53 protein-coding genes and 2 pseudogenes (1 of these 55 only partly in view) are annotated in these 55,558 nt (G+C 69.1%); 27 read left to right on the plus strand and 28 right to left on the minus strand.

Annotated elements, in window-relative coordinates; genetic code table 11:
• Nucleotides 1-57, minus strand: the 5' portion of a protein-coding gene (locus tag F7R91_RS18905) for a pyruvate carboxylase (protein WP_150950232.1). The gene continues 3,318 nt to the left of window position 1, outside the view; only the first 57 of its 3,375 coding nucleotides appear in the window; it begins with the start codon at nt 55-57; its stop codon lies off the left edge, out of view.
• A 138-nt stretch (nt 58-195) separates the two neighbouring features.
• Here F7R91_RS18905 and F7R91_RS18910 point away from each other — a divergent pair, with 138 nt between their 5' ends.
• The 3 genes from F7R91_RS18910 to F7R91_RS18920 are packed head-to-tail and all read left to right on the plus strand — an operon-like array spanning nt 196 to nt 4,855.
• A complete protein-coding gene (locus F7R91_RS18910; protein WP_150950233.1) occupies nt 196-2,724 on the plus strand; it encodes a SpoIIE family protein phosphatase in 2,529 nt (842 codons plus the stop codon).
• A 44-nt stretch (nt 2,725-2,768) separates the two neighbouring features.
• Nucleotides 2,769-4,034: a glycosyltransferase family 4 protein gene (locus tag F7R91_RS18915; protein ID WP_150950234.1), complete on the plus strand. Its 1,266-nt coding sequence runs from the start codon at nt 2,769-2,771 to the stop codon at nt 4,032-4,034.
• Nucleotides 4,031-4,855, plus strand: a complete 825-nt coding sequence (locus F7R91_RS18920; RefSeq protein WP_150950235.1) for a transferase — start codon at nt 4,031-4,033, stop codon at nt 4,853-4,855. The genes F7R91_RS18915 and F7R91_RS18920 overlap by 4 nt, the downstream gene beginning before the upstream one ends.
• A gap of 51 nt (nt 4,856-4,906) precedes the next feature.
• Here the strand turns inward: F7R91_RS18920 and F7R91_RS18925 are convergent, their stop codons facing one another.
• The gene (locus F7R91_RS18925) at nt 4,907-5,329 is read right to left on the minus strand and encodes a YjbQ family protein (RefSeq protein ID WP_150950236.1); all 423 of its coding nucleotides are present in this window, start codon (nt 5,327-5,329) and stop codon (nt 4,907-4,909) included.
• Nucleotides 5,330-5,388: 59 nt separating this feature from the next.
• Between F7R91_RS18925 and F7R91_RS18930 the strand changes: the two genes are divergently transcribed.
• A complete protein-coding gene (locus F7R91_RS18930; RefSeq protein WP_150950237.1) occupies nt 5,389-6,474 on the plus strand; it encodes an NAD(P)-binding domain-containing protein in 1,086 nt (361 codons plus the stop codon).
• A 12-nt stretch (nt 6,475-6,486) separates the two neighbouring features.
• Here F7R91_RS18930 and mltG read toward each other — a convergent pair whose 3' ends face one another.
• Both mltG and F7R91_RS18940 read right to left on the minus strand, forming a co-directional pair.
• Complete coding sequence (mltG, locus tag F7R91_RS18935; protein ID WP_150950238.1) at nt 6,487-7,326, minus strand: endolytic transglycosylase MltG; 840 nt, start codon at nt 7,324-7,326, stop codon at nt 6,487-6,489.
• 43 nt (nt 7,327-7,369) lie between these two features.
• Nucleotides 7,370-9,172 (minus strand): ABC transporter ATP-binding protein, encoded by a 1,803-nt coding sequence (locus F7R91_RS18940; protein WP_150950239.1) that lies wholly within the window; start codon nt 9,170-9,172, stop codon nt 7,370-7,372.
• 93 nt (nt 9,173-9,265) lie between these two features.
• Between F7R91_RS18940 and F7R91_RS18945 the strand changes: the two genes are divergently transcribed.
• The gene (locus F7R91_RS18945; RefSeq protein WP_150950240.1) at nt 9,266-9,721 is read left to right on the plus strand and encodes a MarR family winged helix-turn-helix transcriptional regulator; all 456 of its coding nucleotides are present in this window, start codon (nt 9,266-9,268) and stop codon (nt 9,719-9,721) included.
• 21 nt (nt 9,722-9,742) lie between these two features.
• Here the strand turns inward: F7R91_RS18945 and F7R91_RS42770 are convergent.
• A pseudogene (locus tag F7R91_RS42770) lies at nt 9,743-10,013 on the minus strand (peptide-N4-asparagine amidase); the annotation flags it as partial.
• Between the two features lie 136 nt (nt 10,014-10,149).
• Between F7R91_RS42770 and F7R91_RS18955 the strand changes: the two are divergent.
• The 4 genes from F7R91_RS18955 (at nt 10,150) to F7R91_RS18970 (ending at nt 14,862) form a co-directional block, all read left to right on the plus strand.
• Nucleotides 10,150-11,994, plus strand: coding sequence for an ABC transporter ATP-binding protein (locus tag F7R91_RS18955; RefSeq protein ID WP_150950241.1), 1,845 nt, complete (start codon nt 10,150-10,152; stop codon nt 11,992-11,994).
• Nucleotides 11,991-13,808, plus strand: a complete 1,818-nt coding sequence (locus F7R91_RS18960; protein WP_150950242.1) for an ABC transporter ATP-binding protein — start codon at nt 11,991-11,993, stop codon at nt 13,806-13,808. The genes F7R91_RS18955 and F7R91_RS18960 overlap by 4 nt, the downstream gene beginning before the upstream one ends.
• A 268-nt stretch (nt 13,809-14,076) precedes the next feature.
• A complete protein-coding gene (locus F7R91_RS18965; protein ID WP_150950243.1) occupies nt 14,077-14,547 on the plus strand; it encodes a DUF5709 domain-containing protein in 471 nt (156 codons plus the stop codon).
• Nucleotides 14,548-14,601: 54 nt separating this feature from the next.
• Nucleotides 14,602-14,862 (plus strand): type B 50S ribosomal protein L31, encoded by a 261-nt coding sequence (locus F7R91_RS18970; protein ID WP_150950244.1) that lies wholly within the window; start codon nt 14,602-14,604, stop codon nt 14,860-14,862.
• A gap of 59 nt (nt 14,863-14,921) precedes the next feature.
• On the opposite strand, the gene F7R91_RS18975 is transcribed toward F7R91_RS18970, so the two are convergent.
• A complete protein-coding gene (locus F7R91_RS18975) occupies nt 14,922-15,716 on the minus strand; it encodes a metal-dependent hydrolase (RefSeq protein ID WP_150950245.1) in 795 nt (264 codons plus the stop codon).
• A 145-nt stretch (nt 15,717-15,861) separates the two neighbouring features.
• Here F7R91_RS18975 and F7R91_RS18980 point away from each other — a divergent pair, with 145 nt between their 5' ends.
• The 3 genes from F7R91_RS18980 (at nt 15,862) to F7R91_RS18990 (ending at nt 19,803) form a co-directional block, all read left to right on the plus strand.
• On the plus strand, nt 15,862-18,375 hold the full coding sequence (locus F7R91_RS18980) for a DEAD/DEAH box helicase (RefSeq protein ID WP_150950246.1): 2,514 nt from the start codon (nt 15,862-15,864) through the stop codon (nt 18,373-18,375).
• 19 nt (nt 18,376-18,394) lie between these two features.
• Entirely contained in the window at nt 18,395-19,261 is an 867-nt protein-coding gene (locus F7R91_RS18985) for an acyl-CoA thioesterase (protein ID WP_150950247.1), read from the plus strand.
• A 299-nt stretch (nt 19,262-19,560) separates the two neighbouring features.
• Entirely contained in the window at nt 19,561-19,803 is a 243-nt protein-coding gene (locus F7R91_RS18990) for a GNAT family N-acetyltransferase (protein WP_225320690.1), read from the plus strand.
• Nucleotides 19,804-19,886: 83 nt separating this feature from the next.
• On the opposite strand, the gene merB is transcribed toward F7R91_RS18990, so the two are convergent.
• Nucleotides 19,887-20,903 (minus strand): organomercurial lyase, encoded by a 1,017-nt coding sequence (gene merB, locus F7R91_RS18995; RefSeq protein WP_225320691.1) that lies wholly within the window; start codon nt 20,901-20,903, stop codon nt 19,887-19,889.
• Between the two features lie 47 nt (nt 20,904-20,950).
• On the opposite strand from merB, the gene F7R91_RS19000 reads away from it, so the two are divergent.
• Together F7R91_RS19000 and F7R91_RS19005 are read left to right on the plus strand one after the other, a co-directional pair.
• Nucleotides 20,951-21,382 (plus strand): heavy metal-responsive transcriptional regulator, encoded by a 432-nt coding sequence (locus F7R91_RS19000; protein WP_150950248.1) that lies wholly within the window; start codon nt 20,951-20,953, stop codon nt 21,380-21,382.
• Nucleotides 21,383-21,482: 100 nt separating this feature from the next.
• Nucleotides 21,483-21,749 (plus strand): Clp protease N-terminal domain-containing protein, encoded by a 267-nt coding sequence (locus tag F7R91_RS19005; RefSeq protein ID WP_191971547.1) that lies wholly within the window; start codon nt 21,483-21,485, stop codon nt 21,747-21,749.
• A 58-nt stretch (nt 21,750-21,807) separates the two neighbouring features.
• Here the strand turns inward: F7R91_RS19005 and F7R91_RS19010 are convergent, their stop codons facing one another.
• The 6 genes from F7R91_RS19010 to F7R91_RS19035 form a co-directional block, all read right to left on the minus strand.
• Nucleotides 21,808-22,803 (minus strand): glycosyltransferase, encoded by a 996-nt coding sequence (locus tag F7R91_RS19010; RefSeq protein ID WP_150950250.1) that lies wholly within the window; start codon nt 22,801-22,803, stop codon nt 21,808-21,810.
• On the minus strand, nt 22,800-24,062 hold the full coding sequence (locus tag F7R91_RS19015; RefSeq protein ID WP_150950251.1) for a phenylacetate--CoA ligase family protein: 1,263 nt from the start codon (nt 24,060-24,062) through the stop codon (nt 22,800-22,802). The genes F7R91_RS19010 and F7R91_RS19015 overlap by 4 nt, the downstream gene beginning before the upstream one ends.
• Complete coding sequence (locus F7R91_RS19020) at nt 24,062-25,105, minus strand: VOC family protein (protein ID WP_191971548.1); 1,044 nt, start codon at nt 25,103-25,105, stop codon at nt 24,062-24,064. The genes F7R91_RS19015 and F7R91_RS19020 overlap by 1 nt, the downstream gene beginning before the upstream one ends.
• 81 nt (nt 25,106-25,186) lie before the next feature.
• The gene (locus F7R91_RS19025; RefSeq protein ID WP_225320700.1) at nt 25,187-25,597 is read right to left on the minus strand and encodes a SaoD/DsrE family protein; all 411 of its coding nucleotides are present in this window, start codon (nt 25,595-25,597) and stop codon (nt 25,187-25,189) included.
• The gene (locus F7R91_RS19030; RefSeq protein WP_150950253.1) at nt 25,575-26,987 is read right to left on the minus strand and encodes a CUAEP/CCAEP-tail radical SAM (seleno)protein; all 1,413 of its coding nucleotides are present in this window, start codon (nt 26,985-26,987) and stop codon (nt 25,575-25,577) included. The genes F7R91_RS19025 and F7R91_RS19030 overlap by 23 nt, the downstream gene beginning before the upstream one ends.
• A gap of 120 nt (nt 26,988-27,107) precedes the next feature.
• The gene (locus F7R91_RS19035) at nt 27,108-28,478 is read right to left on the minus strand and encodes a circularly permuted type 2 ATP-grasp protein (protein WP_150950254.1); all 1,371 of its coding nucleotides are present in this window, start codon (nt 28,476-28,478) and stop codon (nt 27,108-27,110) included.
• A 439-nt stretch (nt 28,479-28,917) separates the two neighbouring features.
• Between F7R91_RS19035 and F7R91_RS19040 the strand changes: the two genes are divergently transcribed.
• The 3 genes from F7R91_RS19040 to F7R91_RS19050 all read left to right on the plus strand — a co-directional run bounded on the left by F7R91_RS19040 (nt 28,918) and on the right by F7R91_RS19050 (nt 32,107).
• Nucleotides 28,918-29,910, plus strand: coding sequence for a TauD/TfdA family dioxygenase (locus tag F7R91_RS19040; RefSeq protein WP_150950255.1), 993 nt, complete (start codon nt 28,918-28,920; stop codon nt 29,908-29,910).
• A 114-nt stretch (nt 29,911-30,024) separates the two neighbouring features.
• Nucleotides 30,025-30,756, plus strand: coding sequence for a class I SAM-dependent methyltransferase (locus F7R91_RS19045; RefSeq protein ID WP_150950256.1), 732 nt, complete (start codon nt 30,025-30,027; stop codon nt 30,754-30,756).
• Nucleotides 30,757-30,820: 64 nt separating this feature from the next.
• The gene (locus F7R91_RS19050) at nt 30,821-32,107 is read left to right on the plus strand and encodes a Mur ligase family protein (protein ID WP_150950257.1); all 1,287 of its coding nucleotides are present in this window, start codon (nt 30,821-30,823) and stop codon (nt 32,105-32,107) included.
• Between the two features lie 243 nt (nt 32,108-32,350).
• Here the strand turns inward: F7R91_RS19050 and F7R91_RS19055 are convergent, their stop codons facing one another.
• Both F7R91_RS19055 and F7R91_RS19060 read right to left on the minus strand, forming a co-directional pair.
• Nucleotides 32,351-33,055, minus strand: a complete 705-nt coding sequence (locus F7R91_RS19055) for a thioredoxin family protein (protein ID WP_150950258.1) — start codon at nt 33,053-33,055, stop codon at nt 32,351-32,353.
• A 233-nt stretch (nt 33,056-33,288) separates the two neighbouring features.
• Nucleotides 33,289-33,600 (minus strand): hypothetical protein, encoded by a 312-nt coding sequence (locus F7R91_RS19060; protein ID WP_150950259.1) that lies wholly within the window; start codon nt 33,598-33,600, stop codon nt 33,289-33,291.
• Between the two features lie 477 nt (nt 33,601-34,077).
• On the opposite strand from F7R91_RS19060, the gene F7R91_RS42080 reads away from it, so the two are divergent.
• From F7R91_RS42080 to F7R91_RS19075, 4 genes are all read left to right on the plus strand, one after another.
• On the plus strand, nt 34,078-34,773 hold the full coding sequence (locus tag F7R91_RS42080; RefSeq protein WP_191971549.1) for a glycine-rich domain-containing protein: 696 nt from the start codon (nt 34,078-34,080) through the stop codon (nt 34,771-34,773).
• Between the two features lie 77 nt (nt 34,774-34,850).
• A complete protein-coding gene (locus F7R91_RS19065) occupies nt 34,851-37,496 on the plus strand; it encodes a YcaO-like family protein (protein WP_191971550.1) in 2,646 nt (881 codons plus the stop codon).
• Entirely contained in the window at nt 37,493-38,491 is a 999-nt protein-coding gene (locus F7R91_RS19070) for a radical SAM protein (RefSeq protein ID WP_191971551.1), read from the plus strand. Before F7R91_RS19065 ends, F7R91_RS19070 begins: the two co-directional genes overlap by 4 nt.
• Nucleotides 38,488-39,468, plus strand: a complete 981-nt coding sequence (locus F7R91_RS19075; protein ID WP_150950262.1) for a SagB family peptide dehydrogenase — start codon at nt 38,488-38,490, stop codon at nt 39,466-39,468. The genes F7R91_RS19070 and F7R91_RS19075 overlap by 4 nt, the downstream gene beginning before the upstream one ends.
• On the opposite strand, the gene F7R91_RS19080 is transcribed toward F7R91_RS19075, so the two are convergent.
• The 4 genes from F7R91_RS19080 to F7R91_RS19095 form a co-directional block, all read right to left on the minus strand.
• Nucleotides 39,458-40,090: a hypothetical protein gene (locus F7R91_RS19080; RefSeq protein ID WP_150950263.1), complete on the minus strand. Its 633-nt coding sequence runs from the start codon at nt 40,088-40,090 to the stop codon at nt 39,458-39,460. The two genes, F7R91_RS19075 and F7R91_RS19080, sit on opposite strands and share 11 nt — an antisense overlap.
• A gap of 816 nt (nt 40,091-40,906) precedes the next feature.
• Nucleotides 40,907-41,533 carry a hypothetical protein gene (locus F7R91_RS19085; protein ID WP_150950264.1) on the minus strand — a complete coding sequence of 209 codons (627 nt, stop codon included), beginning with the start codon at nt 41,531-41,533 and terminating at the stop codon, nt 40,907-40,909.
• Nucleotides 41,534-41,641: 108 nt separating this feature from the next.
• Nucleotides 41,642-42,526 carry a DUF6397 family protein gene (locus F7R91_RS19090; protein WP_150950265.1) on the minus strand — a complete coding sequence of 295 codons (885 nt, stop codon included), beginning with the start codon at nt 42,524-42,526 and terminating at the stop codon, nt 41,642-41,644.
• Between the two features lie 128 nt (nt 42,527-42,654).
• Nucleotides 42,655-43,068, minus strand: a complete 414-nt coding sequence (locus F7R91_RS19095) for a roadblock/LC7 domain-containing protein (protein WP_150950266.1) — start codon at nt 43,066-43,068, stop codon at nt 42,655-42,657.
• 93 nt (nt 43,069-43,161) lie between these two features.
• Between F7R91_RS19095 and F7R91_RS19100 the strand changes: the two genes are divergently transcribed.
• Nucleotides 43,162-43,590, plus strand: a complete 429-nt coding sequence (locus F7R91_RS19100; protein WP_150950267.1) for a PPOX class F420-dependent oxidoreductase — start codon at nt 43,162-43,164, stop codon at nt 43,588-43,590.
• A gap of 13 nt (nt 43,591-43,603) precedes the next feature.
• On the opposite strand, the gene F7R91_RS19105 is transcribed toward F7R91_RS19100, so the two are convergent.
• The 5 genes from F7R91_RS19105 to F7R91_RS19125 all read right to left on the minus strand — a co-directional run bounded on the left by F7R91_RS19105 (nt 43,604) and on the right by F7R91_RS19125 (nt 48,580).
• On the minus strand, nt 43,604-44,209 hold the full coding sequence (locus F7R91_RS19105; protein ID WP_150950268.1) for a GTP-binding protein: 606 nt from the start codon (nt 44,207-44,209) through the stop codon (nt 43,604-43,606).
• Nucleotides 44,210-44,329: 120 nt separating this feature from the next.
• Entirely contained in the window at nt 44,330-44,737 is a 408-nt protein-coding gene (locus F7R91_RS19110; RefSeq protein WP_150950269.1) for a DUF742 domain-containing protein, read from the minus strand.
• A gap of 20 nt (nt 44,738-44,757) precedes the next feature.
• Nucleotides 44,758-45,195 carry a roadblock/LC7 domain-containing protein gene (locus F7R91_RS19115; protein WP_150950270.1) on the minus strand — a complete coding sequence of 146 codons (438 nt, stop codon included), beginning with the start codon at nt 45,193-45,195 and terminating at the stop codon, nt 44,758-44,760.
• A complete protein-coding gene (locus F7R91_RS19120; RefSeq protein ID WP_150950271.1) occupies nt 45,192-47,741 on the minus strand; it encodes a sensor histidine kinase in 2,550 nt (849 codons plus the stop codon). The genes F7R91_RS19115 and F7R91_RS19120 overlap by 4 nt, the downstream gene beginning before the upstream one ends.
• A 65-nt stretch (nt 47,742-47,806) precedes the next feature.
• Complete coding sequence (locus F7R91_RS19125; RefSeq protein ID WP_150950272.1) at nt 47,807-48,580, minus strand: MHYT domain-containing protein; 774 nt, start codon at nt 48,578-48,580, stop codon at nt 47,807-47,809.
• Nucleotides 48,581-48,732: 152 nt separating this feature from the next.
• Here F7R91_RS19125 and F7R91_RS19130 point away from each other — a divergent pair, with 152 nt between their 5' ends.
• On the plus strand, nt 48,733-49,332 hold the full coding sequence (locus F7R91_RS19130; protein WP_150950273.1) for a class I SAM-dependent methyltransferase: 600 nt from the start codon (nt 48,733-48,735) through the stop codon (nt 49,330-49,332).
• A gap of 15 nt (nt 49,333-49,347) precedes the next feature.
• Here the strand turns inward: F7R91_RS19130 and F7R91_RS19135 are convergent, their stop codons facing one another.
• Nucleotides 49,348-50,244, minus strand: coding sequence for an oxygenase MpaB family protein (locus F7R91_RS19135; RefSeq protein ID WP_191971553.1), 897 nt, complete (start codon nt 50,242-50,244; stop codon nt 49,348-49,350).
• A gap of 97 nt (nt 50,245-50,341) precedes the next feature.
• Between F7R91_RS19135 and F7R91_RS19140 the strand changes: the two genes are divergently transcribed.
• The 3 genes and pseudogenes from F7R91_RS19140 to F7R91_RS19150 form a co-directional block, all read left to right on the plus strand.
• Nucleotides 50,342-50,638, plus strand: a complete 297-nt coding sequence (locus tag F7R91_RS19140; protein ID WP_150950275.1) for a hypothetical protein — start codon at nt 50,342-50,344, stop codon at nt 50,636-50,638.
• 136 nt (nt 50,639-50,774) lie between these two features.
• Nucleotides 50,775-51,614, plus strand: a complete 840-nt coding sequence (locus tag F7R91_RS19145; protein WP_150950276.1) for a hypothetical protein — start codon at nt 50,775-50,777, stop codon at nt 51,612-51,614.
• Nucleotides 51,615-51,629: 15 nt separating this feature from the next.
• Nucleotides 51,630-52,050 (plus strand): annotated as a pseudogene (locus tag F7R91_RS19150) (hypothetical protein); the annotation flags it as partial.
• Nucleotides 52,051-52,055: 5 nt separating this feature from the next.
• Here F7R91_RS19150 and F7R91_RS19155 read toward each other — a convergent pair.
• Nucleotides 52,056-52,238 carry a hypothetical protein gene (locus F7R91_RS19155; protein WP_150950277.1) on the minus strand — a complete coding sequence of 61 codons (183 nt, stop codon included), beginning with the start codon at nt 52,236-52,238 and terminating at the stop codon, nt 52,056-52,058.
• A gap of 250 nt (nt 52,239-52,488) precedes the next feature.
• Between F7R91_RS19155 and F7R91_RS19160 the strand changes: the two genes are divergently transcribed.
• Complete coding sequence (locus tag F7R91_RS19160; protein WP_150950278.1) at nt 52,489-53,829, plus strand: esterase-like activity of phytase family protein; 1,341 nt, start codon at nt 52,489-52,491, stop codon at nt 53,827-53,829.
• 13 nt (nt 53,830-53,842) lie between these two features.
• Here F7R91_RS19160 and F7R91_RS42775 read toward each other — a convergent pair whose 3' ends face one another.
• Both F7R91_RS42775 and xylA read right to left on the minus strand, forming a co-directional pair.
• A complete protein-coding gene (locus F7R91_RS42775; RefSeq protein WP_225320692.1) occupies nt 53,843-54,247 on the minus strand; it encodes a hypothetical protein in 405 nt (134 codons plus the stop codon).
• 123 nt (nt 54,248-54,370) lie between these two features.
• A complete protein-coding gene (gene xylA, locus F7R91_RS19170) occupies nt 54,371-55,537 on the minus strand; it encodes a xylose isomerase (protein ID WP_150950279.1) in 1,167 nt (388 codons plus the stop codon).
• Between the last annotated feature and the right edge of the window lie 21 nt (nt 55,538-55,558).

Here is a 55,558-nt window from a genome sequence, read left to right on the forward strand (position 1 = left end):
ACGGAACGCACGAATCGCGATCTCACCACGGTTGGCGACCAGTACCTTGCGAAGCATTCCCGATCCCTTCGGCCTGCCGGTGAAGACCACCATGTTCGCGGCAATGCCCGCGCTGTGCCATGAGAGCCCGGTCACGTACCTGCCAAGAAGCCGAACCACGCCCCAACCACCCTAAAATGGAACAAACATCCACGGGTGATCGAGGGCAATGTGTCGGCCAACGATGTGGCATCGAACTCGTACCCGTTCGGGGCCGCGAGTGTCGGGGAGGCACCCGAGCGCGACGACGCGCTGGTCAGGGCCGTCACCAGTGCGGTGGAGGCGACCGCAGCGCATGCCGGGAGCGTGTTCCTGCTCTCCGGCGACCGCCGCTCGCTCGTCCTGGCCGCCGCGTGCGGGACCCCGCCCTCCCTGCTCGGCGGATGGCGGCGGATCCCGGTGAACAGCGGTATCCCCGTGTCGGAGGCCTACCGCTCCGGGCGCCTGGTCCACCTGGCCGGTGCCGAGGAGACGATGCGGCGCTTCCCCCAGCTCTCACTCTCCGTGCCCTACCCCTTCGGCTCCGCATCGGTCCCCGTGAAAGCGGGCCGGCGGACCTTCGGAGTGATGGCCGTGCTGTGGACGCCCAGACCCGACGGCACGGGACTGTCGAGGGCACAGCGCCGGCAGCTGCGCTCGGCGGCCGACCGGCTGGGCACGGCCCTGGCCGAGCTGAACGCCCGCCGGGCGCTCGGCGAATTCGACGAGCGCACCGCTCCGGTGGTGGTCCCCCTCCCCTCCGCTCCGGTGATCCGGGTGGGCCTGTACGACTGGAACCTCGACACCGGCGCCATCACGGCCGACGACGAACTGTGCGCGATCTTCGGGATCCCGCCGCGCTCCTTCGACGGCGAGGCCGCCACCCTGGCCGCCAGGATCGAGCCCGCGGATCTGCCCGGTTTCCGGGCCGCCGCCCGGGCCGCGGTCGGACAGGGCCATGTGCTCGCGCACTGCCTGCGCATCCGGGACGCCGCCGGTGGGCAGCGCACCGTGGAGCTGTGGGGCCGGGTGCCCGCAGCCCCGGACGGCGCGCGGGACTCGTCCCATCTGGTCGGCGCCGTACTCGACTCGGGAAGCGGCATGGCCGCCGTGGCGGCGATCGAGCGGCTCGCGGACGGCTTCTTCGCGCTCGCCCCGGACGGCCGGGTCTCCTACGCCAACCACAGCCTGGAGAGTCTGCTGCGGGTCCGCCAGGACGAACTGCTCGGCAAGCGACCGTGGGACGTCCTGCCCTGGCTGGCCGATCCCGTGTACGAGGACCGTTTCCGGGCCGCCGTGGTCTCCCAGCAGCCGGTGTCCTTCCTGGTCCGGCGCCCGCCCGACGAATGGCTCGTGTTCTCCCTCCACCCGGGCGGGCAGGGCATGACCGGATGGGCTGCACCGGTACGGCAGCCCGTGCCGTCCGGGGCCGGGCCAGGCACGTCCGTCGATCAGGAAGGGCCGCCCCTGTCGCTGTCACCCCCGCCCGCGGCCCCGCGTCTGGGCGCCCTGTACCGCGTGCTCCAGCTGGGCAGCGCCCTGACCGGCGCGGTCACCGCTCACGAGGTGTGCGAGGCCGTCTCCGATCAGCTGCTGCCCGCCGTCGGCGGACAGCGGCTGGCGATCTCCGTGGTGGAGGAGGGGCGTCTGCATCTGATCGCCCAGCGCGGTTACTCCCGGCGCTTCCTCGCCGGGTTCGAAGGCACACCGCTGCATGCCCGGCTGCCCGTGACGGACGCGCTGACCTCCGGCGCCCCGCTCTTCGTCGAGACCCGGGAGGAGCTCCTCGACAAGTACCCCGGCGTCCCGTACGGCCACTCCCACTCCTGGGCGTTCCTCCCGCTGATCGCCTCGAACCGGCCGGTCGGCGCGTGCATGCTCGGCTTCGACGACGTCCACCGGTTCCCCGAGGAGGAGCGCGGACTGCTCACCGCGACGGGCGGCCTGGTCGCCCATGCTCTCGAACGCGCCCGGCTCTACGACGCCGAGTTCGCCCTCGCCCGCGGTCTGCAGAACGCGCTGCTGCCGCACCGGCTGCCCCGCCTGCCGCACCTCGACGTCGCCGGACGCTATCTTCCTGGCACCCGGGGGATGGACATCGGCGGCGACTGGTACGACGTCATTCCCACCGCCGACGAGGTCGCGCTGATCGTCGGGGACGTCGAGGGACACAATGTGCCCGCCGCGGCCGCCATGGGCCAGCTGCGCAGCGCGGTGCGGGCCTTCGTCACCGCCGGACACCGCCCGGCCGACGTCGTGGCCAGCACCAACCGGCTCCATCTGGACCTCGACCCCTCCCTGCTCGCCACCTGCTGCTACGCACGCCTCAACCCCCGCTCGGGGCTGGTACGCATCGTCCGTGCCGGCCACTGCCCTCCTCTGCTGCGTCTGCCCGACGGACGCACCGAGATCCTGGACGTGCCCGGCGGCCCGCCGCTCGGCGTCGAGCCCACGGCCCCCTATCCGGAGTCGGAGCTGCGGCTGGAGCCCGGATCGATGCTGGCCCTGTACACGGACGGGCTGATCGAGAGACGCGACTCGGACATCGGCGCCGGCATCGAGCGGCTCCGGGCCTCGCTGGCACGCACCGGCGGGGGACGCCTGGAGGACACGGCCGACGCTCTGCTGCGGGACGCCAGCCAGCGCCCCGACCGGGCGGACGACATCGCGCTCCTGCTCACCGAGTACTCCGGCACTACGAAGTGATAACGGACCTCAACCGTAGGGTAGTTGCCGTTGTCTACGTTCTCATGAAGATCTCTTTCCTGCTCCACAACGCCTATGGGATCGGAGGCACGATCACCACCACGTTCAACCTGGCCCAAGCGCTCGCCGAGCGGCACGAGGTGGAGATCGTCTCCGTGCTGCGGCACCGGGGCCGCCCGAACTTGACCCTGGACCCGAGGGTGTCGCTACGGCCGCTGGTAGACCTGAGACGGGACAAGGAGCATCCGTCGCATCTGAGACCCGCGCGGGTGTTCCCCCGCGCCGAGTACCGGTACGAGCAGTACAGCGAGCTGACCGACGAACGGATCGGCGAGTGCCTCGCGACGACCGACGCCGACGTGGTGATCGGCACCCGGCCGGGCCTCAACGTGCACCTCGCGCTCCAGGCTCCGCGCCACGTCGTACGCGTCGGGCAGGAACACCTCACCCTGGACAACCATCCGCCGCGGCTGCGCACCGCGCTGCGCCGGGCCTACCGCCGGCTCGATGTGCTCACCACCGTGACCGAGGCGGACGCCGCCGCCTACCGGCGCAAGATGCGGCTGCCCGGGGTGCGCGTGGCGGCGCTGCCGAACAGCGTGCCGGATCCCGTGCTCCCGGCTTCGGACGGCACCGCGAAAGTGGTGGTCGCGGCGGGACGGCTGGTCCCGGTGAAGCGCTACGACCTGCTCATCGAGGCCTTCGCCGTGGTCGCCGCCGAGCATCCCGACTGGCAGCTGCGCATCTACGGCAAGGGCGAGGAACACGACCGGCTGCGCGCGCTCATCGCGGAGCTCCGGCTGTGGAACAACGTCTTCCTGATGGGTCCCGCCGCCCCCATGGAGGCGGAGTGGGTCAAGGGCTCGATCGGCGCGGCCGCCTCCAACTTCGAACCGTTCGGCATGACCATCGTCGAGGCGATGCGCTGCGGTCTGCCGGTGGTGAGCACCGACTGCCCCTACGGCCCCGGAGAGATCATCGAGGACGGGGTCGACGGCCGTCTCGTGCCGGTGGGTGACCGCGAGGCGCTGGGCGCGGCCCTGCTGGAGGTGGTCCGTGACGACGAGCTGCGCCGCCGTATGGGCCGTGCGGCTCTGGAGAACGCGCGGCGGTTCGCTCCGGAGCCGGTGGTCGGACAGGCCGAGCGGCTGTTCACCGAGGCGGTCTCGGCGAGGAGGGCGGGGCGCCCGGTCGCCCCGGAACGCGCGCGGGTGGGCCGGGTCCTGATCAGCCAGGGCTTCGCCGCCCGCGACGCCGCGTTCGGCGCGGCCGGCAGCGCACTGCGCATCGTACGGAGGCAGCAGGGGTGAGTACGGAACACGAGGAGCACGCGCGCGTGGGATGCACGGTCGACGCGGACGGCCGGATCGTCTTCGGTCTGGCGGCGGGGCCGGCCGAAGGGCGGCGGCTGCTGCTGCGGCTGCGCCCGAAGAAGGAACAGCCGGAGAAGGCCGAAGTCCTCCACTCCCTCGCCCTGGAGCCCGACGAGGAGGGCGGCCTCAGCGCCGTCCTCGGCCCTGAACCCGTTCTCGCGGAGGGGCGTTGGGATGTGTATCTGCTCCGGGAGCCGGGAGCCGAGCGGGAGCGTCTGCGCCCGGGCCTCCTCGATCTGCGGGCCCTGGTCGACGGACACCTCCGTGACCGGCGGTCCTCGCCGGCCGTCCGGATCCCCTACGTCACCAGGGACGGACATCTCGCGGTACGGGCCTGGCTGCGCACCGCCCACGCGGAGGCCGGCGGCATCGATGTCACGGAGCGATCGACGACGGTCGCCGCCCGTCTGCACGGCGCCACTCTCCTGGAGGGAGCAGTCGTACTCCTCCGTCTGCGGGGCGGCCAGGGCACCGCACTCACCCTGAAGCCCCGGCCCGAGGGCGACGGCCGCGGTTTCTCCTTCACGGTCGGCCACGAGGAGTTGGCCGCGGCGTCGGGCCCCGGCCGCAGCGTCTGGAACGTCTGCGTCCGGCCCGCGGCGAGGACACCCCTCGTCCGGGTGGCCCGGCTTCTCGACGACGTGGCGGACCGCAAGGAGGTGTTCGTCTACCCGCAGGTCACGGTCGGCGGTGCCGTCCTGCGCCCCTACTACACGGCCGACAACGGCCTGTCCGTGGAGGTGGCGAAGGCCGGCTGAGCCACCCGGCGGCGACATGCTCGCGACCGGCCCCCGAGGCGCATCCCCGCCTCACCCGAGGAACGACAACCGGACCGTCCGGTCGGGGTTGTCGCGGTTGGTGTCCACCAGGCACACCGACTGCCAGGTCCCCAGCTCCAGCGCCCCGCCCAGCACCGGCAGCGTCGCGTGCGGAGGGACGAACGCCGGGAGGACATGGTCGCGGCCGTGGCCGGGGCTGCCGTGGCGGTGCTGCCAGCGGTCGTCGGCGGGCAGGAGCGTGTGCAGGGCGGCGAGGAGGTCGTCGTCGCTGCCGGCGCCCGTCTCGAGGATCGCGATACCGGCGGTCGCGTGGGGGACGAAGACGTTCAGCAGCCCGTCGCGGCCTCCGGCCGCCTCCAGCAGGAACGCCTCGCATGCGCGGGTGAGGTCGACGACCCGCTCCGCGGAGCCGGTGGCCACATTCAGTACACGGGTGGTGAAGGCATCTGGCATACCCCCATCGTGGCTCACCCGGCGGGAAGATCCATGACATCGGCGCCGTTGGTAGAAACGTGAACAACACACGCGAGGTCGAGGTCGTCGTCACAGGCGCCGGACAGGCGGGACTGTCCAGCGCCTATCACCTGCGGCGCACCGGTTTCGAGCCGGAGCGCGACTTCGTCGTGCTCGACCACTCCCCCGGCCCGGGCGGCGCCTGGCAGTTCCGGTGGCCGTCACTGACGTACGGCAAGGTCCACGGGATGCACTCGCTGCCCGGCATGGAGCTCACGGACGCCGACCCCGCGCGCCCGTCCGCCGAGGTGATCGCCGGGTACTTCGACACCTACGAGCGCACCTTCGGCCTGCGGGTGCGCCGGCCGGTCGACGTTCGGGCGGTGCGCGAGGGCGCCGGGGGGAGGCTGCTCGTCGAGACCTCCGCCGGGACCTGGTCGGCTCGGGCGCTGATCAATGCGACCGGCACCTGGGACCGGCCCTTCTGGCCGCGTTACCGCGGCCAGGAGACCTTCCGCGGACGCCAGTTGCACACCGCGCAGTACCCCGGGCCCGAGGAGTTCGCCGGGCAGCGGGTGGTCGTCGTCGGCGCAGGAGCGTCCGGCACCCAGCATCTGCTGGAGATCGCGCCGTACGCGGCCGCCACCACCTGGGTCACCCGGCGGCCGCCCGTCTTCCGCGAGGGCCCCTTCGGCGAGGAGGCGGGCCGGGCCGCGGTCGCCCTGGTCGAGGAGCGGGTGCGGCAGGGTCTGCCGCCGAAGAGCGTGGTCTCGGTGACGGGACTGCCCCTCAACGACGCCGTCCGGCAGGGGCTGACGGACGGAGTCCTCGACCGGCTGCCGATGTTCGACCGGATCACGCCTGCCGGAGTGGAGTGGCAGGACGTGCGGCACGTGGACGCCGACGTCATCCTGTGGGCCACCGGATTCCGTGCGGCGATCGACCATCTGGCGCCGCTGCGGCTGCGCGAGCCGGGCGGGGGGATCCGCGTCGAGGGCACTCGCGCGGTCGCCGATCCGCGGGTCCACCTGATCGGCTACGGTCCGTCGGCGAGCACCATCGGCGCCAACCGGGCGGGACGTGCGGCCGTACGGGACATCAGGCGGCTGCCGGCCTCCACCGAGGAGGAGCCGGCCGCCGCGTGACGGCCCGCTCGGTCAACGGGCCGTCTGTGCGCTCTTCCGGGCGGCGTTGAACTCCGCGACGTTGCGCTGGTGCTGCTGATAGCTGGCCGTGAACCGGGTGTCGCCCGGCTTGACCGTGACGAAGTACAGCCACTCGCCCGGAGCCGGGTTGGCGGCGGCGCGCAGCGCGTCCTCGCCCGGGTTGCCGATCGGTGTGGGCGGCAGGCCCATGCGCTGGTAGGAGTTGTAGGGGCTGTCGATCCGTGTGTCGTTCGCGGTCGTCTTCAACGTGGCGCGGTTCAGCGCGTAGTTGATGGTGGAGTCCATCTGGAGCGGCATGCCGCGCTCCAGCCGGTTGAAGACGACCCGGGCCACCTTGGCCATGTCGGCCTTGGTGGCGGCCTCGGCCTGCACAATGCTGGCGATCGTGACCGCCTGGTAGACGTTCATCGCGTTGCGCTGTGCGCCGGCCGCGACCGGAGCACCGTTGAACTTCTTGTTCGCGGTGTCGACCATGTACGACAGCAGGGACTCGGGGGTCGCCTTGGCGGTCAGCGGATACGTCGCCGGGAAGAGGTAGCCCTCCGGGTTGCCCTCGGCGTCGTTCGGCAGCTTCAGGTGGGCCTTCGCGAGGGACTTCTTGGTGGTGCCGTCGGGCAGGGCGAGCGCCTTGTCGACGGCCTCGTAGACCTGACCCGCGCGCCAGCCCTCCGGGATCACCAGGGTCGTGGGCCTGGCGTCCTCGTCGCCGTCCAGGCTCAGCAGCGCCACCGCCACGGCGGTGGCGGCCACGACGGCTCCGGTCGCGATGAGGGCGATACGGCCCCGGCGCGTCAGTCGAATCGTGCTCCGTGGCGGAGTGTTCATCTGCATGCGGGCACGGTAACCCGCCAAAGCTCACAAACTTGGCATATCGTCAGCTTGTCGGCTCCAGTCGGGCGTCCCGGTGGACCAGCGCCGCATACCGCCCGTCGAGTTCCATCAGTTCCTCGTGGGCACCCCGTTCGACCGCGCGCCCGGAGTCCAGGACCACGATCTGGTCGGCACCGCGGACGGTGGACAGGCGGTGCGCGATGGTGAGCGTGGTGCGGTTGGCGGACAGAGCGTCGATGGCCTCCTGGACGGCGGCCTCGGTCCTGGTGTCCAGGGCGCTGGTCGCCTCGTCGAGGATGAGGACCGGCGGGTCGCGCAGGATGGTGCGCGCGATGGCCAGGCGCTGTTTCTCACCGCCGGAGAACCGGTGGCCGCGCTCGCCGACGACCGTGTCGTAGCCGTCCGGCAGGGACGCGATGTGGTCGTGGATCTGGGCGGCCTCCGCCGCCGCCCGCAGCTCTTCGTCGGTGGCGTCCGGCTTGGCGAAGCGCAGGTTCTCGGCGACCGAGGCGTGGAAGAGGTACGTCTCCTGCGAGACGACGCCCACCCCGCGGGCCAGCGTGTCGAAGTCGAGGTCGCGGACGTCGACGCCGTCGAGGGTGACGCGGCCGCCCGTCACGTCGTACAGCCGCGGCACCAGATAGCCGAGGGTCGACTTGCCGGCGCCGGTCGGGCCGACGACCGCGAGGCTGCCGCCGGCCGGGACGGTGAGGTCGATGCCGTCCAGGACCGGACCGCTCTTGCCGTCGTAGCGGAACTCGACGCCCTCGAAGCGGACCTCGCCCTTGATCCGGTCGAGGCGGACGGGCTGGGCGCGCTCGGTGATGTCGACGGGCAGGTCGAGGTATTCGAAGATGCGCTGGAAGAGCGCGAGCGAGGTCTGGATCTGGACACCGGTCGACATCAGGCTGACGGCCGGGCGGAACAGGCCCTGCTGGAGCGAGACGAAGGCGACGATGGTGCCGAGGGACACGTCCGGGCCGCCCATCTGGAGCGCGAGGCCCGCGGTCCAGTAGATGACGGCCGGCATGGCGGCCATGACGATCGTGATCACGGCCATGCGCCAGCGTCCGGCCATGTTCGACCGCACCTCGAGGTCGACCAGTTGCTCGGACTCCTCGGAGAAGGACCGAGTGAGCGAGTCGGAACGGCCCATCGTGCGGCCGAGCAGAATGCCGCTGACGGAGAGCGACTCGGTGACGGTGGCCGCCATCGCGGCCATCTGCTTCTGACGCTGGGTGGTGATCTTCTTGCGTTCGTTGCCGACGCGGCGGCTGATCCACACGAAGACCGGCAGCAGAAGCAGCGAGACGACGGTCAGACGCCAGTCGAGGGCGATCATCGCGACGATGGTGGCCACCACACTGGTGAGGTTGGAGACCAGGGAGGTTGCCGTGGAGGTGACCGTGGCCTGCATGCCGCCGATGTCGTTGGCGATGCGGGACTGCACCTCGCCCGTGCGGGTGCGGGTGAAGAAGGCGAGCGACATGCGCTGCAGCCGGCCGTAGACGGCGGTGCGCAGATCGTGCATCACGCGCTGGCCGACCGTCGTGGAGATCAGGGTCTGCAGGACGCCGAAGACGCTGGTGAGGACGGCGCTGAGGATCATGCCGAGCGCGAGCAGGCTGAGCAGCCCGGTGCGGCCCTCGGGAATCGCGACGTCGAGGGTCTCCTTCAGCATGAACGGGGTGGCGACCGAGACCAGCGACGCGGCGCCGACCAGCAGGCCGACGACCGCGAGGCGTCCGCGATAGGGGCGGAAGAGGGTGAGGATCCGCCGCACCTGCCGGGGCTGTTCACCGGAGTCGGCGGGCGGTGTCCAGGCGGGTTCGTGATCGGGATGCATGGGCTCCTTCGGAGGGTGAAGCGGCAACGCTTCAGGACCATAGCTCATTGTTACCTATACTCACAATGAACTTGGTCCTGATATTGTTCCCCCATGACCACCCCCGATCCCGACGGCCTGCTCGCCGAGCAACTGCTGCGCCTCACCCGCCGGGTCCACCGCATCCAGAAGCGCCACCTGGAGCAGTGCGGGCTGGGCGTCACACCGGCCCAGGCCCGGCTGCTGCGCACGCTGGCGCACTACGGCTCGCCGCCCCGCATGGCCGACCTCGCCGAGCGCCTGGAGGTGGTGCCACGAGCCGTGACGACGCTCGTCGACGGACTGGAGACGAACGGCAAGGTACGCCGGGTCCCGGATCCGGCCAATCGCCGGGTGATCCGTATCGAGCTCACCGACGACGGGCTGGGGGCCCTGCGGGAGCTGCGCGGCGCTCGGGTGTCGGCCGCGCGCGAGATCCTCGCCCCGCTGTCGGACGAGCAGCGCGACGTGCTCGGCGGGCTGCTGAACACACTGGTCGACGGGATGCCGGACCAGGGGCGCGGCTGCTGAGCGATCCCGCGCGCACCGCCCGTTGGACCAACCGCCGGTCCACACGTGCGGGAACGGGGCGGCGATTCCCGCGAGTTGTCCGTCGACCTTGATCTGCACCTCACGGTAGGGACCGCCCCGGGCCCGGCAGGAGCCGGTCGAACTGGCGGCCCTCGACCTTGCCGTCCAGACGCAGCACGACCTTGCTCCAGCGGTCCCCGCAGCCGACCGGCGGGGTGTACGTGCCCTTGTACGGGGTGAAGTCGCGGAACTGCACCTGGCCACTCCCCCGGGCGCCGGGCTTCCGGGATGGGACGGATCGCTTCCGAAACTGTGCGATGCCGCCGAAAAACCGCTTGCCCCCGACCACTCTGCGACGCGAACCTTTCACGGTTTGTTGCCGCACTGGGCGGTTCCCTCCACCTCCTGACACGAGCCACTGGGACGTCATGAAGATTCAAGACCTTCCGTATCCCGATCCGGGTGTGCCGGACGCCCGCTCGGGTCCCCGCTTTCTGTGGTGGCTCGGCCGCAACCAGCTCGGCGGACAGCTCAAGGCGATGGCCTGGGGGCTGCTGCACTTCGCCTCCGTCTCCTCGCTGCCGTTCTGCGTCGGCCTCGCCGTCCAGGCGGTCGTCGACCGCTCGGGGGCGCGACTCGCGCTGGCGGGCGCCGTGCTGGCCCTGTGCGGCGTGGGCACGGCACTCGGCGATACGTTCCTGCACCGCGCCGCGGTCACCAACTGGATCACCGCGGCCGCCCGCGTCCAGCAACTGCTGGCCCGCAAGGCCTCGCTGCTGGGCTCCACGCTGACCCGGCGGGTCGCGGCCGGCGAGGTCGTCTCGGTCTCCACCGGGGACGTCGAGAAGATCGGCTGGTTCGTGGAGGCCGTCTCCCGGTTCACCGCGGCCGCGGTCACCATCGTGCTCGTCTGCGTCGCCCTCGTCGTCTACCAGCCGGCGCTCGGCGCGGTGGTCGCCGTGGGCCTGCCCGTCCTGGCCCTCGCGGTGCTGCCGCTGCTGCCCCGGGCCACCCGGCGTGCCGACTTCCAGCGGGAGAAGGCGGGGCATGCCACCGAGCTGGCCTCGGACACCGTCGCGGGCCTGCGCGTCCTGCGCGGCATAGGCGGCGAGGAGCTCTTCCTCGACCGCTATCGCCGCGCCTCCCAGGAGGTCCGCCAGGCGGCCGTGCGCAGCGCCCGCATGTGGTCCCTGATCTCCGCGATCCAGGTGCTGCTGCCGGGCCTGCTGCTGATCACGGTCGTCTGGTACGGCGTCCACCTGGCCCGCCAGGGCCGCATCGGCGTCGGCGAACTCGTCACGGTCTACAGCTCGGTCATGCTCCTCACCTATCCGCTGCGTCACTTCGAAGAGATCGCGATGGCCTACTCCTTCTCCCGCCCGTCGGCCAGACGGGCCGCGGGCGTGCTGTCGCTGGAGCGGGTCACGGCGGCCGAGGGGTCGCGCTCGGACGACGTGCCCACCGGGGACCTGTACGACCCGGCCACCGGTCTGCTGGCGCCCGCCGGCCGGCTCACCGCCGTGGTCTGCGGGGACCCGGACGCGGCGGGCCGGCTCGCCGAACGGCTCGGCGGGCATCCGCCGGAGCAGGGCACCTCGGTGCTGCTGGGCGGGGTCCCGCTCGACGAACTGCCGCTCGGCAGCGCACGTACGGCCGTCCTCGTCCAGGACAAGGACCCGGTGCTGCTGTCCGGCACGCTGCGCGAACTGCTCGACGTGCCCGCGTCCGGTGACATCGGCGCCGGGGAGGCGCTCGCGGCCGCGCAGTGCGAGGACGTCCTGGCGGCGCTCGTCCAGGGGTCGCTCGACGCCGAGGACCCGATGGAGGCACGGATCACCGAGCGCGGCCGTTCCCTGTCCGGCGGCCAGCGCCAGCGGCTCGCCCTGGCCCGCTCGCTGATCACCGACCCGGAGGTGCTCGTCCTGGACGAACCGACCTCCGCCGTCGACTCGCACACGGAGGCCCGGATCGCCCGGGGTGTGCGCGATCTGCGGGCCGGACGCACGACCGTGGTGTTCACCTCCTCGCCCCTGCTGCTGGACCACGCGGACCGGGTCGTCCTCGTGCACGAGGGGGAGGTCGCCGCGGTCGGCGTGCACCGCGACCTGCTGCACCGGGAGCCCCGGTACCGGGCGGTGGTGACGCGCGAGACGGACGAAGAGGCCGACCGGCCCGGCGAGGCGACCGCGTTGCACTCGGCGATCAGCGAGCTGAACGAACTGGACGAACTGGAAGAGCTGAAAGAACTGCGAGAGATCGAGGAGTCGGCATGATCGGCGTGGCGCCACCGGCGTACGACCCGGCGGCACCGACGACGGCGAGCACCCTGCCCGTCGGCGCCCCCGCGACCGTACGCGCCTATGTCGCGGAACTGTTCCGCCGGCACCGGCGCGCCTTCCTGCTGCTGATCGCCGTCAACACGGTCGCCGTGGTCGCCTCGATGACCGGCCCGTATCTGCTGGGCGGACTCGTGGAGCGTGTGTCGGACGAAGCGCGGGAACTCCATCTGGGGCTCACCGCCTCCCTGTTCGTCCTCGCACTGGCCGTCCAGGCCGTGTTCGTACGGGAGGTGCGGCTGCGCGGGGCGATACTCGGCGAGCGGATGCTGGCCGACCTGCGCGAGGACTTCCTCGTACGGTCGGTCGGGCTGCCGCCCGGCGTCCTCGAACGGGCCGGCACGGGCGACCTCCTGTCCCGGATCACCACGGACATCGACCGGCTCGCCAACGCGATGCGCGAGGCCGTGCCCCAGCTCGCGATCGGCGTCGTGTGGGCGGCACTGCTCCTCGGCGGGCTGATCGTCACCGCACCGCCGCTGGCCGCCGCGGTGCTGCTCGCCCTGCCGCTGCTGGTGGCCGGCTGCCGCTGGTACTTCCGCCGGGCGCCCTCCGCCTACCGTTCGGAGGCCGCGGGGTACGCCGCCGTGGCCGCGGCGCTCGCCGAGACCGTGGACGCCGGGCGCACCGTGGAGGCGCACCGGCTCGGCGGCCGCCGCACCGCGCTGTCGGACCGGCGCGTCACGGAGTGGACGGCCTGGGAACGCTACACGCTGTGGCTGCGCTCGGTGCTCTTCCCGGTCATCAACGTCACGCATGTGACGGTCCTCGGCTCGGTCCTCATGGTCGGCGGTGTGTTCGTCCTGCACGACCGGCTCGGGGTCGGGCAGCTGACGACGGGCGCGCTGATCGCTCAGATGCTCGTCGATCCGGTCGGCCTGATCCTGCGCTGGTACGACGAGCTCCAGGTGGCCCAGGTGTCGCTGGCCCGGCTGGTCGGTGTCCGGGACATCGAGCCCGAAGCCGGGGAGGCGGCCCTGGCCCCCGAGGGGCGCGATGTGCAGGCGGACCGGGTGCACTTCGGTTACCGCGAGGGCGTCGACGTGCTGCGCAAGGTGTCCCTGGAGGTCGCGCCCGGCACCCGGCTGGCGCTGGTCGGCCCCTCGGGCGCGGGCAAGTCCACGCTCGGCAGACTGCTCGCCGGCATCTACGCGCCCCGCGACGGCCGGATCACCCTCGGCGGTGCCGAACTGTCCCGGATGCCGGCGGAACGGGTCCGCGCACATGTGGCCCTGGTCAACCAGGAGCACCATGTCTTCGTCGGCTCGCTGCGCGACAACCTCCTGCTCGCGCTCCCGCACTCCCGGCTCCCCCTGGACGGGGCGACGCGCGCCGACGCCGCCGACGCCGAGCTGTGGGCGGCGCTCGCCGCCGTGGACGCGGACGGCTGGGCCCGTGCCCTCGCCGACGGACTCGACACCGAGGTCGGCTCCGGCGGGCTGGCGCTCACTCCGGCCCAGGCCCAGCAGATCGCGCTGGCCCGGCTGGTGCTGGCCGACCCGCACACCCTGGTCCTGGACGAGGCGACCTCCCTGCTCGACCCTCGGGCGGCACGCCACCTGGAGCGGTCCCTGTCCCGGGTCCTCGACGGCCGTACGGTGGTCGCGATCGCTCACCGTCTGCACACGGCGCATGACGCGGACGTCATCGCCGTCGTCGAGAACGGCCGGATCAGCGAGCTCGGCAGCCATGACGACCTGGTGTCCGCGAACGGCGCCTACGCGGCGCTGTGGCGGTCGTGGCACGGCTGACCAGGCAATGTCCCGGTGATGGGGAGCCGGGGCGGGCCCGGGCGGCCGGTCGCGGTGCGCCCGGTACGGAGCCGGGCCGGCGGCACATCCTCCTCGGCCCGGCCCGTGCCGTTGCGCAGGGCCGAAGGGGGGTGGAAGGCTGGATAACGGCACCGGCTCGGGGAGTGCTCGCGGACCATGCGGTCCGACAGCGGGTGCAGCTCGTGCCCCCAAGGCCCGCGGCGCCCCGCGGGGCGAACGGGCCCGTCCCCACCACCTGGAGGTACCCGTGAACAGCGAGGAAGGATGGGGTGACGACGTCTACCAGCCCGACGGCTCCGAGATACAGGACGACGCGGGACTGCTCGACGCGGAGGACACCCTCGTCAACGACGGTGTCGCCGATCCCCTCGACCGTGGCTGGTCCCCTCCGGACAGGCCATGGGCGGTGGAGCGCGCCGACGTGACGGCGGCGGAGCGCCGGCACGGCGAGACGCTGGACCAGCGCCTCGCCGAGGAACTGCCGGACCTCGTCGCACCCGACGGTGACGGCATCGGCGACTGTGACGGCACCGACGGGGAACTTCTGGACAACGAGGTCGGCTCGGCCCGCTCCGGCCGTCTCGTGGCCCCCGACGAAGGGGCCCACGAGGACGACGAGAGCGCCCTGATCGCCACGGACGTGGGCATCGACGGAGCCGCGGCCTCGGCCGAGGAGGCCGCCATGCACATCGTCGACGAGGACGCCCTGTCCGGCTGACCCTGCCGTCCTCCGGGCGCCGGACGCCTTGGCGACGCCGGACAAGGAGCATCCATGCAGCAGGACAAGCACCCCGACTACCAGCCGGTCGTCTTCCGCGACCGCGCGGCCGGCTACGCCTTTCTCACCCGGTCCACCGCGAGCAGCGACCAGACCATCGAGTGGGACGACGGCGAGACGTACCCGGTGGTGGACGTGGAGATCTCCTCGGAGAGCCACCCCTTCTACACCGGCAAGGCGCGCACGGTGGACTCGGAGGGCCGCGTCGCCCGGTTCGAACGCCGCTACGGCGAGGCGGGCCGGGGCTCCGGCTGAGGCGGACGGGCCCGCGGGCGCGGCGGCCAGGGGCGGACCGACCCTGTGCGGCCGTCCCCTCAGATGACGTTCAGTGCCGCCGCGCAGCCCACTCCCCCGAGCAGCATGAACACCGGCATCAGCACCTTGAGCTCCACCCAGCTGCCCGCGCGGAACCGCATGGCCTTCGGCGGGCCGATCGGGTACCAGCGCTTGCGGCCCACCGGGATCGGCCACAGGATCGGGCAGCCGGAGACCGTCAGCGCGTCCCCGATGTCGTGCACTATCGCGCCCAGCACGATCGGCAGCCCCAGCCACAGGTACTCCTGACCGGGCGCCGTGAACAGCCAGTCCGATCCGTTGCCGGGCTTGTCGAGGACACCGGCGAGGATCCATGCACTGGTCGCGGCCAGCAGCCAGACCAGGACGTCGCCGCTGGATCCCCGGGCCGCCCGCCACAGCAGGCCTTCGATGGCCAGCACCATGTGCACGAAGAGGATCGCGAGCACCGCCCAGCGGCCGCCGGTGATCGCCACGGCCGAGGTGCCCGCACCGATCAGCACGGCCCACAGCCAGGTGTGGGTGAGTGTGCGGTGGCCGCCGGAGCGGCGTGGGTCGCCCTGCTTCTTCGTGGCCTTGTAGACGGCGTACGAGAGCTTGTCGACGACCTCGCACAGCCAGCGTGAGAGCGGGCCGAAGGACCGTGAGATGGTCGCCGCCTTGTGGTCGAGATCGGGGGCGAGCGCAGCGCCCGCGCAGATCAGGGCCCCGGCCAGGAGGACCGGCCAGGGCATCGTGTGCCCGGCCGCGGCGGCCGCCGCACCGACGCCGAGCCAGGCCGCGGCGCCCGACAGTGAGTGTGCTGGTCCCATCATCGCCGTTGCCCGCCCCATTCCTCGTGTGCCGCTGTCCAGTTGACCGGGTGCGTTGACGCTCCGCCGGCGACACAGCGTAGCGTTCGCGATCTTCGGTCCGGCATCCGATTCCCTTATCCGGTGGGAGGGCAGGCAAGATGGGTCCGTGACCCTCATCGATCAGCTGCCGCCTACCGCCGACCCCGACGCCCTCTACGAAGCCTTCGAGTCCTGGGCACAGGAACGCGGTCTCACCCTCTATCCGCACCAGGAGGAGGCGCTGATCGAGGTGGTCTCCGGTGCGAACGTGATCGTGTCGACGCCCACCGGCTCCGGGAAGAGCATGATCGCAGCCGGTGCCCACTTCGCCGCGCTGGCCCGTGACGAGGTCACCTTCTACACGGCTCCGATCAAGGCGCTCGTCTCGGAGAAGTTCTTCGAGCTGTGCAAGATCTTCGGCACCGAGAACGTCGGCATGCTGACCGGTGACGCGTCCGTCAACGCCGATGCGCCCGTGATCTGCTGCACGGCCGAGGTGCTCGCCTCGATCGCACTGCGCGACGGCAAGCACGCCGATGTCGGCCAGGTCGTGATGGACGAGTTCCACTTCTACGCGGAGGCGGACCGCGGCTGGGCCTGGCAGATCCCGATCCTCGAGCTTCCCCAGGCGCAGTTCATCCTGATGTCGGCGACCCTCGGCGACGTCTCGATGTTCGAGAAGGACCTCACCCGGCGCACCGGTCGCCCCACCTCGGTGGTCCGCTCGGCGACCCGCCCGGTCCCCCTCTCCTACGAGTACCGGCTCACGCCGCTCACGGAGACGCTGACCGAACTGCTGGCGACCAAGCAGGCGCCGGTGTACATCGTGCACTTCACGCAGGCGCAGGCCGTGGAGCGGGCGCAGGCGCTGATGAGCATCAACATGTGCACCCGCGAGGAGAAGGACCAGATCGCCGAGCTGATCGGCAACTTCCGCTTCACCACCAAGTTCGGCCGCAACCTCTCGCGTTATGTGCGCCACGGCATCGGTGTGCATCACGCGGGCATGCTGCCCAAGTACCGGCGTCTGGTGGAGAAGCTGGCGCAGGCCGGTCTGCTGAAGGTCATCTGCGGCACGGACACGCTCGGCGTCGGCGTCAACGTCCCCATCCGCACCGTGCTGTTCACCGCGCTGACCAAGTACGACGGCAACCGCGTCCGCACACTGCGGGCCCGTGAGTTCCACCAGATCGCGGGCCGTGCCGGACGGGCCGGATTCGACACGGCGGGCTTCGTCGTCGCCCAGGCGCCCGAGCACGTCATCGAGAACGAAAAGGCGCTCGCCAAGGCGGGCGAGGATCCGAAGAAGCGCCGCAAGGTAGTCCGCAAGAAGGCGCCGGAGGGCTTCGTCGGATGGACGGAGAACACCTTCGAGAAACTCATCGCCTCCGAGCCGGAGCCGCTGACGTCCCGCTTCCGGGTCACGCACACCATGCTGCTGTCGGTGATCGCCCGGCCCGGCAACGCCTTCGAGGCGATGCGTCACCTGCTGGAGGACAACCACGAGCCGCGCAAGCAGCAGGTGCGGCACATCCGGCGCGCGATCGCCATCCACCGCTCGCTGCTGGACGGCGGCATCGTCGAGAAGCTGGACGAGCCGGACGCCACGGGCCGCATCGTCCGCCTCACCGTGGACCTGCAACAGGACTTCGCCCTCAACCAGCCCCTCTCCACCTTCGCGCTCGCCGCATTCGAACTCCTCGACCCGGACTCGCCGTCCTACGCACTGGACATGGTGTCCGTCGTCGAGTCGACCCTCGACGACCCTCGGCAGATCCTGGCCGCCCAGCAGAACAAGGCGAAGGGCGAGGCCGTGGCCGCGATGAAGGCGGACGGCGTCGAGTACGAGGAGCGCATGGAGCGCCTCCAGGACATCACCTACCCGAAGCCCCTGGAGGAGCTCCTCTTCCACGCGTACAACACCTACCGCAAGAGCCACCCCTGGGTGGGCGACCACCCGCTGTCGCCGAAGTCCGTCATCCGTGACATGTACGAACGGGCCCTCTCCTTCACGGAGTTGGTGTCCTTCTACGAGCTGGCCCGCACCGAGGGCATCGTGCTGCGCTACCTCGCGAGCGCCTACAAGGCCCTGGACCACAACATCCCGGACGACCTCAAGTCCGAGGACCTGCAGGACCTGATCGAATGGCTCGGCGAGATGGTCCGCCAGGTCGACTCCAGCCTTCTGGACGAGTGGGAGCAACTTGCCAACCCGGAGGAGATGACGGCGGAGGAGGCCCAGGAGAAGGCCGACGAGGTCAAGCCGGTCACCAGCAACGCGCGCGCCTTCCGGGTCCTGGTCCGCAACGCCATGTTCCGCCGCGTCGAACTCGCCGCCCTCGACCAGGTCGAGGAGCTCGGCGAGATGGACGCCGAGGCCGGCTGGGACGCGGAGGCCTGGGGCGAGGCGATGGACAAGTACTGGGACGAGTACGACGACCTCGGCACCGGCCCCGACGCCCGCGGCCCCAAGCTGCTCCTGATCGAGGAGGAGCCGCAGAACGGCCTGTGGCGGGTCCGCCAGACCTTCGCCGACCCGAACGGCGATCACGACTGGGGCATCAGTGCGGAGATCGACCTCACGGCTTCCGACGCCGAGGGCCGTGCGATCGTCCGCGTGACCGACGTCGGCCAGCTGTGAGCACAGGAGAGTCCCGCCCATGACGAACCCTGCCGAGAAGCTGGTCGATCTGCTCGACCTGGAGCAGATAGAGGTGAACATCTTCCGTGGCCGGAGCCCGCAGGAGTCCCTCCAGCGTGTCTTCGGCGGCCAGGTGGCGGGCCAGGCTCTGGTCGCCGCGGGCCGCACCACGGAGGGCGACCGTCCCGTGCACTCGCTGCACGCATACTTCCTGCGCCCGGGCCGGCCCGGCGTGCCGATCGTGTACCAGGTCGAGCGGGTGAGGGACGGGAGGTCGTTCACCACCCGCCGGGTCACCGCCGTGCAGCAGGGCCGCACGATCTTCAATCTCACCGCCTCCTTCCACAAACCCGAGCAGGGAAGCTTCGAGCACCAGCTGCCACCGGCCCGCAAGGTCCCGCCACCCGAGTCCCTGCCGACGGTCACGGACGAGATCCGCGAGCATCTGGGCGCCCTACCCGAGCAGTTGGAGCGCATGGCCCGCCGCCAGCCCTTCGACATCCGCTACGTGGACCGGCTGCGCTGGACCACCGAGGAGGTCAAGGACTCCGAGCCGCGCAGCGCGGTGTGGATGCGCGCGGTCGGACCGCTGGGCGACGACCCGCTCGTGCACACCTGCGCACTGACCTACGCCAGCGACATGACCCTTCTGGACGCGGTCCGCATCCCGGTCGAACCCCTATGGGGCCCACGGGGCTTCGACATGGCGTCGCTGGACCACGCCATGTGGTTCCACCGCCCGTTCCGCGCGGACGAGTGGTTCCTGTACGACCAGGAGTCGCCCATCGCGACGGGCGGCCGGGGACTGGCCCGCGGCCGGATCTACGACGTGGAGGGGCGTCTGCTGGTGTCGGTCGTCCAGGAGGGACTGTTCCGGGCGCTTTGAAGTGCTCTCCTGCCTTCGCAGGCTCAGGAAGGAGATTCCTGCCTACACGGTTGGAATCGTCGTGTCGACCGGACAGCACCACCCCACCATCCGCCCTGCAACCGGCGAAGATATCGATGATCTCCAGGCACTCGCGCGTCGCAGGATCGACACCTGTTACCGAGGGTTCCTCGGCGACGAGGCAGTGGACTGGTTCATCGACAGTGGCGCTTCGGACGCGCACGTGAAAAGCCATCTGGAGCAGGGTGGCGTGCACTGCCTGAGCCAGGGCAACCGGATCGTCGGCTTCACCATCCTCGATGGTCCCACGATCCCTGATGATGGTCGACCTCGGCCATCACCGTCGAGGACTCGGCCGCCTCCTACTTCGGCACGCGGAAGAAACGCTCTTCGCCCAGTACTCGACCATCCGACTGGAGACCTTCGCGGACAACGCCAGGGCCAAGTCGTTCTACGAGACGTGCGGCTGGGTTCACGGGGATCCGCTGGAGGGCGAGGGGCCGACCAGATTCGAATACACCGAGAACCGGGCGGGCAGCTGAGGGGTGCCTGGGTCCGATCAGGCAATGTTTGCCCTGTCGACCACGACGTGTCCGAACCGTTCGCAACGGCATGCGCTCCATCATCATCTTCGCCCTTCCCTGGGCTCCGCTGCTGCGAGCAGGGAACCGAAGACGGACCGCCCCAGGGCCTCGGCGTTGGATTGATCGACGACCTTGCCGGTGTAGTCGGGATTCTGTCGGGCCCAGGCGCAGGCGGTGCGGCGGCTGGTGAAGAAGTTCAGGGCGCCGCAGGCGACATCGGCGGCAGGACCCGTGCAGGAGCGTTGGCCGACATAGACCACAGCGGTGGATGGCTGCCAACTCATGTGCCCGTCGGCAGAATCGACGGTGATGGTGTCGCCGATGACGGGGTCGGCGGAGGTGATCACGGCATCGGTGCCGAGCATGTCCGGGATGCCCAGTGCGTCGATCGCACACATCGCCCATACCTCAACACCGGTGGCGATCCGAACACGATGGGCGGTGGGCACATCGGAGAACGGGTACGCCGCTCGGATACCTTCGTGGTCATCGAGGACGAGGAAATCGCCGGCGGCCAGGTCGGCCACGATGTCGGCGGCGGTACGGCCGTGGGCGGCTGCTTCGGCTTCCAGTTCCTCTGTCACGGGGGCGTGTCCGGTCGACGCGAAGTGGCGGAGTACGACTTGCTGCACGGCGCGCAGTCCGCCGGCCACGGGGGCGAGGCGTCCCCGCCCGCCCCGGTCAGCCGCATCCGGCGGCGAGCAGTCGCAGTTCCCGGTGAAGTCCACAGCGTCCAGTGCGCGCCGCAGGTCGACGACGCTCGGCGCTCCTTCGGCCCGGCCGTCCGGCCCTCGGTACAAACGGCAGGACAGAGATCCGTGGGCGCCAGGCAGACCGAAGGGGTCCGCACCGTCGATCAGGACGGTTGGGGAACCTGTCATCCCGAGCCGGGCGGCCTGCTCGGGATCGCCGACATCGACCCGTTCCACGTCCGCCTCGCGGCCATCGAGCGCCTGGGCGAGCCGTTCCTCGACCACCGGCGCGTTGGGGCAGTCGGGCACAGTCAGCACGCTGATCCGCATCATCGCACCCTCCCAGCTCACAGCGTCTGCAGCCACCGTAGACCTTCCAGTACGCTGGAAGGTCAAGGCGTAGCCTTGGCGGTATGCGTACCGGAGAACTGGCCGCCACCAGCGGGCTGACGGCCAAGACCATCCGCTTCTACGAGCAGGCCGGGCTGCTGCCAGAACCGCCGCGCACACAGGGCGGCTATCGCGACTATCCGCCGGAGGCCGCGCACCGGCTCGCCTTCATCCGGGAGGCGCAGTCGGCCGGGCTCACGCTCGCCGAGATCCGCTCTGTCCTGGTCGTGCGTGATTCCGGCGAGACGCCCTGCGTCCACGTCGCGTACCTGATCGAGCAACATCTCGCGGACATCGAGCGCCGCATGGCCGAGCTGCGCACGACCCGCACTGTCCTGCGCACTCTGGCCCAACGCGCCGCCGCCACCGATCCGAGCACCTGCTCGGAGGCGGAGATCTGCCGCATCATCAATCCACCACCGCAAGTGACAGATGGATTGTCACGACCAGGTTGACAGCCGACCGTTGTCGACATGAGACCAGCTGTCCGGCCGCGCTGATGCCGCCGTCGCCCAGGTCGTGCGGTAGGCCCGCAATGCCGGGTACTTGTGGACCGTGATCGGCGAACGCCTCGGTGTCACTCGCCAGGCCGACCGCCAGCGTCATGCCGACCGCGTGATTGATCCAAGGCAGCGGTCTGGAAGCCGGTCTGGCTGCCGCGCTGGCCGCCCCGAGGCCGATGGGCTGGCCGAGGCAGGCACCGAGCAGCTCCTGCTGGGACTGCTCACTGACGGGGTAGCCGCGGCTCCCCTGGAACAGCTCGGCGTCAGCCGCGACAAGATCCTGGCCCAGTCGGCCGACGCGAGCAGTCCGCTGACGTGATTGGCCACGTGCACAGGCCGGATGCGGTGGTCGCCTCGGCCGGACGTCAGGCCGAGGGCTATCGCGGTAAGGCTGTCGTCCCTGTGATGATGTCCCGGTAGACAGCCGTGAAAAGCGGTAGCAGCCGAGACCAGTCAAAGATTTCGGCTCGCTTCATCAACACCTGCGATCGTGCAGCCCGGCGCTCGGGGTGTCCGACGTAGCGCAACGCGTGGGAGACAGCAACGTCGTATCTGCTCTGCTCATAGGCATCCGAGCCGTCGCCGAGATACTCGTCCGTCAGTGACGGCAGCCGCGGGCAGATGACGGGACAGCCGGCCGCCATCGACTCCAGTACCGCATTCGACGCAGTAGCATCCAAGACCGGTAGGACCAGGGCCGCAGCCCGGTCGTACATCAGGGCCAGCTCGGCCTCGGACACCCGTGGCGCCATCTCGATGAGGGGGTCGCTGGTCCTGAGCCGGTCAGCTGCGGCGGATCCCAGCACCACCGACCGAACGCCTGCGACGGCGAGCATCTCGACGATCTGCTTGGTTGCGTTCCAGTCACGCAGGTAGTTGCCGACGAAAAGGACGTTGTCCCTGGCGTCCTGCGTGAGTGGTAAAACTGGACGGAACGCCTTCGTCCAAACGCCGTGCGGGACTGCATGGATCGACGCTGTGAGCCCGAAGCGGGCGAGTGCGCGGGCCTGTGTCTCAGACACGGTGATGATTCCGTCCGCTGCGTTCAGCGATGCCCGCGCGGCTTCATCGCCGACCAGTCGGCTGGCGGGCTGGTGGACGGTGCACACGATAGTGGCTTGCGGAAACCGGGCACGCAGGACCGCGGGCAGGGCGCTGCCACTGCAGTCGCCGTAGAAGACGTGGAAGATCTGGTGCGAGGCCGCGGTGAGAGAGGTACTGCCGCCGGATGGTTGGCGGAACCAGGTGAGTTGTCCTGCAGCCAGGTCAGGCCCGCTCAGCCAGCCCGCTTCAGGAAACAGGGAACAGATCTGGTCGTAGCCGCTGCTGGGCGAGTGGTCACAACAACGGTGACCTACGAAGACGAGGTTCATCCGCACGCCGTGCGGCGAGTCGGTCCCGGCGGAGCAGCACCTGTTTCCTGCTCGATCACGATCCGTCGGGTCTTCTCCCTGCTTCTCGTCAGCGCTGCCTCGTCGACGGAGATCACAGTGACGTCCAGGCCCACGCGTTCGTGGAAGGCGAGTTGCACCGCCTCACACAACGACGGTGGGGCTTCCGCTTCCAGGAACAGCTCGTCGTCGGATCCGCAGCGCCGTACGATTCCTCGCCATTCGGCGCTCGCCGGCAGCATCCCCGTAACGATCTCCGCTACCGCGGACGGATACATGAGGACGCCGCCGATCTTGAGGGCATCGTCGGCGCGGCCGATGATCCGGGAGACTCGGGTCGGTGCGGCAGGCTCACCGGCGGTGACACGCACAAGATCGCGGGTGCGGTAACGGATCAGTGGACTGCGAGAGGGACTGCGGCTGGTGATCGTCAGCTCTCCGACCGCACCGGGCGCCACAGGCTCGTCGGCCTTCAGGTCCAGAACCTCGATGCAAAAGTCCTGGGTGTTCAATTCAAGTTCGGCCACCTCAGGATCGGGTGCGAAGGCGACCGACGGGCCGTAGGTCTCGGTGAGGCCGTAGAGTTCGATCCACTGGAAGCCGTCGGGGAGGCGGGCCAGAAGCGTACGTCGAAGTGCTGATTCGGCCGCCTCTGCGCCGATGAAACCTAGTCTCAGCCCTGTGCCCTTCAGGTCGAAGCCGGTCGCCTCTGCTGTCTCGACGAGGCGGCGCAGGTAGGACGGGGTGGCGCTGATCGCTGTGCCGACTCCGCCGGCCAGCATGTGGAGGACTCCAGCCGGGCTTGTCGGTCCGAGCGGAACGACGCACGCACCGCTGCGGTGGGCGAGCAGATCGAGGATCGGGCCGCCGACCCACAGGCCGTAGCAGTGCGTGTTCAGGAGCGCATCGCTCGAGGTCACGCCCACCCGTCGGCCCACTTTCTCCAACCATGTTCCGACCCGGGTGAGATCCGCCTGGTCGAACGCGACGAAGAGCCGGTCGCCGGTCGTTCCTGAAGTGGCGACGACACGGTGGGCACCCGCCGGTCCGCCGGCGGACAGGGGGAACCTCCCGTAGTGGGCGGTCTTCTGTTTGTCGAACGTCGGCAAGCCGTCGAGGCGAGACGTGTCAGCACCGGCGAGAAGGTCGCGATAGAACGGTATGCCCGCGACCGCCGTCCGTACGAGCTCGCCGACCCAGGCTTGGTCATCAGCAGCGCGATCTTGCATGGATGCGGCCATCAGACGTCCTCGTCACGGGCAACACCGTCTGGGTGGCCATCCATCGTCGCCTGAACCGCCTCGAACAGGGCTCTGACGTTGTTGGCGCCGAATCCCACTGCCCCGGAGCGCTGAATGAGTTCGATGAAGAACGTTCCGTGACGTGTGATGGGCCGGGTGAACAGCTGAAACAGCAGGCCTTGGTCGTCGGCATCGACCAGGATCCCCAGTCGGCGCAACGTCTCCCACGGTACGGGCACTTCGCGCAGGCGCTGCTGCGCCTGGTCGTAGTAGGCATCAGGGACCGGCAGGAACTCAAGGCCGGATGACCGGAGAGACTCGACCGCGGCAAACAGGTCGTCATGGCCGAATGCGGCGTGCTGGACTCCCGGTCCGGCGTGGGCATCGAGGAATCGCTGAGTCTGCCCCGTGCTCGCCGGGCTGACCGGTTCGGTGAGCACCACGGTGAAGCCGAGTGCTGACCGGAGCACGATACTGCGCATGCCCGTGGCTTTGTTGCCCACTTCATCAAGGCTGTCGGCGTCGGCGCGTTGCAGTCCGAAGACCTTCTCGTAGGCGGATGCCACCATGTCGGCGGATCCCCGCGGCAGGCAGTACCCGACGTGATCGATCATCCCCATCCGCGGGCCCTCCCGTGCAGCAGGCCCCCAGAAGGAAGGTGCCCGTCGAACCGAGTGGCAGACCGTCCCGTCGTCGAAGAGGTCGATTCTCGGGGCGTCCGGTGTCCCCCAAACTCTGGCGCCGTGGGCAACGGCCCTGTTGGCCACCGCGGCAGGGTCGGCGCAGACGAGCGCAACGTCGGCGACCGTGTCGCCATGCTGCCCGACGTGGCGAGCGATCGGGTTCTCCTCCGACATACCCTGCCGGAGGATTACCCGGACACCACCATTGACCAAGAAGACCGCCTCTTCATCCGGCTTGCGTTCAGAGGGCGCGCCGACGAGTTGGAAGCCGAGCACTGCGGTGAGAAGGTGCTGAGTCGAGCTGAGGTCGGCAACCCATAGTTCGAGAGCGTCGAGTGCGATGTCCCGGCCCGTCGACACGGTGGAGGGCGTGCCGGCTGAAGAGGACGGCCCGGTAGCTGTCGGTCTCATGGGTGGCGTTCTCCAGAGGCCGGTTGATCACTACAGGGTGATCACGTGGTCGGGTGGATTTGTAGACAGGGCCGCGTACAGGTCGGGGAAGCAGCCGACAGTGACGCCGTCGATGGTGTCCTGCGGGGCACAGTCGCCAGGTTCCCCTTTTGCCAAGCCGCGTTCAAGGGCGCACTGATCGCACATCATGAGCAGCATGCCCGTTTCGCGCGCGACCTGCTCGAGACGCTCGCCGATGGGATCGCCGCTGCGCAGGACGTAGTTGTTGTCGTCGAAGAAGAACATGCCAACGACGTCGACGCCGTGGTTGCCCTGCTCGAGCTGGGGCAGAATCATCTTGCCGAGCTTGTAGCTTGCGGTGTGTCCCGAGGTGGCGAATACATACGCGACCCGCATAGTCAGCTCCTGTTCGGTCGGATCAGAGGTGAGCCAATTGCTCATCGGTGGGCTCGGCGCAGCAGTACCAGGGTTCGGTGAGCTGCGGAGTGGTGGTCGAAGCGGGCAGCCGACTCAGGTCCGGGTCAGTCGCCGTGTCGGCGCCGAGCCGGTTGAACGTTGTCCGCCACACGTGGGTGAAGATCTCGCGTCGGTTACGGCTTGCCTTTTGACTGGCCTTCACGAGCTGCAGGATGTCCTGATGCAGCCGATCAACCTCGGGGTCCGGATTCGACCACGGATGGGCCAGGGCATGGGGGTCGAAGTCGCGGATGAGCGTGCGAACCTCGTCGAGTTCGAGCAAGCGCGAACCGGACGGAATGAGCAGTCGGATGCTGTACTGCACTGGGGAGACGAGATCCACCAATTCCAGGCGGAGGATGGTCTGCAGGAACTCCGCGTATCCCGGGAGAGTGGTCCATGGCGTGAAAGCGACGAAGGTGGGATTGAACGCCAGACCGACGTCACGAAGTAATTTGAGGATGTGGTTGAGGTCTTCGGCCGTGTGGTTCTTGTCCAGCCGCCGAAGGATGTCGTCGTCGACGGCCTCGACTGCAGTGGTCACCAGAACACAACCAGTCCGCTTCAGCGCCGGGATCAGGTCAGCATGTTTGCGCAGGTGTTCGACCTTGATCGTGACGTCGTAGCTCAGCTCCGGGAACTCTTCGTGCAATCGGGTGACGATCTTCATCGAATGGGTGGGGGCGTTGAAGAAGTCGGGGTCGCCGAAAGTGATGTGCTCGGCTCCAGCAGCCACCTGTTGGCGAATATCGTCGAGTACCGGTTCGATTTGCACGACCCGGAAACGGCCTCCGTAGACGGGCACGACTGGGCAGTGTCGGCACAGGTGCTTGCAGCCCCGGGATGCCTCTGTGTACCCGACCGTGCGGGTCTGTCCCGTCTCCGTCAGAAGGGCAGCGTACCGCTCCAGTCCAGGCAGGCCGGTGCGGTCAGGAACCAGGAACTGCTGACGGCCGAGGGAGACGACCGAGCGGCCCTCGGGCTGATCCCCATGGCCCGTGCGGGCCTCGATCAGGTCCCGATAGAGGCCGACGAGGGATTCCTCGAACTCGCCACCCAGGATCGAGTCTGCACCGAGGCTGCGTAGGTGATCTGCGTTCATCGGGGCGTAGAGACCGTACACGCAGATGTGGGCGCGCCGGTTGAGCATGCGTAGTCGGCGGAGTATGGGCTCGGCCATCCTGGTCGCGGTGTGCATCGGCACATAGACGCCGATCAGGAGGGCGTCCTGAACGCAGTCGGCGTCGAATGCGCTGACCGCGAGGTCTTGCAGGACGACCTCAGCGCCTGCCGCTTTCAGCCAGGCGGCGGGCGAGGCGAGCCCGAACGACTGCCGGCCCAGCTCGTACGTCGAGATCAGCACAACATGATCCATGCGGCTCCCCCGTTACGTACAGGTCCCTTTCATGTACGGACAGTAACGGCTCTTCCCAGTTTCGGCAACACCGTCGAGGGTCCCGGCATGCGGTCAGCGTCGCGCACAGAAGACAGGCCTTCAGCGCTCGGTGCCGCAGTGGGAGCACGGCTCTCGCAGCACGGGGACGTAGCAGGCGCCTTGGGAGATGTTGTTGAGCCGCCGTGCGTCATAGGTGGACACAGTCTTCCCGACTGCTTGTTCGCTGACGTAGACGTCGCGCCAGTCCAGTACGTAGGTGACCGGCCGGATCTCGACTCGGTAATCGTTCCAGCTGTTCGGTCCAGCCGGTGCCAGATGGGACGGCTCGACATAGCGCTGCGCAACCGCGGCCGCCCCACACCACTCTTTGCTCACCCGGTCTTCGAGAAGTCGGAGCCGGTCCTGCGGTTGCCAGCGCAACACGAAGACCTCAGTGCCCTGGCAGCCGACAGCGCTCTTGATGACCCAGTTCTCCTTGTCGGCAGGCAGCACACCCTCTGTGAGCAGGCGAGTGGGTGGTGTCGGCAGGATGGGGTCCTCACAAGCGTAGAGGCGGATCGCATCGTCGATGTAGGGCAGGAAAGCCTTGTTACCGAGTACGCCGGTGCCGGGTGCGTTGAGCATCTTGATGCCGGGAATACCGAACACGTCGGACCATGACTGGTCGACATAGAAGTTGACCAAGGCCCCGGATCGGCCACCCGCTGCGCTTTGTCTGCCACGTAATTGGCCACGTTCGATGACCGGGATGCCGAGGGTGTCAAGGATCATGCGGCGGCGGGCGTTTTCATGCAGTCGCAGTGCCCAGGGACTCTCGCCTGCGGCATCACATCCCAGTACAGCCGCCACGCTGTCGTCGAGGTCGCTGCCGAGCCGGTGAAGCCACCGCATGATGGCGATCGCCAGATCGGGCGGCCCTTGACAGGTTGAGCAGCCGGGCAGCTGCGTGGCCGAGCGGTACCGGTCTGCGACGAAGAAGCTGTCAGCGGATCCTGCGACACACCCGACGTTGTCTTCGAGGACTGTCCACCGGCCCTCCGGGTCACGCACCAGGTCCGGGCCATAGACGAACCGGACCTCTTCCCGGCCGCGGCCTCGCCACAGCTTGCGAAGCCCGTCCAGAGACGTCCCCTCGGCGGCAAGAATCTCATCCAGCACGGCCCGGTCAAGGCCGATGCCGGCGGTGAGAATCTTCTGGGGGCCGAGTGCCAGGTCGGTGAACAGCTGTTGCAGAGCTCTCGCCCTCTGCACCAGTCCCGCTTGAACGACCGCCCGGTATTCGGCGTCGTCGATGACCACCGGGACCGGGAAAATGCGGGTGTCGTCCCCTAACGGCAGCTCATGAAGCAATTGTGCGAGGGCAGCGGTGGGGAGCAGGGGGTCCCAACCGGCGCGTCGGCGTAGCGTGTCATACGGCGGACGGAGGGCTCCATGCTGATCGAATGCTTCATCAAACCACGGTCGGTCCACCGCCTCAGGCTCCTTACTGCGCGACGTTACGGTTTAGCTGAGCAGTGGGCCGAGTCAGAGCCCGGGAAGCCCATCCGGCGCACTCTGTACAGGGTATGGGGCTGGGTCTACTTTGGATGCGTTCAGATCTCGGGACAGTAAGATCGGCCGCCATTTCTCTAAATCGGCGGCTGCCTCTGGAATCGCTAAGGACGGCTCGCACGTTGGTGCCCAGGTTCGCCGTGAGGTATGAGAGCACCGCCGAGTCCTTTGCGCTGCTTGTCAGGCCTCGGCAGGAAAGCAGCGTGAGGTACCCCGGAGATCCGGCCTACTGGTGCATGGCTCCACCAGATCCACGAGGGGGTAGCCCATTCGGTGCGTTTGCAGTTCGTGACGAGGTGACAGCACTGACACCGTTGAACGCGTTGGTCAACGCTTCCCGTCAGTAAGGATTGGCTGCATGTTCCGCGTAGAGCTTCCCACCGACGTGGCAGAGCACCTATACAACGCGTTTGCCGACCTGCCGTCTCCGAGCGACACCGAGCAGCGTCTGGCACAACTACTGGCATCCTGCTCGATTCTGCCGATCGAAGTGCTTCGCGAGTTGCTGTTCTTCCGCGCCTCGCCCTACGCATCCAACGCAATTCTGATCAGCGGCTTGCCCATCGACCACGATCTACCGCCTACGCCTGCCGACGGTGCCCCGGAGCCGGTCAAGCAGGGGGGCATCAGCGAGTCCGCCATCTTGACCATCGCGGCTCTGCTTGGCGAGCCAGTCGCCTACCGTGACGAGAAGAACGGCGCCTTGGTACAAAACGTGTACCCCACACGGTCTCGCAAGAACACCCCGTCGAACGAGAGTTCTGCAGCATCCTTAGGCTTTCATACGGAGCTGACGTTCAGCCGTACCGCTGCTGACCGGCCACTGCACTGTGCAAGCCCGGACTTCGTCCTCCTGCTCGGACTGCGCTGTCCGGCCGACCGGCTGGCCACGACGTCGGTCGTCGACGCCCGGAAGGCTTGCTCCTGCCTGAGCGAGCGGCAGCTGGCTGTTCTGCGCACGCCTCAGTTCCAGCTGATGGCGCCCTACTCCTTCACTCGCACCGGGGACGGAAGCCGACCGTGGTCGTCTCCGGTTGCCCTCCTGCGCGGACCCGACGACGCACCATCGCTGGCTTTCGACAGCGCGTGCGGAGTCAAAGCACTGTCCGCAGAGGCCGACGACGCGCTCAAGGCACTGACTGCTGCATGCAACGACCCAGAACTCCACGAGACTGTGCAGCTACAAGCCGGCGACCTACTGGCCATCAACAACAACCGGGCCGCGCACTCACGCAGTTCGTTCTCAGCTCACTTCGATGGCCGTGATCGGTGGCTGCAGCGGGTCTATGTGCGCCGCAGCATCTGGCCACTTCCGGTCGAATCGCCGAAATCCTACCGGATCCTCACCTGACCGGTCGTCACCGTGGAGCCATCGGTCATGAGCACTGTCGTGCTGGCATCCCTGCCCTAAGGGCTGTCGTCCGTATCCAAAGGGAGGTCTTCTTTGATGGGAACCAAGCCTGGAATGTCCGCCCAGCTGGTGCAGGATTTCATGTCCAGCATCTGGCGGCACGCACAGGAGCCGCCGGAGGGCTCCTTGACGCACGCACCGAACATCCACCGAACCATCGCTCAGCCCGACCACGCCGAGCACGTGCGGGAACTGAACGGGTTGATCGAACAACTCGACACGCTGCCCCCCACCCAGCAACGCCTGTTCGCCGCCGCGGTCGACGAGGTTCAGATTCGCTCCAAACTGTGGCTCATCGATCAACTCTCCAGCCGGCACGATATCGGCAGCGCGACGCTCGTCGTCCTCGGCGCCTGGTACGGAATCCTGCCGCTGCTGTTCAACTGGCGGCTTGCCCAGCCGCCGGCACGTATGGTCTGCATCGACATCAGCGCCGACGCCTGCGAGCTCGGCCGGCAGGTGATCGGACAGCTGTACCCCAACATCGAGTACCAGGTCGCCGATGCGATGGACCTGGACTACGCAAGCCTCGCTCGCGACCCTTCGTCCGTGCTCATCAATACCATCTGCGAACATCTGCCCGAAGCGGACACCTGGTGGTCGCGTGTTCCCGTGGGGCAGTTGGCAGTTCTGCAGAGCAACAACTACGACCGCTGCCCAGACCATGTGAACTGCGTCAAGGATCTCGACGAAATGAAGGCTCAGATCCCGCTGTCCGAGATGCTCTACGAGGGTGTCCTCCGGCTCCCCATCTTCGATCGGTTCATGCTGATCGGGTATCGATGAGCACGGATCACCTCTGGTGTCGACCTGCGACACGTGCAGCGGACCAGGCATTGAGCGGGCTGTGATGACGGCGGACCACACGGCTGGTGTCGACCTGCTCGACGCGGCGCTGCGCCACCGCGCGCGGCTCAGCAATGTCGTCTTCGTCGCGGTGACTGGTAGCTGCGGGAAGACGACGACGAAAAACCTGATCGCGAGCGTGCTGGCCGGCCGGCGCCGAGGTTCAAAGAGCTCCGGCTCCAACAACTGCGGCATCGATGTCGTCAAGGACGTCCTCGCCGTGCATCGCGACGACGATTTCTTCGTCCAGGAACTCGGTGCATGGGGACAGGGCACCCTCGATGCGGGTATCAACCTGATCCGTCCCCACATCGCCGTGGTGACCAACCTCCGCAACGACCACTACAGCGCCTTTCACGGTCCCCGGGGAGCGCAGGCGGAAAAAGCAAAGCTGGTGGTCAGCCTGCCTTCAGCCGGAACCGCGGTGCTGAACTGGGACGATCAGTACGTCCGGGAACTGGCCGGGAGAACCTCCGCTCGCATCCTTTCTGTCGGCCGTAACAGTCAAGCCCAGCTTCGTGCTCTTGATGTCACGTCGAACTGGCCGGCCCGCTTGTCGTTCCAGGCGGTTCACGGCCGAGAGCGCGTCCACGTCCGAACCCGACTACTTGGCGAGCACTTGCTGGGTTCCGCTTTGTCGGCCCTCGCGGTGGGCCTTGACTTCGGTCTGTCTCTGGAAGAGGCCGCCGCAGCACTCCAAGCGGCTGAGCCAACCCCGAGGCGCATGATGCCGACTGCACACCCGGACGGGGTCACCTTCATCCGGGACGATTTCAAGGCGACCGCCGACTCCGTGCCCGAGGTACTCGCCTTCATGCGCCAGGCGACCGCGCCTCGCAAAGTGGCCGTGTTCGGCCGGATCTCCGATTTTCCTGGACGGTCGCGGCGCGTCTACACCGAGGTGGCCGAGCAGGCGACAGCTGTTCTCGACACCGTTGTATTCGTCGGTGACCGGGCCATCGACCTGTGGGGAAAACAGCACGACACGGCTGAGACCGCACAACTTCAGCTGCGGCACCGGCTCGGATTCACAGAGATCGACAGGGTCCACAGGGCTCGCCCCCCGGGAGACATGTTTGTGTTCGAATCGGTCTGGCGGGCCAGCAGGTTCCTGTCCAGCTTCTTGCAGGTCGGCGACCTCGTGCTCCTCAAGGGTTCCGGTCCGGCCGATCATCTGGAGCGGATCATGTTGAGCCGGGACGAGCCCGTGTCGTGCTGGCTGTCGCGCTGCGGCCGAGTCCATTGCTGTGACGTCTGTGAACTCCTCACAACACCTCTGCAGCAGCACTGACTGCGGTCGGGCCACTCGAGGTGAGCCCACAGAACGCCATGACCACCAAATGCGCACAAGCGCCAATTGCCAGGTGCAGTAACCAGATTCCCGGTCGGGCAAAGCCTCCCCGGGCCCTGCCGGCCGCCCCACGTGACGCCTGAGGGCCGCTCATGGGCTGTTGCGAGCGGCTTCAAAGGCGACAGCACATCACCACGTTCACCGGTGGGCACCTCATGGCGCACTGCTGGCGTTGAAGCCACATCACGGGACGAACGCTTCCAACATCTGAGCGACGTTGTCGGTCGTGCTGAGCCCAACGCAGGACGTCCGCACCTTATCGGTCTTCGTCCCGCCCTCCATCGGGCCGAAGATCTGGTCCTCGATCCGCCCACGATTGAAGAGTGCCAGTGTGGGGACACGGCGGAAACCATACTGGGCACACAGCCGAGCGGTTTCCGGTCCGAACTCCAGTCGAACCACCTTGGCACGACCTCGGAACTTTTCCGCCGTCGCCTCCACGACGGGCACAATCTGCTGGCTCTCGGCACACCACGCGGCGTCGACGTGGACCAGGACGGGCACCTGCGCCTTCAGTACCTCAGCGTCGAAGTTGAACTCGTCGACCTGGAGCACCGGCCGCAGTTGCCGGTCGATCATGTCCATGACCCTGTCTGGCGAGGAGGCACCACCGATGAAGTCCGCGACGTTGCCATCCCGGAACAGCATCATCACCGGCAAGCGGGTGACCTTGTACTGTCGGCAGATCTTGTTACCACCCGGGTCGGAGTCGACGTCGACGGTGACGACCTTGATGCGGTCCTCATAACGGGCAGCAAGCTCATCAACCAGCGGCACCAGTTGCTGGCTGGGCAGACACCACGAGGCCCTGAATGCCACCAGCACGGGTGCGTCGTGTTGTAGGACCTGCCGACTGAACTCGCGATCTGACACGCTCGAGACCGCCATGAGCGCCACCTTCTTCCCTGACGTTGACCCGTCTTCTCAGTGTGGTCACCGGGCTGCCGCTCCTTCAATGTGGCGCGCAAGAGATACGCCCCGTTCGCAGCACCGTGACGATGGCTCGTCTGCAATTCCGCGAGCGCTTTTGGTACCCCCTGGGGTGACGTGTGTCTTCCCGGCTCTATCCGGGCAACATCAGTAGGCAAGAAGGTTCAACCTCGCGGTGGGCGATCCGGTTCTCACTTGAAAGCGCTTGAGTTGCGCACGTTTTCGAACCAACTTACGGTCTTCTTGCTGGGCCCATGTGTCACGCTTTCACCATAGGCCCGATCGGCGGATCGGGCAGAAGATGCACGAACGGGGCGAGAGAGCGGCTCGAGCAGGGGTCCCACATCGACCTCGCGGCCCTCGTCCGTCGGAAGACGCACGGGACCACCGATCAGGTCAGCCTGGCGCCACAATGTCTCGATGCCGCGCAGCTCTTCAGCCACCCGCAGGTTGGCCAAGACCGCTTCGACGGCACGCCCCCGGTGCCATCGCTTCTGCTGCACGCGGTGGCGCCAGTACGCGTTGGGGAACTCGTAGGCGCACGCACCCATGAAGTACGTGGCGATGTGGCACCGCCGGTCGGCTCGCCATCCGGCCTCGACCGGGCCTGCCTCTCCTCCCGCAGATCACAGTCACGGACCAGTTCGTCGAGCTCCAATTCGTGCGGTTTGAGGTCGAAGCCGCGCGACCCGACGAACTGGAACACATAGCCGGAGTACAGCCGGTCCCGTAACACCGAGATGCCGTACCGCGCGAGCAGCCGAGGGAGCACGATCCCCCTCCCTCAACCCAGCCGGCCTCACGGTCCACGGCGTCCCCTGCAGCCCGCAACAAGCCCGCCAGGAGGGACGGACCATCACCCTCGGAACCCCCAGGAAAGCTTCGAGTGGGGCGCCGTCGCCGAACAAGCCGCCGCAGGGACCCGATCAGGAGTGCGGCACTCCGATCACTGAAAGCGACAGTTTGACTACAGTTAGTATATGGTCGAGATTGGCGCGGCACTGCTACAGGCCCACGGCGCCGAGGACTTTCGCCATGCCGGCCGACTGCGGAAAGAGGGTGATGAAATGGGGACGGTTGCGCCCTCGCGGGAGGATGTCGTCGCGGCGGTCGCCCTGGTGGACCAGGTTGACCTCGCTCCGATCAACCACAAGCTGCGGCATGACGACCCGGCAACATGGACCGAGGAGGCCATCGCCGAAGGCGAGCAGAAGTACCGCCGGTTCCTGGTGTTGAACCTGCTGCACCCGCACACCACGCTCTCCGTCGACCGCACGCTCGACGAGTACTGGCATCAGCACATCCTGGACACGCGCAAGTATGCCGAGGACTGCCAGTTCCTCTTCGGCTACTTCCTCCACCACGATCCCTACTTCGGCCTCGACGAGGACGGCGACGAGTGGCTGGAGAACGTTGCAATGTTCTCGGCAACGCAGGACCTCTACGAAGAAGCTTTCGGGGAGCCGTACTCAACGAAGAAGCGGCTCACCATCGACAAGGCGGTCGGCGGCGCCGAATCGACCGACGATCCGCAGCGTATTTACGCGTTCCCACAGTCGTGCAAGAGTGGGCAGCACTGCAACAAGATCATCGGGCCGGAGATCTTCAATCCTGCGATCCCGGATCTGCCGCGGAAGCCGATCACGCCCCTGCCGCTCGAGGAGCCGGGCGAGTAGTTCGCCCGCGAGCCCGGAAGGAAACGACGCTGGACGGCCGACCTCTCATCTTCCTTGGTCCCTCGTTGCCTCGCTCGGTGGCCGAGCAAGTACTCCCGGAGGCCGACTACCGGCCGCCGATCCGGCGTGGTGACCTGGACGCTGTCGCGTCCGGGACGGTTGTCGGCATCATCGACGGCGTATTCGCCGACGTGCTGGCGATCAGCCCGGGCGAGATCCGTGCCGCCATCACCCGTGGGGTGGTGGTCCTGGGAGCGGCCAGCATGGGCGCGCTGCGTGCCACGGAGATCCCGGCGGTGGTGGGTCTCGGCCGGATCCACGAAATGTACCGCGACGGTGTGATCGAACGGGACGACGAGGTCGCAGTCCTGTTCGAGGAGGATACGTACCGAACGCTGACCGTGCCGCTTGTCAACGTCCGGTACGCCGTCGAACGTCTGGTGCGTACCGGCACACTCGCCCCTCGCACGGGCGACGACATCGTGCTGGCGGCCCAGGCGCTGCACTATACGGACCGAACCTACGAGGCGATCTTCGACGCCCCGTCGCTGGCCGCCAAGGCCGACGCTGAGGAGACCATCGCTTTGCTGCGGCGGTTCGACCTCAAGCGAGAAGACGCACAGCTACTGCTCGAATATGTGGCCGCCGGTCAGGTGCCGGAGTCCGTCCGGGTCGAGACCGGAGAACTCGTCATCGCCGACGCGCCCGCCTACCCGACGCCGAGGGTACGGGACCGCGAGGCTGCCGACGCGCACCTGCACGTGTGGGAAAGCGGCGACACGGTTTCCTTCGCCGAGCTTGTCCAGTTCCTGAAGGTGACCGGTCGGTTCGACGTCGTAGCCCGTGCGGCGCTGCTGCGCCTGACGACCGGGGGCGGGCCGCTGTGGGTGTCGCCGGACGCGCTGGCCGACTCCGCGCGGGATCCTGCGCAGTCGTTGCTCGACTTTCTGCGGCTGCAATGGGGCTGGGAGTCCCCCGAGGAGACGCACGTGACCATGGGCGACCTCGGGCTGGGCCTGGAAGACGTATCCGACTCGCTGCACGCCGAAGTCACGGTGGCCCGGCTGGTGGCGGCGGTCGGCAGGCATCCCACGACAGCAATGAGCAAGGCGCTGAGGGCCGGCCTGTGGATCGACGACCTCGCGCTCAAGAGGGAGATCCTCCGGCTGGGCGCGGTCCGGCACTTCGCTCGACAGGTGGCCGCCCACAGCGAGCCGACCACTGCCGAGTACGAAGAGGCGCGGCGATGTATCACCCGGTTGCGCCCGGCCCTGTCCTGGCCGCAGGCAAGCTCGGCTCTCGGCGTGCTCGGCGTTTCCCGTACAGCGCTCGACGGAGCTGCACGGGAACTCGCGCTGGCCCGGCGCGCGGCTGCACCGCTCGTCAAGGTCCTGGAACGCCCGACCGCTCCGGTCTGCCCGGCGGGGCCGTGGACGGGCATGGGGATCGGACTGGTGCCGACCCCGAAGGTGAGCGGATCTCGCCGGTTCTCCGTTGACACGGACAAGGCCCGAGTCATCGCGGACGACATCGCGCGGCAGTTGGGCGTGGTGCGCGTGGGCATGGTCGGCGAGCTGACCACGCTGGGCGTGCACATCGCCCAGGCTTTTGCGCAACGCAGCGGCTGGTCGGCAAGCTTCGCGAGCGGCAAGGCGGAGACGGTCGACGCCGCGAAGACGGGCGCCATCATGGAGGAAGCGGAAATCCAGGCGCAGGACGCCTTCCGTCCACGGACGGCGCTGCGGGCCTCCTATGAGCGTGCGGTGGCTGAGGGGGCCGTGGTCGTGGCGCCGGACCGGCTGGGGCTGCCGTTCGACAGCCGATGGACCTCTCAGGCTGAGCTGGAGTGGGCGGAGACGGTCGACCTGATCGGCGGGCGGAAAGTGCTGGTCCCGACCGCGGTCCTGGTCAGCGGCAGACTTCCGGGGGACATTCTCTACTCACCGCGGCTGGGAGGAAAAGTCTTTTCCTCCAGCGGTCTGGGCTCGGGCTTCAGCCTGGCCGAGGCGGCCACCCACGCGGTCGCCGAGTTGGTCGAGCGGCACGCCACCCGGCTCGCCGAGCTGGAGATTGACAATCCGGGCGGGATCGGCTGCCGAGAGTTCCGGTTTGTTGACCTTGAGTCCCTGCCGGACGTTCCGCGCCGGATCGTAACCAAGTACGAGCACGGCGGGATGAGCGTGCGCCTGCTCGACATCACCTCCGAGGTACGGGTGCCGACGTTCCACGCCCGGGTGTTCGAGGACCCCTTCTCGGGCGGGCGCAGTACGGTGTCCGACGGGTTCGCGACCCACCCGGACCCCGAAGTCGCGGCGACGATGGCGCTGCTGGAAGCCGCCCAGACCAAGGCCGGATATATCGCCGGAGGTCGGGAGGACTACTCGCTGCAGGCGCGGAGCCTCGGCCGCCACGAGCGGCCACGGACCGGGCGCCCCGCCGCGCATGCGTTCTGGTTCGGCAACGACCGGCCGACCCAGGACTTCGGCACAGTCGCTGGGTACGTGGCGGACGACATCCTCGACGAGCTGCGATGGATGGTGGGTGCCATCGAGGCCGCGGGCTTCGATCAGGTCCTTCTCACGGATCTCACGGTCGACCGCATCGCGCCGGCCTACGCGGTACGGGCCGTGATCCCTGGCTCGGAGACGACGAACCCGCTCTGCACCGGCGACCGCGGGCGCGCCACGTGCATCCGAGACCTGTTGCCCAGGGGGAGACGATGACCACTCCGGCGGCAGTGGTCTGGGACATCACCTACGCCTGCCCATTGCGCTGCGAGTACTGCTACTCCGAATCCGGCCGTCGCCCCTCGCAGCAGTTGAGCTGGCCCGACCTTGCCCGGGTGGTCGACGCCCTGGTCGAACTGGGACCGCGCACCGTGGTGCTGTCGGGCGGTGAGCCGCTGGTCGTGCCTGAGATCTTCCAGGTGGCCGAGCGGCTGCGCAGCGGCGGCGTGTCGGTCCACCTGTACACGTCCGGATGGCATGTCACCGACCGGATCGGAGCTGCGGTTTTGGAGGTGATCTCCAACGTCACGGTCAGCATCGACGGGGCGACCTCGGCCACCCACGACCGGCTGCGTGGCCGGGCCGGATCATTCGACCGCGCCTTGGACGCCGCCGCGCGCCTGTCCGCCGCGGCGGCCGGACGGCATGAGCCAGCGGTCGGCGTGGACTACACGGTCACTCGGTCGAACTTCGCCGAGATGCCGGACTTCTGCCGCCTGGTGGCCACGCGACTGCCGTCCCTGGACTACGTCTTCTTCGGCGCGGCGATGCCGATCGGCCTCGCCAGCCGCGAAGGCTTTGTCGCCCATGAGATCGTTACGCCCCGGCAACTCACGCTGCTGCGGGACGACTCCTACGCAGACACGCTCCGAGCCCACGTAGGAGCCGACCTCGTGGTCAGCGACAACGGAATGTTCCAGATGCACCCAGACCGGCTCGCCCAGGGCGAGATCCCAGCGATGCAGGTGGAGCCTGACGGGCGGGTGCGGGCGATGCCGGTGTATGAGGGCACCGTGGGCAGCCTGCTGGACGAGCCAGGTACAACGCTGTGGAGGCGGGCGATGGCCCGTTGGTCCGACCCGCGCGTCACCGGCCTGATCGAGCCCGCACGGACGATGGAGGCGTGGGCGGACGCCACCCGGCGGCTCGACCTGATGTTCGGCGACACGGAGGACCGGCGGCGGATCGAGCGTCGGCCGACCTTCCCGTGAGCACGCTGCTGGTCATCTCGCCGCTGGCGAGGGTCCGCTGGGTGGCCGGGCGGCTGGAGATCTCGGCCGCAGGCCACGTCGTGACGCTGTCCATCTCGGAAGCCGACGCTCTCGCGGTCATGCACGCCTTCGCCCAACCCAGCACGGTATCCGAGGTACGGACACAGTTTTCCTTCATCGACGTGGATTCGCTGATCGCCGAACTACAGTCGGCCGCCGTCCTGGTGCCGCCCGCGCAGGTCGCAGCGATCGAGTCCGCACGTTGGGACGTCGACTCGCTCACGTTCCACCGCCGCTCCCGAGCATCGGCCGGAGGCGGCTCACCACCGGTTTCGCCACCCGTGGTACCGGCCCGACCGGCGAGTACGATGTTCCGGCTCGACTGGCCCACCCATCCAATGCTGCAGAACCTGCCGTCGCTCCTCAACGCCCGCGAGTCTCGGCGCTCTTGGCCGGACGAGCCCACGCGCGATCTCGGTCGCCTCCTGTGGCTCAGCGCCCGCAACCGCGACACCGGACCGCATGTAGTCTCGCGGCCATACCCTTCCGGCGGCGCCGCCTACAGCCTCGAGCTATATCCCGTCGTCGCGCCGGACGCGGTGGCCAGCGTGCCGGCAGGGATCTATCGGTACCTGCCTGACACACACGCACTCGAGCTCATCTCCCCGGACGCGCACAAGCCGGTGCTTGCCGGGGCGGCCGCGGCTGCGGGCGCCGAGCGGGCGCCCGTCGCGATCGTGGTCACCAGCCGCTTCGAGCGGGCGAGCAGCACCTACGGAGAACTCGCCTACAGCTTGGTGTTGAAAGAGGTAGGCGCGCTGTTCCAGACGTTCTACCTAGTGGCCGAGTACCTGGGACTGGCGGTATGCGCGCTCGGCGGCGGCTGCCCGGACGACCTATTCGCCGAGGCGATCGGAGCGCACGACCTCATTGAGCCCGTGGTCGGAGAGCTGGTCGTCGGGCCGGCTAGTCGGTGACCGGCGCGCCCTCCTGGTCGAACAGCTCGCGACTGACCTGGGTGGGGAACTCGTCGTCGCTCGGCTGTCGCTCAAACGATTCCGCATCGACGTCGTAGGACTCCTGGTCGAACTCAACCGAGACGACACCCCTGTCGTCGAGACTGTAGCGGTAGCGGCAGTCCAGGGCCTTCGGCTTGCGACCGCCGCCCGGGGTTGGGAAGTCGCCGTATCCGATCTGGCGTTCGGTAACGAGCAAGGCGCCGCCGTCAACCCGCATCTGAACTAGGAAGCAGCTCCCCGCGAGCGGGTCGTACTGCGTGTTCGTCGAGCTGATGTACCGGGCGAAGCCGAGGAGCTGGCCAGTGCTGACGCGCTCGGTCATCTCGTAGCGGTACACGCGGACCGCGTCCAAAGTTCCGTCGGCATCGGGGCCGAACCGGCGACCACGCGTGATCACAGTCAAGTCGAAGTCGAAACCGCTCGTTCGCTGGACGAAGTTGCTGAAGAAGGTTTGGTCCGCATACGTTGTCTCCACGCGACCCGCGTCTGTGTGCGTGCTGATCGGCTCGGAGGTCAGAGTTCTGCCGATCAGGTACTTTCCGATGAACTCAACCACGCTCTTGGACGACGCACTGAGCATCGGGACCCCCTTCCTGGTCCACGGTCTGTGTCCAGGAACTGTAGCCCGCGAACATGCCGAATTCCCTTAGGCTGGTCCGGCCACGCCGGGCTCGAAAAAGCGTTATCAATGGTATGTCCAACGGACCCATCGACGCCCCATCCGTCGCAGGGCGAGGTTGAAGCCGCCGCTCTCGTACACCTGAGGTCAACGATGCCCCTCCAGGACCGTTGTCGATTACCTCTATGACAAGCCGACCTGCCTCGTGGATCGAACGGACGCATGCCCGACCACCAGAGGCATGTTGACACCGTTCTGCAGGGCATCGCTCACCACGTAGTGGGCAGTTGCCTCCATGATCGGTGAGAAACGCCAACCCTGGTCGGTGAGGATCGCAGGCGAATTCCCTGGGCGAGCTCGCGCAGTTCCCGAATGGCAGAACGCAGCTCTTGCTCCAATACGTCCACCGCTACCAGGTCGGAGGATTCGCCCAATCTGGCATCGTCGGGGAGCTCGTACGGCTGGCCCGATACATCAATCCACCCGGCCTCGGAAGGGAACACCACTCCAAGTGTCGGATCCCGCAGGGTCTTGGCGAGAGCCGATCGACGTCGTCGCGACCCAGGGGTGCGGTTCCCTCGGCGGCACTCAGGGTGTCAAGTGCTTCCCGCCGCTCCTCGGTGGCAGGGCACGCACGGCCTCGAGCTAAATCGCTATCGGTGTCAACGGGGACGATTATCGACCCGTCGACACCAGACGCCGCGGATTCGACCGGCAAGGTCCGCAAGACTCGGCCCAGCCGGTCCAGAGGACTTGCACGACCCGCCGGGCTGGAAATCACGGCATCCGGGAACGGGCCCGCACGTGCTGCAGGGCCCGTCGTCTGCCGGATTCGGTTGTTCGCCAGCGTCGGGTGAACCGGCCCCGACGCCTCCCGCCCGGCGAGCCCGCGGTACGCGGTGATCCGTCAGCGCAGCGCAGCCCGACGTCTTCGTAGAACACGTTGGGGTCGATCTCCTTCGCCAGGACGTAGGCGTCCTCGAAGAAGGGGAACACAACCCGCCCGCGGCGTCGGCGTTCCGCGGCAATGTAGGGCTCCAGCGTTTCCCAGGTCTTGATCAGCCGATGCTGAGCGAGGCTGATCAATATGACCGGGTTCACGATGTCGTAGCGCAGCATGATCGACACCGACTCGTACACGAAGGCGACGTTCCAGGCCCGGTAGTTCGCGGGGTACGGAAGGCCCTCGATGCCGTTCTCCGGGCCGTGTTCGCCGGACAGCTCGGACAGCACCCACAACTGGTCCCGCTGAAAGTCCTCATCGCGGATGTGCGTCATCAGCAGATCTGTCGTCATGGCGAGGTCACTGGCGGCGCGGGCCCGCCCGACTTGCCGGTACACGCCCCATGCGGATGCTCCCAGCGCCAGCACCGAAAGGGCCAACGAGATGAGGTTGAAGACCACAGGCCCCCCACAGGCTCAATGATGATCACCGGTCACGTGCCCGCCACCCTAGGTGTGCTGACCGAACCGCCCAGGCCGAGAGTAGAGCCGTCGGGCGGCAGGTGTGGCTCATGAGCTTCTGCGGCGCAGCCGGGCCAGCAGTCCGCGTGAGGGCTGCGGCACCTCTGGTCGGGGTGAACCGTGCTGTGCCCAGGGCGAGTCGGGTGTGCCTGCCGGGCGCGGCGCCGGCCGGTGATCGCGTGCCTCTTCGAGAGCTTGTGCCAGGTCGGCCCTCAGCCAGCCGATCTCGTCCGGATCGCCCGCGGTCATGATCCTCTCGGCGAGGTGCGCGGCGGGCGAACCCAGTGCGCCATGAGCAGGCGGCCCCGGACGGAAACGGTTCAAGTAGGAGCGCTCGTAGGGGTCGGTCGCGATGTCCGCGATCTGGATCGGGTCGAGGAAGGCGGCAACGGCCCCGGCGCACTCCCATGGGTCACCGGCCTGGCGGAGCAGGAACCCCAGGTGCCGTCCGCGCCAGTTGCGGGGGCGCAGGTCCAGGCCCGCTTCCAGCAGGTCGCGCATTCCCTCCGGCGTACGGCCCTTCAGCAGCGAGGCGTTCTTCTGGTCCGCCGCGAACTGCCGCAGCTCTTCGGCCAGATACAGCCAGACCACGGCTCGATAGCGGTTGAGATAGAACTTCACCGGCACCACCAGGCCCAGGCGTGCCAGGCGCGTGAACCTGCCGGCCGGCACCTTCATGAGGGCCGCGCCCTCCGTGGTCCCCATGACCTTCACCCGCTCCCGCAGTGACTCCGGGAAGCGGTCCGCGCAGGACAGCCGGTCGATCTCGGAGCGGGCGACACGGCGGCCGCCGCCTCCCTCGTCGGGCACGGTCCTGATGTGTCCGAGGTGAACGGCGAGGTCGAACTCGCTTCGCTTGAGCTCCAGTTCCCGTGCGGCGCGGCTCGGCGCATACGAGAGGCGGTGCGGTGCGGTGATGGTGTTGCCCGACATGATCGGTCTCCCCCGTGGAGTCGGATGCTCACGCTGTGTGCGCTTGCCGTGACACAAAACCGTAGCCGGTCCGGCGAATCTGCCGGTGAGCCTGTGGATAACTCCACGGGAGAGGGTGAATCAGCAGGTCAGAGCTCTGCTGCAGTGCGCTGCTCGGGCTGTCGCGCATCCACGGCGAGGTGCTCGCCGACCCGGTTCACGAGCAGAGTCATCTCGTAGGCGATCTGGCCGATGTCGGCCTCCGCGCCGCTGAGGACGCACAGACAGCTTCCGGTGCCCGCTGCGGTCACGAAGAGCACCGCGTCGTCGAACTCGATCATCGTCTGGCGTACCTGCCCGGCGCCGAAGTGGCGTCCGGAGCCCTTGGCCAGACTGTGCAGGCCGGACGAGACGGCGGCGAGGTGCTCCGCGTCCTCGCGGCGCAGCCCTGTGCTCGCGCCCGCCACCAGCCCGTCGTTGGACAGGACCAATGCGTGGCGGACGTGTTCGACGCGTTCGGTCAAGTCGTCGAGCAGCCAGCCGAGTCCCTGGTTCTGCACCATGTTTCCGTCTCCCCGTGTGACGTCTCCTCCTGGCCGGAGGATCTCCCAGTCAGCCTTCCCCACGACCGGCCGCCGGGCAAGGAGGATGGGGGCATGGCACAGAAGATGACCGATGAGGAATGGCGGGCCTTCGTCTCGTACGGCACGCGCACCGCAAAGCTGTCCACCGTCCGGGCCGACGGCAGTCCCCATGTGACGCCGGTCTGGTTCGTACTCGACGGGGACGACGTGGTGTTCAACACCTCCAGGACGAGCGTCAAGGGACGCAACCTGGCACGGGACGGCCGGGTCGCCCTGTGCGTGGACGACGACCGGCCTCCGTTCGGCTTCGTGGTGATCCAGGGGCGCGCCCGCATTTCGGAGGACCTGGAGGAACTGAGGTACTGGGCCACCCGCATCGGGGCCCGCTACATGGGCGAGGAGCAGGCGGAGGCGTTCGGCGTGCGCAACGGTGTGCCGGGCGAACTCCTCGTCCGTGTCCCGATCGACAAGGTCCTCGCGGAGAAGGCCGTCGCGGACTGAGGCCGGTCGGCGGTCAGCCGACCGAGTCGAGCAGCCGGGCGGTGTGCATGCGCCCGGCGTACTCGACCAGCCGGATGAGCACTTCCTTTCCGGAGGCGCGGTCGCGGGCGTCGCAGAGCACGACGGGCGTTCCGCGGTCGAGGTCGAGGGCGCGTGAGACGTCCTGGGCGCCGTAGGTCCGGGCGCCCGCGAAGCAGTTGACGGCGACCACGAACGGGATGCGGCGGTGCTCGAAGTAGTCCACCGCGGGGAAGCAGTACTCGAGGCGGCGGGTGTCCGCAAGGACCACGGCGCCGAGTGCTCCCTGCGACAACTCGTCCCACAGGAACCAGAACCGGTCCTGTCCCGGCGTCCCGAACAGGTAGAGGGACAGACCGGACCGGATGGTGATGCGGCCGAAGTCCATGGCGACCGTCGTGGTGACCTTCTGATCCACACCGTCGGTGTCGTCCACCAACTCGCCCGCCTCGCTGAGCAGTTCCTCGGTGCGCAGCGGCTTGATCTCACTGACCGCGCCCACCAGGGTGGTCTTGCCCACGCCGAATCCGCCGGCGACCAGTATCTTCAACGCCAGGGCGGCCGTCTCGCCGCCGGTCGCGTCGGAGTGCTCGGAGACCATCGATCACTTCTCTCGGGAGCGGGTGCGAAGGGAGCAGCATGACAACTAGGGCTCCCTTACGGTGGGTTAGACGGATATTTGCCTGATGTGGCCGACTCGTAGCCGGTCGCGATCGTTCCTCTACAGCGCCCGCAGCCCTTCGATCACCTCACGCAGAATCCGTTCGTCGGGAAGCTGAGCGGGAGGCACCGGACGGCTGACGGTGACGCAGCCGAGTTCCAGCAGATCACCGAGGAGCACCCGGACCACGCCGACCGGCAGATCGGTGCCCGCGGCGAGTTCCGCGACCGACTGGGTGTCCGTCCGGCACAGGTCGACGAGGGCGCGGTGTTCCGGTCCGAGCGCGGTGGTGTCGTCGGGCGCACGCGCGTCCAGTGTGACCAGGGCGATCAGGTCGAAGCGCACCCCGGTGGGGCCGGGCCTGGTCCGTCCGCCCGTCATGGCGTACGGACGGACGAGCGGCCCGGCCTCGTTGTCGTACCACTGGCTGCCCGGCTCGCTCGGGAGGCCGGTCGTGTCCTCGGTCATGTACGGACCGCCTTCTCGCCTCAGCCGGTGGCGGGCGGCCGCGCGCCGACACGTGGTGCGGTGCAGAGGTGCTCGCCGACGCGCTTGACCAGCCGTGCCATCTCATAGGCCACCAGTCCGATGTCGGCGGTCACGGCGGTGAGAAGGGCGAGGCAGGAGCCGTCACCCGCAGCGGCCACGAACAGGAAGGCGTCGTCCATCTCCACCATGGTCTGCCGCACCCCGCCGGCCCCGAAATGCCGGCCCGCGCCCTTGGCCAGACTGTGGAAGCCGGAGGCGACGGCGGCCAGGTGTTCCGCGTCCTCACGTCTGAGGTCGCTCGATGCGCCCACTGCGAGTCCGTCGTTGGACAGCACCACGGCGTGCCGCACCTCGCCCACGCGCAGCACCAAGTCGTCCAGCAGCCAGTCGAGTTCGCCGGACCGCTGGGCGGTCCTCCTGCTCGGGTCCTGGATCATGCGGGGTCTCCTTCGCTGCTGTCGCTGCCCGCTCGGGCGTCCGAGACGGCACCGCGGCGGGCATCCGGTGTGCCCGCGCGGCCGGGGGGTCTGCCGCCGCCGCGTGTCCATCCGTCGCGGTACGCCGCCATGCGGTCCCGGACGAGTTCGGGGGTGCGCCGGTCGTCGCCGCGAGCCGTGGGCCTCTCCCCCGGTTCCTCCGGGCGCCGCTCGCGCAGTTGGGGGGCGAGGCTGGCCTGGCGTACCCGGCGCGGGAGGGCGTCGGATCCTGCGGAGTCGTCCGGGGGACGGTGCAGTCGCAAGGTGGTGACTCCCGGGGGTGGGGTGTCGGTCGCGGTCTCCACCGCACCAGGTACGGAGGGCACCAGCGCGGGACGGTCCGGCTGCGCGGGGATGCGCTCCTGAGGGGGGTCCGTGGTGCGGGGCACGCGCGCGTGCCCCGCGGCTGTGGTCCGTTCGGCGTCCGCGGTCCCGCCGGGGGAACGTTCCGCCGCGCCGGTGTGCAGCAGTGCGGTGGGCAGAAGGACGACGGCGGTGGTGCCACCGTAGGGCGAGGTGCGCAGATGCACCTTGACGCCGTGCCGGGCCGAGAGTCTGCTGACCACGAACAGGCCGAGCCGGTCGCTGTCGAACAGGTCGAGTGCCTCGGACTGCTCGATGCGGCGGTTGGCCTCGGCGAGCGTCTCTTTGCCCATGCCGAGGCCGCGGTCCTCGACCTCGACGGCGTAGCCGTTGCCGACGGGCTCGCCGGTGATGCGCACGCGCGTGTGGGGCGGCGAGAACTGCGCCGCGTTCTCGATGAGTTCGGCCAGGAGGTGGGTGAGGTCGGCGACGGCCCCGCCGACGACGGACGCGTCGGGCAGCTGTCGTACCTCCACGCGCGCGTAGTCCTCGACTTCGGAGACGGCCGCCCGGACGACGTTCGTGAGGGAGACCGGCATGCGCCAGGCCCGGCCGGGCGCCGCTCCGGAGAGGATGATCAGGCTCTCCGCGTGACGCCGCATACGGGTCGTGAGGTGGTCCAGCCGGAACAGGTCGCTCAGCTCGTTCGGGTCGTCGGAGCGCCGTTCCATGCTGTCGAGAAGGCTCAGTTGGCGGTGCACGAGGATCTGGCTGCGCCGGGCGAGATTGACGAACACCCCGGAGATGCCGTCGGCCAGCTCGGCGCGCTCCACGGCGGCCCTCAGCGCGGCCCGGTGCACGGTGCCCAGGGCCTCGGCGACCTGCCCGGTCTCGTCCTCCGCGGGCGGCCCGGGCGGCGCCTCGGCCCGTACGTCGATCTCCTCGCCCGCGCGCAGTTTCCTCATGGCTTCGGGGAGTTTGCGCCGGGCGATCTCCAGGGCGCCGTTGCGCAGGTTGACCAGCTCGACGACGAGCCCGCGACCGATGCGTACGGAGATGACGAGCGAGGCGGCGACGGCGACGAGGCCGAGCAGGACCGCGGCGCCGGCCGGGGTGAGCAGCCCGCGGGCGAACGGGTCGGCCCGGTCGGCGACACCGCGCCCCGCGTCCTCCTCGATCGTCCGCATGCCGTCCCGCACGCGCGTGTGCGCCCGGTCCCAGACGGCTTCCGGTGCCGCGGCGGTGGCCCGTGCGCCCGGGGCACCGGCGAGGATGTTGTCCTCGGCGGCGGTCAAGGCGGCGTACTCGCTGCCGTCGGCAAGGGTCTGCCAGGCGGTGTGCTCGGGACCGCTCAGGTCGGCGACGGCGGACTCGGTGATGGCTCGGCGCGTGTCGACAGCGCCGGTGAACAGCCGCAGCCGCTCGCCCGAGAGTCCGCCGGCCAGGCGTGCACTGGCCAGTACGACGTCCTCCTGGGCCAGTGCCTCGCCCGCGCGGGAGAACTCGAGGAGCACGCGCGCGTCCGACCCGGGTTCGGCGTCCTGGATGCCGGTGAGGGCACCGCCCACCGCGAAGGCGGCCGTGAGCGTCCTGGTGTAGCGGCCGTACGTCTCGTCCCAGGTCATGCGTCGGTCGAGCACCGCGGTCCGCAGAGGGCGCAGTTGTTCGGCGCCGGTGACGAAGGCTTCGAGTCGCTCGGCCACTCCGGCGGGCAGTTCCTCGCTGTCGGCGACGGTGCTGTCATGGCTGAGCCGTAGTGTCGCCACAGCGCGGTCCGTGTCCCGCGCGAGCTTCCTCAGGTCGTCGCTCCGCCCGGTGGACGGGTCGGTCGCGTAGCGCACCGCGACCCTGCGTTCGGCCTGGAGCGCGGCGACGGCTTCCGCGACAGGCGACCGGATCGCCGAGTCAACACGCTGCAACTGGCGCAGCCGGGCGACGTCCTGGGCAGTGCTCACGGTGGCGTATCCCCACAAGGCGAGTAGCGAGACGACCGGCACCATCAGCAGGCAGACGATCTTGGCCCGAACGGTGCGCGGCCGTATGCGCCAGTGGCCCGCGCGCGCGGGCAGGTCGTCGGGGGCACCGCCGGAGGGATCTTCGGATCCTTCGTCGGCAGGCGGTCCGGCGTGTGCGCGGCGGCCGCGCACCGGAGGTGGGGGCGGCGTCTCGGCGCCGGCTGTGGGGGTCCTACGCGGTGTACGCATGGCCTCCTCGCTCGGGAGTGGTTCGGGTGCGTGCCGTCCGGGCGGTACCGCGGCCGGTCCCGCCACTAGCGGGCGGCACTCGCGGCGGGCCGCTGGGCGGAGGCGGATGCCTCGCGCTCGCCCGTGGCCGGCGACAGCGCGACGAACGCGGACGTCAGGAACAGGTACGACCCGAGGCCCACGGCGAGGGGGAAGATGAACTGCATCGCCGTGGCCCCGGGCAGGGCCGTACCGGAGGGTGTGACGTGCACGCTCACGGCGAACATCGCGGTGTAGTGCATGCTGCTCACCGCCGCTCCCATGATCAGAGAGGCGATGGTGACGGCGACGGGTGACTTGATGTTGAGGGCCGCCCACAGCGCCGCGGTCGCCGCGACGACGGCGATCAGGACGGAGAGGGCGACCAGCACCGGGTCGTAGCTGACGTCGCCGTGCAGCCGGACCGCCGCCATGCCCAGATAGTGCATGCTCGCGACGCCCAGCCCGGTGGTCAGTCCGCCGAGGAAGAGCGCGCGGGCACGGTCCTTGCCGTAGCCGACGGCGAAGACGCCGACGCAGACGACGGCCATGGCGACGAGGAGGCTCACGATGGTGAGCGGCACGTCGTAGCGGATGTCGGTGCCGCTGACGCCGAAGCCGAGCATGGCCACGAAGTGCATGGTCCAGATGCCGGTGCCGATCGCGGAGGCCGCGGTGACGAGCCAGTTGCGGCGCGAGCGGCCGGTGGCGCCGAGCGCGCGCACGGTGCAGCGCAGACCCAGGGCCGCACCCATGCAGGCCATCACATACGACAGCAAGGGGGTCAGCCACCCGAAGGTGGCGTGGTCCAGGTGTCCCATGGCCCCGGGACGCTAGCCGGGGCCAGGAAGCACACAGGGGGCGCATTTCGAAAGGTGCTGGAATATGACGCAGAGATGTTCCTGAACGATCGCGTCCAGCCCGAACGTGTGCACCGCGACGCCGTTCCCGTCGGTGAGGGATGATCCGGACCATGAGCGACGACCACACACACGTCCAGGAGTTCTTCACCGCCCGCGCCGCCGACTGGGACAGCCGGTTCCCCGACGACGGCCCCGCCTACGCCGCCGCCGTGGCCGATCTCGGCCTGCGCGAGGGTGATCATGTCCTCGACGCGGGCTGCGGCACCGGACGCGCCCTGCCGGCGCTGCGGGCCGCCGTGGGGCCGTCGGGCGTGGTCGTCGGGGCCGATCTGACCCCGGCCATGTTGGACGCCGCCGTACGGGCCGGACGGGACCGGGACGGACACCTCCTGCTCGCCGACGTCGCTGCGCTGCCGCTGCGCTCCGAGTCGTTCGACGCCGTGTTCGCGGCGGGCCTCATCGCCCATCTTGCCCGGCCCGCCGAGAATCTGCGGGAGCTGGCGCGCGTCGTGCGGCCCGGCGGCGTGCTGGCCCTGTTCCACCCCATCGGCAGAGCGGCCCTCGCCGCACGCCAGGGCCGGCAGATCACTCCGGACGATCTGCGCGCCGAGCCCAACCTCCGCCCCGTGCTGGCCGGTTCCGGCTGGCGCATGACGTCGTACGCCGACGAGGACACTCGGTTCCTGGCCCTGGCGGTCCGCGAGAGCTGACCTCCCGGCTCCGCTTCAGTCGGCGGCTGATGGGTCCAGGTGCCGTACCGGGCAGCCTCGCACACCGGGCACCGGGCGGGTGCCGAGCTCGTCCAGCCGGTAGCCGTTCGGGTAGCCCTTGATTTCCCAGTTCTGCCGGGCGTGGTGCGGTGCCCGGCGCGGCGGCAGCAGCCGGACGGCCCGTCCGCGCAGGCGTACGGCGCGGCGCACGAGGGTGCGGGTGACGGGGCCCGGAGGTGTGTAGCGGAAGGCCCGCAGCAGCGGCTCGTCGAGCAGGGCCAGCGTCGAGGTGCGCAGGAGCGGCGCCAGTGGCCTTGGGTACCACGAGGCCATCAGGTCGAGCGTGGCGTCCGAGACCCGTCGCGCCTGTTCGTCCCATCCGAAATGGGCCTCTTCGTAGGCGTCGAGGCAGGCCTCGAACTCCTCGTAGGAGCCGGGGATGTCCTTGATGCCCATGTGCCGCCCCAGAGTGCGGTAGTGCACGGCGGAGGCGACAATCTCGTGGCGCGACAACCGGCGCCATCCGTACGCGTCGATCCAGCGCTTGGGCATCACGACGAACGTAGACAGCACATACCGCATGTCGTCATTGCTGATGTCGTAGCTGCGGTGCATCTGGTTGATGCGGCGGATCGCCGTACGGCCCTGTTCGCTGTCGAAGCCGTGCTCGACGACCGCGTCGAGGAGCAGTGAGGTGTCGTCGTAGCGTTTCTGTGTCCGGTCCGTGAGCTCGGCCGTCCCGGCGAGCAGCCGGCCGATGCCCGGAACGGCGTACGTGCGGTAAAGGGCCAGTTCAAGGGCTCGGGTGAAGTCCCAGGGGAACTCGTACGCCGTGGTGAGCCGGTAGATCTCCCAGGAGTCCTGCTCCGGGTCCAGCCGCCGGATCTGTGCGAGCCGCTCGAAGCGCTTCACCGCGTTGTCCCCCTTCTGCCGCCGGATCTCCAACTCTACGTTGAGCAGCAGGAGATGGTCGACGAGCCATGGCACCACGCAGGGGAAGGTGGTCAGCATGTTCGGCAGGGTCCGCAAGGCCTGCACCCGGTTTCTCAGCTCGTTGCGCGGTGAGGCGAACGCAGGCCGGAAGGCACCGGGGCACAATCTGTTCGAGGCCGCCGCCGCGTATGTTTCGGCCTGTGCGGAGGACGACCAGGAGCGGATCGACGAGGCGGCGGGCTGGGTGTCGCCGGAGGCGTTGTCCTTCGGGGTGAGCGAGCTGGCGTGCCGGGCCGTCATCGCCCTCGCGCGGGAGCGCGACGAGTCGACGCGTACCGTGGCGAGGGCACTCCTCGGGCTGCCGGCGGCCTGAGGCGGCGCGCCGCGGGTGGTCGATTCGCCCCATCCGGTCAGAAAACTGCAGCTCCGGGTGGGCATCTCGGTCGTGACAAGCTGCTTCCCGGCGGACTAGGGTGCGCGCCGTTGGACCAATTGCTGGGGAGGCTGGGATGGCCGGGACGGACGAGGAAGCCGTCGCCGCCGCGGACGATGCGCTGTACGTGCTCACGGCGGTACTGCTGACGCCGGCGACGTTCCCGAGTGTGCTGGGCGACGACTATCCGGAGGCCTGCGGGGCGCTCGGTCTCGCGCCGCTGGCCGACGGGTACGGCCTGATACTCGGCCAGGACGGCGAGGGAGCCAGGTGGACCGTCGCCATCGACGACGTCTCACTGGTCGCGGTCGCCATCGCCTCGTGGGACTGCGGCATGGAGTACGAGCTGTCGCCGGACGAGCGCACGGTCGTCGCCGCCCTGCCCGGCTGGCCCCTCGACGTCGCCGTCGCGGCCCCCAATGTGCCCGCGCCGCACGATCCCGGCCCCGAGGTCGCGGACGGTGCCCCGCTCACGCCGCCGGACACCACCACATGGGGCCCGGCCCAGCGCCGTATGGGAGCCGACGAGATCGCGCGCCAGTGGACCACCTGGCGGGAGCAGATCGACGATGCGGAGTTCCTGAACCCGGGCGAAGGACCGGCCGACGCCGCTCCGGGCGCGGAGGGGACCGAGGCCGACAAGAAGGGCCTGAGCCCCGTCCGGCGGGTCCTCGCCGAGGCACGGGCATACGCGGACACCCCGCCGCCGCTCGGCCGGGTGCGGTCGTCCTTCGCGTCGGGTGACGCGCGGATCCTGCGCGTGGACGGCCCCGGCTGGTCGCTCGTGGCCAGGACCGACGACATCGCGTTCGTGCTGCTCGACGAGGAGCCGGGGGAGGTCATGCCGGTGGGCCGGGGACCCGAGCTGCCGAGTCTCCTGGAGGCGCTCGACAAGATGGCCGTGCGCCCGAGCTGATCCCGCCCACGGCCGCACGACGCGCAGTTCGTGATCCGGCTGCCGGGCCACTGGAACGGCGGTCCGGTCGTCACGGGCGCACCGGGCACACGCAGGCAGTACGCGACGGACACGGCGATCTCCGACCAGGTCCTCGCGGCCGGCTAGAAGGTCTGCTGGGGCATCGCGCAGAAGGTCTACCGTGCCGAGTTCAATCCGTCGTACGGCCCCAGCTGCCCCGGCGCGTCCGCCGGTACCACCCCCGATCACTTTCTGGCTCCGTGTGCCTCCGAATCCGGACCGGCTGCGGCCGATCCTGCCCTGCTACCGGTCGGCGTTCGACGCACTGGTCGCATGGGCCGAGCACGGCGTCCGGCCGCCCGCGGACCATGTCGTCGGCAGGCCCGCGAGCGGAGACGTGGTCGGCTCATGCGCGCCGGCCGACCGGGCCGCGGCGGCGCGTCAGCGGCCGAGCTCCTTGCGCGTGGCGCGGCGCAGCCTGCGCCGCTGTGCGGGGTCGAGCGTGAGGTACGCGGCCGCCGGGACCCCCAGGATGATCAGAAGCGCGGCCCACCAGGGCAGCCAGATGAGCAGGATGATCCCGACCGCCACACCTCCTGCGGCGATCTTCGCGTTCTTCGACATCAGCGTCGCCTCCTTCGCGGCCACTGCCGCTCTCTGTCCAGTGAACGGGTCCGCGCTTCCCGTGGTTCCTGACCCGCCCCCGAGAAACCCCTGAGACACCCCTGAGTCGCCCCCTGAGACCGTCCCGACGCTGGAGGGGGCGTCGGCTCGACAAGTGGCCGACGCCCCGGGTTCATCCGCCGGTCGTACGGCGTTCCGCGCCGGGCCCAACTCTTGCCGCTGTCACCGAATTTGGTCCTCAGGAGGCCTGATGTCCCCGTATGCCACCGGCCGGCGCCGCGTCCACCGTTCCGTCGCAGCAGGCGTGCCCCTGGCCGTGCTGGCGGCGCTCGTGGCGGCCGCCCCGGCCGCGGACGCCTCGTCCACGGACGCGTATGTCACGCGTACCGCGACGTTGGGCGACCTTCCGCTCGGTGCGTTCAGCAACGCGCTGCTGCCGGGGACCGTGGACGACGACCGGGGCGTGGACCTCGGGGGAATCGGGAGTGATCTCTACCCGGCCGGCCGCAAGGGCGAGTTCTGGACGGTCACCGACCGCGGCCCCAACGGTCAGATCAAGGTCAGCGGCACGAAGCGGCGCACGTTCCCGGTGCCGGGCTTCGATCCGTCGATCGTGAAGATCCGGGTGTCCGGTGACAGCGTGCAGGTGCTGGACGCGATCCCGATCACCACCTCCTCGGGCAAGCCCGTCACCGGCCTGTCGAACCAGCAGGGGCGTGACGAGGCGCCGTACTCCTACGACGCACAGCAGCCGCTGTCGTACAACCCGAACGGGCTGGACACCGAGGGCATCGTGCGGGCGGCGGACAACAGTTTCTGGCTCGTCGACGAGTACGGGCCCTCGCTCGTGCATGTCTCCGCGCGCGGGAAGGTGCTCGCGCGCTACGTGCCGAAGGGGCTGAACCTCACCGGGGCGGACTATCCGGTCGTGGAGGCCCTGCCGTCCGTGCTGCTGCACCGGAAGATCAACCGGGGTTTCGAGGGGCTCGCCCAGCTTCCCGGCGGCAACCTGGTGCTGGCGGTCCAGAGCCCGCTGTCCCTGCCCGACGCGGATGCCGGGGGCGCGTCGCGCACGACCCGTCTGCTGCGGTTCTCGCCGAAGAAGAAGGCCGTCACCGCCGAGTACGCGTACCGCTTCGATCCGGTGAACGTCGTGGATCCGAGCGAGGACGACACCTCCGAGCTCAAGATCTCCTCGGTGGTCGCCGTGGGCGGTGACCGGCTGCTGGTCGAGGAGCGCACCGACAAGACGGCGCGGCTGCAGCTCGTGCGTCTGGACTGCGAGGCGAACATCCTCGGCGGCCCCTGGGACGACGACACGACGTCTCCGTCCCTGGAGCAGCTCGACGACCCGGCGGCCTCCGGCGTCCCGGTGCTCCCCAAGCGCCTGGTCGTGGACCTCGGCACGGTGGCGGGCCTGCCCGGGAAGATCGAGGGCATCGCGCGCGTGGATCACCGCACGCTCGCCGTCATCAACGACAACGACTTCGGGATGACGGACGGCGCGGGCGCGTTCGACGCGCAGGGACGGCTGGTCGACAGCGGTGTGGAGACGACGGTGACCTACGTGCGGCTGCCGCGCGGCATCTGATCCCGAGGTCCCCCTACAGGGACGGGATCAGCGATTCGAGACCACTGGGCAGCTCGCTCGGCAGACCGCTGGGCAGTTCACTGGGGAACTGCGACGGCAGTCTGCTGGGCAGCTCGGTCGGGATGCTCAGGGAGGGCCTGGGAGAGCCGCTCGTGCCGGAGCTGCTCCCCGCGGGCGGCTTCTCGTCCGGTGAGCCGTCGGTTGCCGAGGCCATCAGGACCACGGCGACGACGGCCGTGGCGGCCACGATCACCGCGAGCAGGACGAAGAGCGGGTTCCGGCGTCTGCCCGGGCCCTGGCCGGGCGGCTCCGGCTCCCAGTCTCCGTACGCCGGCGGAGGAGGTCGAAAACCGCCGCCCGGAGGCGACGCGTCGCCCGGTGGCCCGGGCGGCTGAGGTGGTACGGGCGGCACGGCCATACCCCAAGCCTCGCCTCGGACTGCTCAAGGCGCGACCCTCGCACGGAAGTTGATACGGACTCACGCCATGGATCGCATGATTCCGGAACTTTCCGTGCGGAGACGGGCACGCGCGCGTGTGGTTCAGTCACGCGCCCCCAGCAGATGGTCCATCGCCAGCTGGTCGAGGCGTTCGAAGGCCATCCCGCGCGCGGCGGCCGCCTCGATGTCGAACTCCTCGAAGGCCGCACGGTCGGCGAGCAGCGTCTTGAGGCCGTCCGCCGCAGTCGGCTGCGCCAGCTCGTCCAGGCGCGAGGCACGCAGGGCCTCCTGGACCTCGGGGTCGGCACGGAAGGCGGCCGCACGCTCCTTGAGGATCAGGTAGTTGCGCATGCAGCCCGCCGCAGACGCCCACACGCCGTCGAGGTCCTCGGTCCGCGGCGGCTTGAAGTCGAAGTGCCTCGGGCCCGCGTAGCCGGCGCTCTCCAGCAGGTCGACCAGCCAGAAGGCGGCCCGCAGGTCGCCCGCGCCGAAGCGCAGGTCCTGGTCGTACTTGATCCCGGACTGACCGTTGAGGTCGATGTGGAAGAGCTTGTCGGCCCACAGCGCCTGGGCGATGCCGTGCGGGAAGTTGAGCCCGGCCATCTGCTCGTGGCCGACCTCCGGGTTGACGCCGTACAGCTCCGGACGCTCCAGACGGTCGATGAACGCCAGTGCGTGGCCCACGGTGGGCAGCAGGATGTCGCCGCGCGGCTCGTTCGGCTTGGGCTCGATGGCGAAGCGCAGGTCGTAGCCCTGCTCGGTCACGTACTCGCCGAGGAGGTCGAAGGCCTCCTTCATGCGGTCGAGGGCCAAGCGCACGTCCTTGGCGGCGCCGGACTCGGCACCCTCGCGGCCTCCCCAGGCGACATAGGTCCTTGCGCCGAGCTCCGCCGCCAGGTCGATGTTGCGGATGGTCTTGCGCAGGGCGTAGCGGCGCACGTCGCGGTCGTTGGCGGTGAACGCGCCGTCCTTGAAGACGGGATGCGTGAAGAGGTTGGTGGTGGCCATCGGCACCGTCATGCCGGTCGCGTCGAGAGCCTCGCGGAACCGCTTGATGTGCGCCTCGCGCTCGGTGTCGGTGGATCCGGACGGGATCAGGTCGTCGTCGTGGAAGGTCACACCGTACGCACCGAGCCCGGCCAGGCGCTGAACCGTCTCCACCGGGTCCAGGGCGCGGCGGGTGGCCTCGCCGAACGGGTCCCTTCCCTGCCAGCCGACGGTCCACAGGCCGAAGGTGAACCTGTCCTCGGGGGTGGGCTGGTAGTTCATGCCGCGACTCCTTGCTCGCTC

It is taken from the genome of Streptomyces luteolifulvus (assembly GCF_008806595.1).
In the GTDB taxonomy this organism is placed as follows: domain Bacteria; phylum Actinomycetota; class Actinomycetes; order Streptomycetales; family Streptomycetaceae; genus Streptomyces; species Streptomyces luteolifulvus.

Excerpts from the sequence above, each read along its gene's own strand:
- F7R91_RS18915 (WP_150950234.1), top strand. The coding sequence starts at position 2,769 with ATGAAGATCTCTTTCCTGCTCCACAACGCCTATGGGATCGGAGGCACG.
- F7R91_RS18925 (WP_150950236.1), bottom strand. The coding sequence starts at position 5,329 with ATGCCAGATGCCTTCACCACCCGTGTACTGAATGTGGCCACCGGCTCC.
- mltG (WP_150950238.1), bottom strand. The coding sequence starts at position 7,326 with ATGCAGATGAACACTCCGCCACGGAGCACGATTCGACTGACGCGCCGG.
- F7R91_RS18940 (WP_150950239.1), bottom strand. The coding sequence starts at position 9,172 with ATGCATCCCGATCACGAACCCGCCTGGACACCGCCCGCCGACTCCGGT.
- F7R91_RS18945 (WP_150950240.1), top strand. The coding sequence starts at position 9,266 with ATGACCACCCCCGATCCCGACGGCCTGCTCGCCGAGCAACTGCTGCGC.
- F7R91_RS18955 (WP_150950241.1), top strand. The coding sequence starts at position 10,150 with ATGAAGATTCAAGACCTTCCGTATCCCGATCCGGGTGTGCCGGACGCC.
- F7R91_RS18960 (WP_150950242.1), top strand. The coding sequence starts at position 11,991 with ATGATCGGCGTGGCGCCACCGGCGTACGACCCGGCGGCACCGACGACG.
- F7R91_RS18970 (WP_150950244.1), top strand. The coding sequence starts at position 14,602 with ATGCAGCAGGACAAGCACCCCGACTACCAGCCGGTCGTCTTCCGCGAC.
- F7R91_RS18975 (WP_150950245.1), bottom strand. The coding sequence starts at position 15,716 with ATGATGGGACCAGCACACTCACTGTCGGGCGCCGCGGCCTGGCTCGGC.
- F7R91_RS18985 (WP_150950247.1), top strand. The coding sequence starts at position 18,395 with ATGACGAACCCTGCCGAGAAGCTGGTCGATCTGCTCGACCTGGAGCAG.
- F7R91_RS18990 (WP_225320690.1), top strand. The coding sequence starts at position 19,561 with ATGGTCCCACGATCCCTGATGATGGTCGACCTCGGCCATCACCGTCGA.
- F7R91_RS19000 (WP_150950248.1), top strand. The coding sequence starts at position 20,951 with ATGCGTACCGGAGAACTGGCCGCCACCAGCGGGCTGACGGCCAAGACC.
- F7R91_RS19010 (WP_150950250.1), bottom strand. The coding sequence starts at position 22,803 with ATGAACCTCGTCTTCGTAGGTCACCGTTGTTGTGACCACTCGCCCAGC.
- F7R91_RS19015 (WP_150950251.1), bottom strand. The coding sequence starts at position 24,062 with ATGGCCGCATCCATGCAAGATCGCGCTGCTGATGACCAAGCCTGGGTC.
- F7R91_RS19025 (WP_225320700.1), bottom strand. The coding sequence starts at position 25,597 with ATGAGCAATTGGCTCACCTCTGATCCGACCGAACAGGAGCTGACTATG.
- F7R91_RS19030 (WP_150950253.1), bottom strand. The coding sequence starts at position 26,987 with ATGGATCATGTTGTGCTGATCTCGACGTACGAGCTGGGCCGGCAGTCG.
- F7R91_RS19040 (WP_150950255.1), top strand. The coding sequence starts at position 28,918 with ATGTTCCGCGTAGAGCTTCCCACCGACGTGGCAGAGCACCTATACAAC.
- F7R91_RS19045 (WP_150950256.1), top strand. The coding sequence starts at position 30,025 with ATGTCCGCCCAGCTGGTGCAGGATTTCATGTCCAGCATCTGGCGGCAC.
- F7R91_RS19050 (WP_150950257.1), top strand. The coding sequence starts at position 30,821 with ATGACGGCGGACCACACGGCTGGTGTCGACCTGCTCGACGCGGCGCTG.
- F7R91_RS19055 (WP_150950258.1), bottom strand. The coding sequence starts at position 33,055 with ATGGCGGTCTCGAGCGTGTCAGATCGCGAGTTCAGTCGGCAGGTCCTA.
- F7R91_RS42080 (WP_191971549.1), top strand. The coding sequence starts at position 34,078 with ATGGTCGAGATTGGCGCGGCACTGCTACAGGCCCACGGCGCCGAGGAC.
- F7R91_RS19070 (WP_191971551.1), top strand. The coding sequence starts at position 37,493 with ATGACCACTCCGGCGGCAGTGGTCTGGGACATCACCTACGCCTGCCCA.
- F7R91_RS19080 (WP_150950263.1), bottom strand. The coding sequence starts at position 40,090 with ATGCTCAGTGCGTCGTCCAAGAGCGTGGTTGAGTTCATCGGAAAGTAC.
- F7R91_RS19090 (WP_150950265.1), bottom strand. The coding sequence starts at position 42,526 with ATGTCGGGCAACACCATCACCGCACCGCACCGCCTCTCGTATGCGCCG.
- F7R91_RS19095 (WP_150950266.1), bottom strand. The coding sequence starts at position 43,068 with ATGGTGCAGAACCAGGGACTCGGCTGGCTGCTCGACGACTTGACCGAA.
- F7R91_RS19100 (WP_150950267.1), top strand. The coding sequence starts at position 43,162 with ATGGCACAGAAGATGACCGATGAGGAATGGCGGGCCTTCGTCTCGTAC.
- F7R91_RS19105 (WP_150950268.1), bottom strand. The coding sequence starts at position 44,209 with ATGGTCTCCGAGCACTCCGACGCGACCGGCGGCGAGACGGCCGCCCTG.
- F7R91_RS19110 (WP_150950269.1), bottom strand. The coding sequence starts at position 44,737 with ATGACCGAGGACACGACCGGCCTCCCGAGCGAGCCGGGCAGCCAGTGG.
- F7R91_RS19115 (WP_150950270.1), bottom strand. The coding sequence starts at position 45,195 with ATGATCCAGGACCCGAGCAGGAGGACCGCCCAGCGGTCCGGCGAACTC.
- F7R91_RS19120 (WP_150950271.1), bottom strand. The coding sequence starts at position 47,741 with ATGCGTACACCGCGTAGGACCCCCACAGCCGGCGCCGAGACGCCGCCC.
- F7R91_RS19125 (WP_150950272.1), bottom strand. The coding sequence starts at position 48,580 with ATGGGACACCTGGACCACGCCACCTTCGGGTGGCTGACCCCCTTGCTG.
- F7R91_RS19130 (WP_150950273.1), top strand. The coding sequence starts at position 48,733 with ATGAGCGACGACCACACACACGTCCAGGAGTTCTTCACCGCCCGCGCC.
- F7R91_RS19140 (WP_150950275.1), top strand. The coding sequence starts at position 50,342 with ATGTTCGGCAGGGTCCGCAAGGCCTGCACCCGGTTTCTCAGCTCGTTG.
- F7R91_RS19145 (WP_150950276.1), top strand. The coding sequence starts at position 50,775 with ATGGCCGGGACGGACGAGGAAGCCGTCGCCGCCGCGGACGATGCGCTG.
- F7R91_RS19155 (WP_150950277.1), bottom strand. The coding sequence starts at position 52,238 with ATGTCGAAGAACGCGAAGATCGCCGCAGGAGGTGTGGCGGTCGGGATC.
- F7R91_RS19160 (WP_150950278.1), top strand. The coding sequence starts at position 52,489 with ATGTCCCCGTATGCCACCGGCCGGCGCCGCGTCCACCGTTCCGTCGCA.
- F7R91_RS42775 (WP_225320692.1), bottom strand. The coding sequence starts at position 54,247 with ATGGCCGTGCCGCCCGTACCACCTCAGCCGCCCGGGCCACCGGGCGAC.
- xylA (WP_150950279.1), bottom strand. The coding sequence starts at position 55,537 with ATGAACTACCAGCCCACCCCCGAGGACAGGTTCACCTTCGGCCTGTGG.